This is a genomic window from Roseivirga sp. BDSF3-8 (assembly GCF_041449215.1).
GTDB lineage: Bacteria > Bacteroidota > Bacteroidia > Cytophagales > Cyclobacteriaceae > JBGNFV01.
The window spans coordinates 4358761-4416431 of record NZ_JBGNFV010000001.1 but is presented as its reverse complement, the minus strand read 5'-3'; the positions used below and the strand labels follow the sequence as shown (position 1 = coordinate 4416431).

Below are 57671 nucleotides of genomic sequence, written 5' to 3'. Positions count from 1 at the left end.
GAAACTACCTCGCCGGAACCATGGGGGAACTGAGATCCAGCCATTACCACGGCGGTATTGATATTAAAACAGAACAGCGTGAAGGCCTTGATGTACTTGCCACCCAGGATGGATACGTGTCGCGCATAAAAGTCAGCGGCTACGGGTATGGCAATGCCTTATATATAAAGCACCCGGACGGCAATACGTCTGTTTACGGACATCTGCAGCGCTTTAATAAAGAGATAGCTGACTATGTCCGTCAGGAACAGTATAATCGTGAGTCTTTCGGAGTAGATCTTTTTCCTGAAAAAAGTAGGTTTCCCGTAAAAAAAGGAGAGGTAGTCGCTATATCCGGCAATACTGGCGGCTCATCCGGTCCTCACCTTCATTTTGAGATAAGAGACGGTAGCCAGAGGCCTCTTAATCCGCTAAAGTTTGGATTTAAGAATGAAGTAAAGGACAATACACCCCCTACCGTATACGGAGTGGCTATCCGCCCGCTTGACAGCAATTCACGGATAGAAGGCCGCTATAACAGGCAGGAAGTATCCCTGTCAAAAAACGGAAGCACCTATTCGGCAAACCCGGTTTCGGCATATGGAACCCTTGGTGTCGAAGTTTATACGATAGACCAGCTTGACGGCGCGTCTAACCGGAATGGCGTGCCTCACATTTACCTTAATGTGGATAGTACGGAAGTATTTGCTAAACACCTGAACCGTTTTGCCTTTGCAGATTCGCGGCAGATACTGGTACACATGGACTACCCGACTAAAGCAGCCACTAATAAAAAGTATCAGAAGCTATATATCGGTGACGGCAACGATCTCGATTTTTTCGACAAGGGAAAAAACAATGGAAGAATTGTTTTAAAGGATAGCGGAAGGCACCAGATCGAGATAGTACTTAAAGATGAATACGGTAATACAAGCCGGGTAGCTATCCCGGTAAATGTTAGTGAGCCGGACATCACTTCCCGGGTGGCCTCATCCCCTTATCAGGGCGCATCCGGATATGAGCTAACTGAAAACACACTTCTCAGCTATGCCTTGCTTACCGGGGACACCCCCACCAAAGCAAAATACTTTGCTAATCAGGCATCATATGAAGTGGATCCTGCCTACCAGGTCAACGACCATATCGTTTATCTCTGGGATATGAGATACGGTCTACCTGATTCCGTAAACCTCTGTTCTACGCAGCAGAAATTTGATTTCGACATGATGATTCCCTCCGGCAAGGAATTTCACTTTTATAATAAATATGCCGATCTGCACTTTTCCCGGAATACACTTTTCGATACCCTCTATCTGCGTCTGAATTACCAGGAAAACTTTGCCAGCGGACTGGAACTTTGGCAAATAAACGAATCCGATCCAATCCCGTTTCAAAGCTATATGTCGGCCGTGCTAAAACCAGGCAAAGAGTATAATAAGGAACGTACACACGTGTATGGGGTCGACGACTCCGGTAACTTCTGGTGGGAAGGCGGTAAATGGGAAGGGGATAACATCCGTTTCCGTTTCAGAAATACCGGCCAGTTTACGCTGGTAACCGACTCGGTAGCCCCTGAGATAAATCCGATAAAGGTAAATTCTCAGTCGGCCTCTTTCAATATAAAAGACCGTCTTTCAGGAATAGGGGACTTTCGAGCTACGCTCAACGGTCGTTTTCTTTTAATGAATTACGATCCAAAAAACCGCTATATTTGGGCTGAGCCGAGAACCCCCGGCCAACCTATCACAGGCGATCTGGAGCTGACAGTAACAGACCAGGCAGGAAATGTACAGGTATACAAAACCAAACTTTAATCAAGTATGAAACTATCTCCCGGCGATAAAGCCCCGGAATTTGAAGCTAAAGACCAGAACGGTGAAACAGTCAGGTTGTCTGACTACAAGGGGAAGAAAGTCGTACTATATTTTTACCCCAGAGACAATACTCCCGGCTGCACCGCACAGGCCTGCAACCTCCGGGATAATTATCAGGCCTTGCAAGAGGCTGGATATGAGATATTGGGTGTGAGCTCTGACGATGAAAAGTCACATAAAAAATTCATCGAAAAGCAGGAACTCCCTTTCAGGCTAATTGCCGATACAGATAAGGCTGTGCACGAAAAGTACGGCACCTGGGTAGAGAAAAACATGTACGGCCGAAAATATATGGGCACTGCCCGTACCACCTTTATTATTGATGAAGAGGGGGTAATATCAGAAGTAGTAGCAAAAGTAAAAACCAAGGATCATACGGCACAGGTCCTGAAGTAACAGATTATATGATACAGGAAGATAAGCTGGAAGAACTGAAGCAGAAGGCTTCACAAGTAAGAAGAGATATTTTACGCATGGTACATGAGGTCCAGTCAGGCCACCCTGGTGGATCACTGGGCTGTACGGAACTATTTGTTTCTCTCTATTTTCATATCATGAAACATGATCCCTCATTTAATATGGAGGGCAAAGGAGAGGATATGTTCTTTCTATCCAACGGACATATTAGCCCCGTGTGGTACAGCACCCTTGCACGCAGCGGCTATTTTGATGTAAATGAACTAAGCACATTCCGCAAGATCGACTCACGCCTGCAGGGCCACCCTGCTACGGAAGAGGGGCTGCCCGGCATTCGTGTAGCCAGTGGTTCACTGGGTCAGGGCCTTTCAGTAGCAATAGGTGCAGCACTTGCTAAGAAAATTGATGGCGATGACCGCAATGTATTTGTACTCACCGGCGATGGCGAATTGCAGGAAGGTCAAATATGGGAGGCGGCAATGTTTGCCCCCAATAACAAAGTCGACAACCTGATCGCCTTCGTTGATTATAATGGTCAGCAGATAGACGGTCCGGTAGACCAGATCAACGATCTGCGTGACCTACATGCAAAATTTGAGTCATTTGGCTGGCAGGTACTTGAGTGCCAGGGCAATGACTTTAAAGAACTGATCGGGACGATCGAAAAAGCCCGCTCAATGACAGGGCAGGGAAGCCCCGTAATGATCCTTATGCATACGATCATGGGCAAAGGAGTTGACTTTATGGAAGGCTCACACAAATGGCATGGTGTAGCTCCTGACGATGACGAGCTGGAGAAAGCCCTTGCCCAATTAGAAGAAACCCTGGGAGACTACTAAGCCTATGCGGAGCGCACCGCTTCTCATAGTGCTCATTCTGTTAGCCAGCAATATATTTGCCCAGGAGCTGCAACAGAAACTACCCAGCAAAACCCGTATCCTGTTTTTACTGGATGGATCCGGAAGTATGCTCGGAAAATGGGAAGATGGCCTGCGCATAGACGTAGCTAAGCAATACCTGGGTGAACTGGTAGATTCGCTTAGTGTCAATGACAACCTGGAACTGGGGCTGAGAGTATATGGTCACCAGTACCACAGCAGTGTTCAGAACTGTGAGGATACCCGGCTGGAAGTACCCTTCGGCAAAGGCAACCATGGCAAAATACTGGAGGCACTTACGGATGTAAAGCCTAAAGGAACTACCCCTATTGCTTATGCGCTGAAACAAACCGCAAAGGACTTCCCTCCCGGCAGGGATGTTCGAAACATCGTTATCATTCTTACCGATGGTATCGAAAGCTGCGATGGCGAGGTATGCGATGTATCGCTGGCCCTGCAGCGGAGAGGTATTTTCCTCAGACCTTTTGTGATAGGCCTGGGTATGACTAAAGAATACCAGGAGCAATTTGGCTGTGTGGGTCAGTATTTTGACGCAAGCGAAGTGTCTAACTTTCGAAGTGCACTTGCTACTGCCATACGCTCCTCCCTGGGACGCACCACGGTAAGTGTGGAACTGACGGACAGGCAGGGCAACCGGAATGAGAAGGATGTGAATGTAACCTTTTACAATAACTTCACCCGTGAGCCTGCCTATGAGTTTGTCCATTACCGCGACCGAAAGGGCCGACCAGACTCTGTGGAAGTAGATGGTGTATTGTCATATGACCTGGTAGTCAATACCGTACCCCCGGTTATTAAACGCGGAGTGGAACTGGACGGCGGGCGGCACAATGTCATCGCAATACCAGCCCCACAGGGTACACTTGCACTGAGGCAACCCAGTCATACTGACTATGAAAAAGGGGTAAAGGTGATGGTCAGGCCTGCCGGGAGTGAAAGAGTATTGTTTGTGCAGGATATGGGTACTGATAAAAAGTACCTTGAAGGCACCTATGATCTTGAGTTTCTCACCCTGCCCTCTATCCATAAAAAGGGGGTGAATATAAAGCAGGGGAGTGAATCAACCCTTACGATAGACGGTCCCGGCATACTGGATGCTTACGCCAGTGTGGCGGGTAGCGGTAGTATTTATACGCTACCGGAAAAAGGCCGCCAGCAATGGGTGGCCAACCTGGATACTAATAAAAGAAGGCATAGCCTGGCCCTGCAGCCCGGCACCTACAAAGTGGTGTTCAGGGCAGAAAATGCAATGGGAAGTAAATATACGCTTATACATACCGTCACCATCCGAACGGGTGCCGTGACGACGATAAACCTTATCGATCCATGACAAAGTTTACCTACGAGGAAAAAAAAGATACGCGTTCCGGTTTCGGAGACGGCCTGCTGGAGATCGGCAAGAAAAATGACAAGGTCGTCGGTCTTTGTGCTGACCTGACCGGTTCACTGAAAATGACAGCCTTTCAGAAGGAATTCCCTGAACGATTCCACCAGATGGGAATTGCAGAGGCTAATATGATGGGAGTGGCTGCCGGGCTATCTATTGCCGGTAAAATACCTTTTACCGGTACATTTGCTAATTTTTCTACCGGCAGGGTATATGACCAGATACGCCAGAGTATAGCTTACTCTGATAAAAACGTCAAAATCTGTGCTTCACACGCCGGCCTTACCCTGGGCGAAGACGGTGCCACACACCAGATACTGGAAGATGTAGGCATGATGCGCATGCTGCCTAACATGACCGTCATCGTGCCATGTGACTATATGCAGACCAAGCAGGCAACTATTGCCCTCGCCGATCACCACGGCCCCACTTATCTGCGTTTTGGACGTCCTAAGTGGCCCATTTTCATCAAAGAAAGTGACGAGTTCGTAATCGGTAAAGCACAAAAGCTTATCGATGGCAATGATGTCACCATCTTTGCTAACGGGCATATGGTATGGCAAGCCATTCTCGCTGAGGAAATACTTAGCGAAAAAGGCATCAGCGTCGAAGTGATCAACATCCACACCGTAAAACCTTTGGATGTAGCAGCAGTCATTGCGTCCGCAAAGAAAACCGGTGCTGTAGTTACCGCTGAAGAGCACCAAATGAATGGGGGCCTGGGCGATCTGATTGCACACACACTGGTCAAAAACGTATGTGTTCCCCAGGAATTTGTTGCCGTAGAGGACCAGTTTGGAGAAAGCGGCAGACCTGAGGATTTGCTGGACAAATACGGCCTTTCTCCCAACAATATCGTGGAGAAGGTAGAGAAGGTACTCCAAAGAAAAGGCAAGTAAGCCTCCCCTTTCTACAAGAAATAAGCCCGGGCCCAAAACCCGGGCTTTATTTTTTCAGAAAATGACCAGGCCTTACTATTTAGTTTTCCAAAATACTTTGCCATCGCAAGGTCCGAGAATAAGCCCGTTCACGTCGCCTTTATCATCTTCTTTGAAGTATAGTTTTCTTTTGGATTCGTGGGATCTTCTTCCGGAAAAAATGTAAACCGACGGCGACCTGCTTGCAAGTTCGTATCCCCAGTTTCTGTCCCAGACCTAATATATAGGCTGTCCTTTTCTCTTCCCACTATCAGTTCTTCCCCTTCATCAGCAGTGTATACCCCCACCCTTCTTTTCAACTCCTTTCGCTTAGGCGGATTATTTTCTTGTCAGGGAATGAGATAATAGCCATGTGTAAAGTTCAGGATTATTGTAGGTAAGTGTCCATGAGTTATGACTAGCCTCCGGGTACAAGGTAAACATCACCTCTGCACCCAGCTCTTCTAATGCATGCACCATTTTTTGAGATTCTTCAGGAGGTACCCACATCATCCTTTGCTCCGTGAAAAACCCAATAGGTACATCCTGAAAACGGCATGCTGCTTCGGCATCTCCACCCGAACATACAGGGGCGGCAGCTGCAAAACGATCCGGAGCCTCTTTTAGCAATGCCCAGGTTCCATAGCCCCCCCATGCTTAACCCCGTCAGGTATATCCGGTGTCTATCAACCGGCAATTCTGCCTCTATTTTTCCAATAGATCAAGCAGCGTTTGAGTATTCCACCACTGACCGGGAGGCCACTGAGGTGATACAACGACAAAGGGAAATGAGGTCGTATCGTCGAGAAAAGAGGGAGGTCCATTTACTTTGACTTTTTGTACGTCAGTGCCTCTTTCTCCGGATCCGTGTAGAATAACATTAGCGGGTATCCATCAGATCCAGGCTTATCTTTTGGCAAATACAGAAGATACTCTGTTTCCTTTTTCATCTGCTTTTCGGCCTGTTGTGCGTAGCTGACACTTCCGAGAACGATAAATACAGCTATAAAAAGTAGTAGGTGCTTCATTGCGGGTAGATAAAATTCAATTCTGATCAAATTAGAACATCCACCCTCTTAAATCAAGAATAAATTACCCCCACCAAAGGAGGGGGTTTTCAATGGTTATTACCCCCAAAGGGGGATAGTCAGTTATCGAATAGCGGGATATCTATATCCCCATCCTCTTTCTTATCTTCCTTCTCCTGATACTTAACATACCGCTTTATCTTTTCTTCATCTATGCCTACCGTACTTACAAAATAGCCTCGTGACCAAAAATGATTGCCCCAATAGGGTTTTCTGCGAAGACTCTTGAAGTTCTTAAACATCATGATCGCTGTCTTACCCTTGAGAATACCCATGAAGTCTGATACACTAAGTTTCGGAGGTATACTACATACCAAATGAACGTGATCTGGCTGAATGTTCAACTCTTCTACCTTGACCTCCTTCCATTCACATATCGTCTTTATCTTATTCTCCAACGTATCTGCAACAATATCACGAAGTATACGGTGGCGGTACTTCGGGGTCCATACTACATGATAGACACAATAGTAAAAGCTATGCGATAGCTTACGATACTTGCTCATTCCACAATATACCCCTACTGGCATAGCCCTCAAACATGACCACCGTCTAAGACGGTGGTTTTAATTCGATTAATAAAATAAAAGCCACCTGCTCAATAGCAGGTGGCTTTCGGTTCGTTGACTGAAAGTATTAGCAATCAGTCTATACCGCGCAGTAGTTAGCACAGCCAGTGGTGATAGAAGCAGGGCAGCGAGGATCCGGATAGGTCTCTGCGGGCTCACAGCACTCACAGGTTTCTCCTCCTCCTACTACCTTTTTTCTGGTTTCCAGAGTCACAAAACTATTAATCTCTAGCGTGTCAAGGCTGAATTTTTTCTTAGACATAGTTTACATTGTTTGGTTGGTGCTTACTCTATTACATAAAGGATTTTCAGCATTCTCCTTATCGATTATGCATAATGATATCCTTTCCGGCATATAGACCGGACGTTAACCCTATTTGTATAGGATTATTAAACCGCTAAGAGTAAGTTAGTATAAGAGAAACGACACCTAAAAAAACCTCAATAAGGCTGAATAGGCACTTTTATGCTCACATGCAGAAATTGGCAGAAAACTACAAGCCAACATTTAATAAGAGTATAATATCATTAAAAATAATATGATGACATTACACAAACATATTACCCATTTGATTATACCTATATTACCAAATTTTTTGTTTACATCAAAGTAGAATAACAGCAATGCAGAAACACAGGGAACTTCATAATTAATGGTCTTCTTCAAAAACGTCATCCGTAGCAGAAGGAGCCGGTTCCTGTGGTTCAAGAGTAGTTTCATTACTATAGTAAATACCTACCCCAATTAATACGACGAGGGAAACTAATAGAACAATGATGACCGCACGGTTGATTTTCCTTCTTCGTGGTTTGTTAACTTCCATAGAGTGTTTTCTTCTTTTGTTAACTAACCACATGAGCTCGTGATTGTTGCTAAAAAGCACTCTTATAGGGGAGTCCTGTGATTTTTGTAGATTTGCAATATGCCGACAAACAGACAACTATTCCTGCGTCACATGGCCCAGACCTCCGAGTTTCCTTTGATGATAGAGGTGGAAAAAGCCGAAGGCGTATATATGTATAACACTGACGGTCAGCGTCTCATAGATCTTATTTCCGGTATCGGGGTGAGTAATGTAGGTCACCGCCATCCAAAGGTGGTAGAGGCGGTAAAGGAGCAGGCTGATAAGTACATGCACCTGATGGTGTATGGTGAATTCGTTCAGGGTCCTCAGGTTCAGCTCGCCGCTGCACTGGCTGAGACCCTACCCCCTACACTGGATAACTGCTACCTGGTAAACAGCGGAAGCGAAGCGGTAGAAGGTGCCCTTAAACTGGCCAAACGCTATACCGGCCGTTACAAATTCATCAGTTGCAGGCAATCTTATCACGGGTCAAGCCACGGAAGCTTGTCCGTATCCGGCAGTGAGGACTATAAGCATAGGTATCGTCCCTTACTGCCCGGTATCAGCCATGTGCATTATGGTGCGGTAGATGAGCTGGATCGTATTAAAGATGATACCGCTGCCATTATTATGGAGACGGTACAAGGTGAGGCAGGAGTGCGTATGGCGGATAAAGCTTATTTTCGGGCGCTCAGGAAACGCTGCGACGAAACAGGCACATTGCTCATTCTGGATGAGATCCAGTGCGGATTCGGACGCACCGGCACCTTTTGGGCCTTTGAGCAAACAGGCATTGTACCGGACATCCTCCTGAGTGCCAAAGGTATGGGAGGCGGCATGCCTATCGGTACCTTTATAGCTTCCCGGGAGATCATGCACGTACTAACCAATAATCCCATCTTAGGACATATAACTACATTTGGCGGACACCCCGTGAGTGCCGTTGCCTCACTGGCTACCCTAAATATAATTCGCGAAGAAAAGCTCGCCGAGCAAGCCCCCGCCAAAGGAGAGCGTTTCAGGCAGCAACTTAAGCATCCCCTTATTTCTGAGATACGCAACATGGGACTAATGATGGCAGTGGATTTTGGCTCGTTTGACATCCTCAAGCCAGTAATAGATGAGGCTATTAAGCTTGGGGTGGTGACAGATTGGTTTCTTTTCTGTGATAATAGCATGAGAATAGCCCCCCCGCTTACCATATCTGAAGAAGAAATAGACGAAGCCTGTGGGCTTATCCTTAAGGCCTGTGACATTGTCATGGAGCATTCAGACGTACCTCATCAACAGGATGCCTGACCATGGTAATGCAGCTTTTGAGGCTATGAGGCCCATGAAAAAATAAAAAGGCTGCCCCTGCGGGCAGCCTTTATCACTTATATCTGAACAGCTAAGGGTTATTTATCCCCTTCGTTCATATTTTCTGATCCGGCATCGCCGGCACCTTTGTTCTGACTGCTGTATTTTTCTTTATACTTTTTGTAGAGGCGCTGTTGCATCGCTTCCAAGGGCACCTTGCGACCCTGGATAAATGCCACCTGCACATCACTGGTACGCATGTCCAGTAAGTCTCCGCCGGACACTACCAGTGTAGCATCCTTCCCTACTTCAAGTGTTCCCAATCTGTCATCTATCCCCAGTATCTTAGCATTATTGGAAGTGATCAGCTTCAGGGCTTCCTCCTTATCCATGCCGTGAGCCGCTACTGTCCCCGCAAAGAAAGGCAGGTTACGTGCATTCTGCAGCATATCACCACTAAACATCAGGCCCACGTTGATTCCCTCCTTCGCTAGCAGAGCGGGCAACTTATAAGGCATATTGATGTCCTGCTCAGGTACGGAGGGCAGGCGATGTACATTGCTGATAAGCACAGAAACATCGTTGTCCTTGAGAAAGTCCTTCACCTTCCAGGCCTCGTCGGCACCGGCTACTACAATGTTTTGCACGCCAAGCTCCTTTGCCAGGGTAACACTTTCCACAATCTCCTTCATGTACTCAGCATGAAGGAAAAGAGACTTGCTACCATCAAATAACCCTTTGGCTGCTTCCAACTTGAGGTTATCAGATTCCCGGTTCTCCATTTTGGCATAAGCCGAGGCCTCTGTCAGGTAGGTGCGCAGCATCTCTACCTGCTCCTCATACTTTTCGTTTTTCTTAATCTCGATCTTACCGGTCCACCAACCTGAAATACTGAAGTAGCGGGGCCACTGCACATGCATGGCATCATCCATTTTCATTACGGCATCTTCCCAGTTCCAGGCATCCAACTGCACAATGCTGCTGGTACCGCTGATCAGCCCCCCTTTGGGAGTGGTCTGGGCTGTAAGGATACCATTAAAGCGCATGGTCGGGATAATCTCCGAATCAGTATTATAAGCTATGATGGAGCGCACATTAGGATTTAGTGCTCCCACTTCATCATTATCCACCGTGGCACGTACAGCACTGATCTCCTGCAAGCCAAGGTCAGTAGCAGGCAATACTATGCCAGGATAGACATGCTTGCCCTCAATAGAGAAAGTCTCAAAGTCCTCAGGATTAAGCCGAATGTTTCTGGCATCAGCTATCAGAGTCAGCTCACCATTTTCAAAAACAATGGCTGAGTTCTCTATCACCTCTCCATTGCCAATATGGGCCGTACCATTAAGCAGAAGGATAGGCTTGCTCTGCGGAGGTGCCGGAGCCGGAACCTGGGCAAATGCCACAGGTGCCACTGCCAGTATCATTAGCACAACCGCACTATAAAATTTAGTCATTACGTTCATTTTCTGTCGGTTTAATGGTTGGCCTCTTCATCAATTGTTTCCACACGGGTGCGGAATACATCCCAGTTGTCCTCACAATGCCAGTCATGACTGCCACGTCTCATTACGGCACCTTTTTTACCGTTGCCATTACCTCCTTCTTCCATCATGAGGGCTATCAGGCGGGCACGCTCCTTCTCAAGCTCAGCACGCTTCTCCTCATCCTTTTCCATATCGAAATAGATGGTACCGTCCACCATAGTCTTTTCAGGCTTGGCGTAGATAGATAGCGGGTTATTATTCCATAGCACAAGGTCAGCATCCTTACCCTCTTTGATGCTTCCCATCCGGTCATCCAGGTGAAGCAGCTTAGCAGGGTTCAGCGTAACCATTTTCCAGGCTTCTTCTTCTGACATGCCACCGTATTTCACAGACTTGGCTGCTTCCTGATTCAGTCTTCTCGCCATCTCAGCGTCGTCCGAGTTTATCGCCGTTACCACACCTTCGCCATTCATCAGGGCTGCGTTGTAAGGAATCGCCTCCTGTACCTCATACTTATACGCCCACCAATCAGAGAAAGTAGAGGCACCTACGCCGTGGTCAGCCATTTTATCCGCTACCTTATACCCTTCCAGAATGTGGGTAAAGGTATTCACTCTGAAACCAAACCTTTCGGCTACTTTCATGAGCATATTGATCTCACTTTGTACATAAGAGTGGCAGGTAATGAAGCGCTCGCCATTCAATATCTCCACCAGAGTCTCCAGCTCCAGGTCACGGCGGGGCTTTTCCATCGAGTAGTTACCCCGGCGATCACGGCTGTTATTATAGTCTTTCCATGCCTGCTCGTATTCCCGTGCACGGGTAAAGAAGTCTACATAAACCTGTTCCGTACCCATACGGGTCTGCGGAAAGCGGACTACGTTAAAGTCACCCCAGTTAGATTGCTTTACGTTCTCCCCAAGAGCAAATTTGATATACTCATCAGCACCGTCGATTTTAAGCTCCTCCGGTGCTTTACCCCACCGGAACTTGATCAGGGCTGACTGGCCTCCGATAGGGTTAGCTGAACCGTGTAGTAGCTGAGCGGCAGTCACGCCACCGGCAAGCTGACGATACATGTTAATATCATCACTATCTACCACATCACCTATCCGTACCTCAGCAGATGAGGCCTGAGTACCTTCATTCACTCCACGGCTAATAGCTATGTGAGAATGCTCATCAATAATGCCGCTGGTAAGGTGCTTACCTGTCGCATCTATAACACGGGCTCTGCCCGCATCCAGTCCTGTACCTACAGAAACGATCTTACCGTCACGTACCAGTACATCCGCATTCTCTATTATGCCCTGCGATTCGTTTGTCCAAACAGTCGCATTACGGAACAGCACATCTTCAGGCTGTGGAATTTCCTTATTCCCGTAAGCAATAAAAGGATAGATTACATCACCGAGTGCCAGGGCCTCTTCTTCCTTCTCCTCGCTGCCTTGTTCTTCCTCCTTTTTCTCTTCTTCTTCCAGAGCGCTATCATAAGTAGCTGTCCAGTTAAGCCACTCGCCATCAGCATTCTGGCCCTCTCCTTTCATTACCTTATTACCATCCCTTTCAGATACCCATCCGGATAATCTCAGGGCCGTTCCCACACTATCCTTCTCTGTATTGAAAACAAGAGTAACCAGGTTGCTGTCTGTAAAAGTAGCATTAACAGGCAGGGTTGTGCTATCATTAACCACCAGCTCCACTTTCGGCTTGCCGGGCTCGCCGCTTACCTCCAGCGTATGAGTATCGCCACCTGCATTAAGGGTATACACCCCACGATGATCAGCCAGCGTCATATCATTGACTACATGCTTATCTCCCTGTACCCAGTTCTCATAAATGGTAGTCTCCTTATCAAACAGATTGCCCGAGGTGATGATAAAGTTAGCCACCTTACCATTCGTCAATGACCCTACCTGGTCCTCAGCATTCAGCAAGCGGGCAGGAGTGGCGGTAAGTGCCTGCAAGGCCATTTCCTCATTCAGGCCTCTCTCAATTGCCTTGCGTACATTAGCCATAAAGGCTTTTTTGTCTTTCAGACCATCAGTAGTGATAGCGAAAGTAACTCCGTTTTCAGCGAGCATGGCCAGGTTAGACGGGGCCAGCTCCCAATGCTTCATATCTTCCAGGCTTATCACCATGGCATCATAAGCATCAGCCACTTCCATAGCCTCCGGAAAATCTACAGGCACGATAAGTGTCGCGCCTGAGTTTTTGATTTCATTCAGCCGCTGGTATTCATCACCGGCTCCCTTTATAATATAGTTCTTACCAAACTCATCGGCTACTTTCTTCGCCCTGAGAATGGTTAGTTTATTATCAGCTTCAAATATCTGAGGCAGGTTTTGTTGCTCATTAAATGCCGTAAGGGTAAGGTCATACATCCCCCCTTTACCCCCATTTTCATACCATTGTGCATCCAGGTAAGTCTGGCGGAGCAGTGCAATGGCCCCCATGAGTGAACTGGGGTAATCCTGCTCTGAAGAGCCCTTGTCAAAAGAGTAATGAGCTGAGGCTTTTTCATTGATAATCACCTCATTCTCGTTGTCTTTACGCAGATTCACAAGAGCACCGGTACCCCTGCTGATGCCATCGGGGCGAAAAGTAAGTACCGTTGTGAACCCCGAATTGCGGAGAGCAGCCATTTCTTTCTCATCTGCCTGAAACTCTCCTGAGGCATGATAATCAGCATTGATTGCCTCATTCCAGTAGTGAGCACCATCTTTAGAGCTTTCTATTTGTGGCTTGCGGGGCCAGCTCGGGCTACTCGGCTTTACAGGAGGCAAGCCGTAAGAAGTATACATGTCAATAAGACCAGGGTAAATAAACTTACCTTCCAGGTCAGTAACAATAGCTCCCTTCGGTACACTGACGTTTGTGCCTACTGCCTCTATCCGACCATCGCGTATGAGAAGCGTGGCATTTTCGAGCTTTTTGTTATACTCCGTAAAAATGGTGGCATTCGTGAAAGCGTACAAACCGGGTCTTTCGTCAAAGACACCGTTTCGCGGAAAATTTTCCTGGGCGGATACACCACCCGCAAACAGGAAAAGTCCGGAAAGTACGACTCCCAGCGTCAAAATGAATTTATTCATGTGCAGAGTCTGTAATTTGCTGTTTACTGAGTTTCGATTGTGGCAGAATGTGCAATTTACTACCGTTCAAGGCAGCAAATTTTATCCTTAGCTTAATATAATCAACCGATTTTATAAGAGTGGCATTATTAAGGGATAGATGTTGGTACGTATTTTATCTACTTTGACAGATTCGTCATTGAGTCTTAAAATACGATTAACCTTCTATCATTCAGGGACAAAAAAAGGCTACCCCTTTCGAGATAGCCTTTATGTTAAAGTTTTTTTCAGAGTGTTTCCAATACCAGATTATGGTTGGTATAGATGCAGATATCGGCAGCTATATGCAGGCTTTCTTCTACCAATTCCTTAGCTGAAAGATGATCGGCATGCTTTTTAAGCGCCGTGGCAGCAGACTGCGCATACATGCTGCCGGAGCCTATAGCCGCAATGCCGTTATCAGGCTCCAATACGTCACCCGTCCCACTGATCACAAGTATCTCTTCTTTATCGGCTACGATCATCATGGCTTCCAGCCTTCTCAGGTAGCGGTCTGTGCGCCAGTCTTTAGCCAGCTCTATCGCAGCCCGCTTCATGTTACCCGTATAGGTACCAAGTTTTTCATCAAAGCGCTCCATCAATGTGAAGGCATCGGCAGTAGAACCTGCAAAACCCAGCACGATCTTACCATCCTGCAGCTTTCTGATTTTTTTCACGTTGCTTTTGGCCACTGTGTTACCCATCGTGGCTTGTCCGTCTGCCCCTATGGCAACTTCTCCCTTATGAAGAATAGCAAGGACAGTCGTGGATCTTATCTTGGTCATATGGCTTAAAAAATTTTAGGTTCGGGATAAAAAAAGCCCCGGCTTTAGCTTACGGGGCTTTTATATTATTTGTTGCGTCGGTGTATCAGATCATGATGCGGATAGGATCTTCCAGCAGTTGCTTGAACGTCTGCAGGAAGGCCGCGCCCTGTGCGCCGTCCACCGCACGGTGGTCACAACTTAGGGTTACTTTCATCACATTGCCTGGCACAAGTTGTCCGTCTTTTACTACAGCCGTCTGCTTGATACCACCTACAGCCATAATGCAGGCATCCGGCGGGTTAATGATCGCTGTAAACTCCTCTATGCCAAACATACCCAGGTTAGAGATGCTGAACGTATTTCCTTCCCAGTCTTTAGGCTGCAGCTTTTTGTTCTTCGCTTTACCCGCCAGGTCTTTTACCTCAGAGGCAATATGAGCCAGCGATTTGTTATCGGCAAAACGTACAACAGGGACAAGCAAGCCCTCGTCAACAGCTACGGCCACCCCTATGTGAATATGCTCATGCTGTTTAATGGTATCACCCGTCCAGCTCACATTGATATTAGGATGCTGACGCAGGGCAGCAGCCGCTGCTTTAATAACCAGGTCATTGAAGCTTATCTTCACCGGAGATACTTCATTCAGGCTTTTTCTTGCCTCCATGCAGCGATCCATATTGATCTCCATGGTAAGGTAGAAGTGGGGTGCAGAGAATTTACTCTCAGCCAGGCGACGGGCAATGGTCTTGCGCATCTGGCTTACCGGCTGCTCGGTAGTGCGCTCCTCTCCTACTACGGCAGGCATGCTAAAGCCTGTTTCCTCACGCTCTTTTTTAGCTTCGCCACCTTTGGCTTCGGGGGCCTTTTCCGGCTGTGGTGTATAGTTCTCCACATCGCGTTTTACAATGCGTCCGCCATCGCCGGACCCTTCTATCTTAGAAATGTCGTATCCTTTTTCCTCCGCTATCTTCTTAGCCAGAGGTGAGGCCTTTATGCGGCCGTCTTTATCAGATGAAGAAGTGTCACCGGAAGCACGTGTAGGGGCTTTGGCTGCTCCATCACCTTTTTCCTCTTTAGCAGGCTTACCATCTGATTTACTTTCTGCCTTGGGCTTTTCTTCTTTCTTCTCCTTCTTCTCTTTACCGCCTGATTTTTCTGCTTTCAGAATTTTCTCATAGTCAGCTCCTTCTTCACCGATCACCGCAATAATGCCGTTCACAGGCACGGAGTCACCCTCCTCTACACCAATATGAAGCAAGGTACCATCATCGTATGACTCCAGCTCCATAGTGGCTTTATCAGTCTCTACTTCGGCAAGTATATCACCTGAAGACACCTCGTCGCCCACTTTTTTATGCCAGGCCGCGATCACGCCTTCTTCCATCGTATCGCTCATCTTAGGCATACGGATCACCGTTGCGTCTATGTCCGATACGTCAATATCTTCATCATCGCCGTCGTCCTCATCCGAATCATCAGAGGCTTCAGCCTTGTCGTCATCTTCTTCTTTCTTGCTATCAGAGTCCTCATCGTCCGAGCCGCCACTTTTAGCTTCTTCCAGCAGGTCGGAGATATCTTCGCCCTCCTCGCCTATGATGGCAATGATGCCATTGACGGGGACAGCCTCTTTTTCTTTTACGCCGATGTATAGCAAGACACCATCTTCGTAAGACTCGAGTTCCATAGTGGCTTTATCGGTCTCTACTTCTGCTAGTATATCACCTGAAGACACTTCATCGCCTTCTTTTACGAGCCATGATGCGATTACCCCTTCTTCCATGGTATCGCTCATCTTGGGCATTCGGATTAATTCTGCCATACTTTTTGTGTCGCTTGCTTAAGGTTTGGACGCTCAAAATTAGGGGGAATCGGTTTTTAAACAAATTCCCTGGCCGATTTTGACACTATAGCCGCCAATTGTTATAACTGCAACCGTTTGCGGACAGGTCGGTTTCGGCGTGGCGTTTCAGTAGTTAAATATAAAGGATATAAAAGTGTTTAAAATGAAAAGCTCCCAATTAGCAATTCTATACTACCCTGGTCGCCACTGCTCAGCAGATTTTTGGTCACAGAATACCGCGCCCCGAACTCAAATAAAGGCTGAGTACGGAACAGATTCACATCAAAAGTAATCTCTGCACCAAATGAACGGTACGAAAGGCTGTTGATATTGTCACTTATATCAGATGGCAACCCTACCACACCAGCTGAGAAAAATAAGTCATTACCCCAGCCACGATCGTAAAACATATTTAGCTTGACCCGCTGAAAATTAATTACCGGCCCGATAGCAATGTCAGGGTACCATACAGGCAGAGCATAGTTAAAGGCCACCGTCCTGAAGGTCTTCCATGAAGAAGAGCCATAGCCTCGCGGATAAAAAAGGGTATTACGCCACTGGTAAGTGTCTACTTCCTGCCACTGATAACCTCCCCTTACCCAAAAATGGTGATGGGGAAGAAGCCCGGGAAAGTAAAGCCAGCCTTGTGCAGAGGCCAGTTGACCACTAAACTCGCTTCCAAAAGCATCGTGCCGGTACGTAAGACTAAGCTGCTGCCCCCATGGAGCATACAGATCCCGCACGCTGCTGCGAAGAAAGTGCCCCCAACTGACGCGGTGCTCCAGTGCTAGTAAATTGCCATCCGACTGCTGAGAGAACTCCCGGACAGTATCGCTATATTCACTGATATGATTGTAAACGAAATTACTGGAGAGGCTCAGACTCTGAAGGTATTTCCCCTTAGTCAGCAATAATGGTACCCTCAGGCCAAACTGTAATCCCTTTTCGTCCCAGGTCAGACTGCGCGAAACATCATCAATAGTAATGTTCCGGGACCGGTCTGCAGTGTACACCTCCAGGTCCAGTACAGGAAACCACTGCTGGTAGCTGACACGGCCGAACCAGCGGCCGGTTTGTTCTTGTGCATCATAGCCATAACCTGCCGCCAGCTCAGTGGTGCTAAGCAGGTCCTGACTAAACACACCTATCTCCAAGTCAGATTGTGTAGTAGTAAAAAGCGGGCCCCAGCTATGTACCTTAAACATATTAGCCGCACGGCTGTAATTTTCAGGCTTATATTCCTTTTCCGGTACCTCCCTTAGCAGGTCCGGATTAGCCTCCCCTTCCACCACCGGTTGGTAGTAGCCAATAGTTCTGTCTGTCGCCTCATTAAGTGGCGTCCAGTCCGCCGGTGTAAGGCCCATGCGGGCGATCGCCATGCCGTCTTTCGTAAAGTCATTGAAGATCAGGCTCCGGCCATTGTCCGTAATAGCGGGATTGTAGCCTCCAAACCTGCGGTGAGTTACCTGATAGGTTTGCCCCGTACCCAGATCTTTCGCATAAATATTATCAATACCGCTCAGTGGACTGTTATAATACAGATAATCATCCGTAAGCACGGGGTAGCCTATGTTTTCCATGGTAGGCCCTATAAGTATTCTTTCCTGCCCGGTGGTGGCATTAAAGGCAACTACCTCCTTTCCCCATTCAGCCTTTCGAAGCGTTACAATATACTCCCCATCAGCAGACCAGCGGGGCATACTGATAAAGGCATTGCCCTCGTAGCTGATTTCCCTGATAAGCTCACCGGTGCCTGCATCCAGCAGATGCAGGCTATAATTATTTTCAAGGTCTGCGTGCACAGACGCAATCTGGTCACCATCCGGTGATATAGCCGAGGCTACATACCGGGATTTTTTAGTAAGCTGAGTCAACTCACCGGTTTCCGCATCATATACCATCACCACAGAGTAATTTTTCCGGCGCCAGCGCGGATGATACCGAAACTCAGTCCATACTACCTTATTACCACCGGAGCTCATCATGCCTCCATCGTTAAACGGACCAGTCGTCTTCAGCTTTTTCACCCGCCGCATCTCCGTAATCTCCACCAGCTGCGAGGGATAGTCCAGCCCGGTACGCATAGCCACCACCATCCCGTTATCCAGTTGCTGAGGATACAGATAATTGGTAAACTCCGGACGTACGGGCAGCGCCAGGAACTCAGCCGGGTCTGTTTCTATCCCATCTATTTGCTTCCTCCATAAGTCTTCCAGCTCATTATTCATATCCTGGTATTGACCCCGTATATACTTACCCGTCACCTGCTTAAGCTTACTACTAAAGCGGTACGGTGTGAATGGGAACTTGTAGGTCTTTTCCAGTACCTTATCCCAAACGCCTATTCCGTGCTCACGCCTCACATGAGTAGTAAGCAGGTAGCCCGTTACATAATGGTCCGGTACAGCGTGCTTAAAGGAGCCAAGGTATTCCTTGTTAAAGTCCCACGGCCCTCGCGTGAGCAAATTAGTACGGTATAGCAGGTCAAAATTAGGTATGCGCCCGCGGCCACCCGGCGTCAGGGCTGTCTCAACCGCTACCGCGTCACCTTCCCAAAACCATTGAGGTACCGCCACACCGGCTATGGCCGCCAGCCCATTTTCACCAAACACGTAGTAAAAAGCATTGCTAAAGCCTGTACGAGCTTTGTCATACTGCACGATGTGCCTGAACTCGTGTACCGCCAGCAGATCCAGCCAGTCGTTTACCCCGACAAAGTTGTAATTCTGCGCAGAGGTGGTAAAAAACTCCGACCGTCGGGGGCCAAGCGTTACAAAGCCATTGGCCACCGTCGTACGGTTATGAAGTACAATACTGGTTGGATCGGGCTTCACACCGAGCGAACGGCTGGTCGGTTCATAGATCGTCTCCAATGTATTGATAAGCCTGTTTGCCTCCCCATACATCCCCTCCGGATAGATCACCTTAAAGTTTTCGCCAGATAGCTTCTTAAATTCCACAGAAGGAGGATTATTATCCAGAAGACCTACCTGACCATATACTCCGGACAGGGAAAAACATAAAATTAAGAGTGTAGAAAAAAAAGAAAGTAAAAATGCCTTGGCTGAGTGTATCACGTGCTATCGATTGTACAGGATCTGGCCTGTCCGGTTATATCTGAAACTTTACAGTACGTAAATTATGGTATTTACATAGAAAGGCCGTAAAAAAAGGAGAGGTTTTCATTACATGTTTGCATGAAAACCTCTCCCTGTAAACCATCAGCCCGTGGATCAGGCGAATCCCTATTAGTAATAAATGACCTCCGCCTCAGGCTGACTTTCTCTGAAATCTTCCACCTCACCAGAGCTGATCCGCGTATTGAAACACTTAAGCATAATCAGGTTAGGTAACTCTTCCAGGTCATTAAGTCTTCGTACACGCGTATTCGATATATCCAGCCTGGTCAGGGTACGTACATTTTCCAGCTCATCTATTCGCTTGATGGGCGTACCCGAGCAGTCCAGCACCTCCAGGGAGGGGTGGTTCTCTAACGCCTCCAGTTCTTCCACCGCCGTGTTCGCTACCTTTAACACCCGCAGGCTATCAGCATTCTTCAAAGGAGCAAGTCTTTGCAAAGGGTTAGCGCTCACATCCAGATAAGTAAGCCGCGGTAGCCTTGCCGCAAAGTCCAGATTAGTAACTCCGCTACGCACGATAGTAACGCGCTGCAGGCGGTCCAGCATCTCCAGTGGAGACAACATACCAAGCCGGCTTTGCTCCTGAATATTAATTTCTTCCAGTTTTAGTAGCTGGTGCAGCCAGCGCGCCGAAGGCAGGGAATCGTATCTTTCATCCTGCTCAAAGGCCGTCACATTACTCTGACCGCGCAGTGCTTCCTTCCATTCATTACTTAAACCAGTCCACCACTTTTGCAGAGAGGGCGTACGGTAAATGATCAGCGCATTGGGATAGCGATCATAATAAGCCGCTACCACCGTAGGATCAATGCCAGTACTATCTGCAATAATCGTATCCATCGCAATGTCCATCACCGGGCTAAGACTTGTAATCGGCGTATAGCTAATGTTCAGGTAGCGTAGTCCCGTATGCGTATTTAGCGGATCCAGCGAAGCAATTTTGGTTCGCGACAGATTCAGATAATGCAGGTCGGTAAGGCCGCGAAGCGGTTCAATGCTGTAAAAGGTCTGCCCTTCTGCATCAAGACTTCTGAGCCGGTGCATCACTTCAAGAGGCTTAAGCGTCCATAGCTGCTTCTCAGGCGATATCGTCAGTTGCGTCAGATTCACCATCTGGGCAAGATCCTCACGCGTCGGTTCACCCTGTAGTCCCGTCGCTTCCCTGAAAACAGCCCGCCAGTCGTCTACCAGCATATTCCACCAATTCTCTATCTGTCTGATGCCGCTCACTACCAGTGTTCCTTCATGACTGTTCATAAAGGTTTCTGCATCTTCACGGCTTATGCCAGTGTTGTCACAATAGATCCTTTCTACCTTTTCCAGGCCATCCAGAGGCGACAATGAGGCTACCCGAGTGCTGTCTATGATAAGAATACGCAGGTTTTTAGCCGCCGACAATGGCTCCAGGCTGGCAAGTTCTGTATAAGAGGCGTCCAGCACCTCCAGTTTATTAAGCTGACTGAGGAAGTCAAAAGCCACAGCAGGTACATTGGCAAGGCGCAAGTCTGTAAGCTGATTCAGTTTCTGTAGCGGCGCCAGAGAATCCAAAGGAGTATACCCTACCGATAGCCGCTGTAACTTCGGAAACTGGGTAAGTTCTGAGGCATTCTTCAGATTAGTACTATCAGCAATCAGCCTTTCCAGTCCGCTGGTATACCTTAGCGGGTCCAATGTGGACACAGGGGTGCCGCTTATCGTCAGTTGCTTAAGCGAAGTAAGATTGCGTATGGGGGTCAGGTCGCTAATCTGGGTCCGCGCTACATTAAGATCCTCCAACTCAGATAGCTGCTGCAGTGGCTCCAGGCTTATAATGAGTCCGTTATCGCTTATATCCAATCGCTTAAGTCCTGCTACCTCCTGTAGCTGGTCATATCCCAGCGTATCGGAGATGATATTCGCTTGCCTGCGAAAGATTTCCTGCCAGGCATAACTAAGGCCATTCCACCATTTATACAGCTCCTCCTTTTTGTTTAGAGGCGACGTGTATACACTTACAATTCGCAGATCGCTGCTCTCAGGATCCAGGTTAAGCTCAATGAATCGTTCCCGGCTATTACTAACTGAATCCCCCTTGTTCGTAACAGCATTCAGCGTACGAACAGCCGAAACCTTAAAGGCCAGTTGACCCTCGTCACTCACCAGTGGCTCCACCTTGGTCACTTCTACGTCAAAGGTGGCACTTTCAAAGAAAAAGTCTATGTCCTGCAAGTAGGCCTGAACATCTTTATAGGTAGCTACGCTGCGGTTCTCAGCCAGGTCATCCTCCACCTGCACCTCCTCATCACGAAAAGCTTTAGCATAGCTATTAGCAATAATGGTCTGCTTGTCCGAGGTCGCCGTTAGAGGGTCGCCCAGCAGATTCATCATGTACTCATAAAAAGCCACCAGTTCGCGCGCATTTTCCTGGTAAGCCTCCTGCTGTTCAGGACTGAGAGCCTTATCATCTTGCCGGGCCTCTGCAGGATAGGCCATGCCCACCAGAAAAAAAACGAACAAGTAGCCTAATGCCTTAATTCTCATAATAGATAAGTTTCCGGAGTACTTCAGCTTGCTTCGTCGTCACCCGCGTGAGGTCGCTTATCAGCCAGCCGCGGTTATAGCCACTGCGGTTAAACTCAGATATTTTAAAGTACCAGTTGTCCAGTTGGAAAAAGTGAAAATCCACTCCCCTCACTGTCTTGAAGCTCATATTACCTTTTCTTACCTCATACAGCATAAGGCTCAGGTGATCAGGGCCGTATTGTCGGGAGGTATAATCCACCACCTTTTCACGGTTGCGAAACGCCTTGTTCAGATTCATAAAATCCAGTTCATGACTCATGGGGTGCAAAAAGCGCTCATTAGTAGTATCTGCGGTAAACAGCGCCTCAAACGGAGCAAAATAAGCTTTCTCAATCACCCATTTACTACCTACAGACTCCTCCTGCAAGCTCAGAAACAGCGTGGCATTCTGGTCACGCCCCTCAAAGTTTACCGTGATACGTACCTCTGCAAACCACTTGCCGCTGTGAAAATCCAGAAACTCAGGCGATCCGTCAGCCGCTACCTCATTAATAAACTGTAGCTTCCGGTCTTTAGGGATAGTTACGTTCTGATTATCAAATAGCGTGGTAAGATAGTTTTTCCGCAGTTTTTCGCTGCGGTATTCCCTGTCACGTGGATAATAGCGGTTGCCCTCCGTGTCTTCCTCACCATTGAAGCGCCGAAAGAACTGGTTCACCTGCTTCACTTCCGCGTAGAGCTGAGACTCGTCGCCCATATACTCCCCCACACTTTGCGCAGCGGCCGGCGGGTAGCCGGCCGTTATACATAGGCAACCTATCAGAAATAATCGTGTGAGTTTACTCATGAAGTTGTTTCTACCACCCGTACATCACCCAGCAGCACATCCCAGAAGTCAATCATACGACCCCCGATCTGTGTCTTTTTCTTCTCTACAAATATGGTGATGTCTTTTTTGGTAGTATCCTTATACTGCAGCCCGTCATCCGAGCGGCCTTCGAAGCGCTGGTATACCGTAATCACGCCCACATAGCGGCCATCAGGCTGCTGCTCCAGGTCAGAAATATACTGGATATCGAACCACTTGATGTCCACCTGGTCGTAGTTCAGCGCCATGAGACGCTTGAAATACTCGCGCACCTGGTAGTAGATCACCTCATCACGGCTAAGGGAGGATACGCCCATTTCCGCACCCGGGGCAAAAAGCTCCGTCGCCCGGTCTATCACCCGGTTCGCCTCTGAAAACTGCGTGTCCTTACTACCTATTATACTGATGTAGCGGCTCAGGTCCCTTACCTTCTCCATCGCTAAGGAATCTATAGCACGCTTGCGCTCAGGGGATATTTCATTTTGCTGTGCCTGTGCAGTAAAGGCAGTACCGCAAAGCAGGCATATCATAAAAGCTAATCTGGCTATTTTCATATCGTATTTATTCAAAAAAAAGGATCATAATTATTGACAAAAGCTTGGACAAATCAGTCCTTGATCAATTCAAGCTCTTTAATCTTGCCGTTATCATCCAGCACGATCTTGTCCACGCTATGGGGTGTCTGCTGCTGATCCTTCAGGTAGTTCAGGTATTTCGTAATATTCGTAGGTTCGTCGTAGTCCGTATTGTCCGCATCTTTATAAATAATGATAAGTACCAGCGCATCCGGCCCGGAGAACATGCTCAGCGTTTGCTGTATGCTCTGGTTCGCTGCTGCGGTACTGGAAGCATTAGCAATGGCTCCGAACTGCTGCTCAAGCTGTGCTTCACGAGTCATGCTGTTGCCAGAACCTTCCCGGTCACGCTCTGCCAGTCTGCGCTCAGTAGCCAGGTGCTCTTCTGCACGCGCTATCATCCGGTCTATTTCAGGATCATTAAGATTCATGTCTTTAACCTCCTGCAAAAGCCGTTCCTTTTCTTCAAGGCTCAGATTATCATCCTCCATTATGTCCAGTAACATAGAGCGGGCTTCAGCTTTACGTTCCTCCAGCATAGCGCGCTCCTTTGCCGCTGCTTCGGCAGCCGCTTTCTTCTGGCTCTTACAGCCTGCACCCGCCATCAGGGAGGCAAAAAGGAAGGTGAACATTACCAGCCGGCCAAAGCTAAGGCGGCTTTTAAAAAGGTGTATAAGGCTCATATTCAAGTGATAAGATTCAGGAAAAAAATTTCTTAAAATTAGCAAAATAAATTTCCGTTCATAAAAAGTATTATTTGAAGATAACATGAGTGACACCCACTCTATCCAGCCAAATAATAGTACATTACCCCTATTACGAACAATCACGAGGGATGTTTTATGAAGCGGCGTATTTTTTTACCAACCGCATCCGCAAGGGAAGGTTACCCGTTTAGGTGTCGTATATTATTTTTTGCTTTCTAATCTGAGTACCCCAGGTCAATTAGGGCAAGCCACTATTTTTCCAAAGTCTACCATGAGCGCCTCAAGCCGGTTTACGGCACCATTTAATCAACCACAGGTAATGAAAAGATTCAGACATTTATCTAATAAGAGAACGCCCCTGACCAGCCTGGCCCAAGCCAATGTCAATATGGAAGGATTAGGGTAGTCTCCTGTCCCTTAGCCAATAGAATCAAAAGTGCGATATGACTACTCGCGGTAGTAATGGGTAAGATTTGAGGCAAGGCATCCAACAGGTTACGTATCTTTCCTTTGTATCAAATTGTATTCATCCAATATGTGACCCTGTAAGTACCCTATACCAATCCTATAGTGATCCCATAGTCATCCTATAGTCAGACTGTGGAGAAATTATAAGCCTTATATTAGGACTATTTACTGATTTAGTCAGGCAGGTAGCTAAGAGGAAAGCCAAGCGGGTAGATGTAAAATCAGAGTGTATTAACAGTAGTGAATTGAGCTACCCGCTCCTACCCTTATACTCGGGGATTGCAATAGCCAGCCTGAAGCGTTGATACTTATCCACACCACTCTGGTTGGCGATATATTCAATATTTCTCTTAATCAATCATTCCGTTATTCAATTACTCCAGCAATCACCCTTCCCCAACTAAACACTTCCAACAACTCTATTATTCTATTACTCAATTATTCTATCATTCCCACATTCAAAATTCATCCTTTAGCCCCTTCCATCCGGAACAAGCTGCGCCTATACAAGTCTGTGCCCAAATCAACCATTCAATAAACCAATTACGCTGTTACTATATAATTCAGGCTACTCCAGCAATCACCCTTCCCCAACTAAACACTTCCAACAACTCTATTATTCTATTACTCAATTATTCTATCATTCCCACATTCAAAATTCACCCTTTAGCCCCTTCCATCCGGAACAAGCTGCGCCTATACAAGTCTGTGCCCAAATCAACCATTCAATAAATCAATTACGCTGTTACTCTATAATCCCCTTCCTCCCTCAAGCCAGGTGCGGTACCGTGTAAGGCACATACTCATCCAGGTCACAGCGCTCCATAAACTCATTATTGAAAAGATGTTGCACCTCCCGGGTCATAACACGGGACCGTTGTTTTTTCCAATCAGTAAGAGCTTCTTCCCCATACATCCACTCCAGCAGAGGTCCGGTTAACAAACGATTGATCTTGCCCCAGTGAAGCGTATAAATAATGCCCTCTGCCTGTAATCGCCTTCCCAGTTCTTTCACAAAATTATGGTTGATCCGAGCATCCACCCCGTCTAATTCCACTACACACGTATTTTCCCATTTAGTGAAACCCAGCGTCGCCCTGGTGCCTTTTACGAAGCGCATGGCGAGCACCCCCGCCAGTTTGATCCGTTTATTCACCTCAAGCGAGATATCAATCACACGACGTACATTTTTCCTGTCCACCCCAAGGGCAGCACTGAACAGCTTCCCCCTGAACACCGTATTGCGAAAAGTCTCACCAATCGTACCCACCGCATCATCCGGCCGGTCATAAGCCAGGTCAAACAGAGAATTGACCAGTTTGGGAATCAACCCCCGGCTCAGGAAACCTCCCACACTCGCTTTGTCCAGAACTGTCTGCATAAAGCCCAGCGTATCATCACCATAAGTATACCCCTGCCCCGGAGCATCTATTCTATTATAGTCACTACGGTAAGGCACCTTATGCATGCCCCGAAGGTAAGCCCCCTTCTCAGGGTCATTAAAGGCAAAATCATGAGGATTTATCGCAAGCTCAAAGTGGTATAAAGGATGGGCCCTATCATCCGCAGAGTAGCGGAGGTAATCACTAATGGCATCGTAGTTATTGTTAGTGACTGCATCATCCAGCCGGTCATCATAGGGCACACGCCGCAGCTTTTGCTCCAACAAAAACTTATCCTCCACCTCTACCAACACCCCATGTATGATACCAAAGCTTCCGAAGCTCACCAGGGCCGCGTTAAATAGCTCATCATCATGTACCACCTCTGCCCCTATCTTTTCATGAAAGGCGGCAGAGGTTATCTTCCGGCTCGCCCGTTCCACATAAATATGCCGGTCTGGCCCGGTAATAATATGCATACCCACTATCATATCCGGCAACGAACCGTACCCGATGGCCGCCCCATGGGTATTCGTGCTAAATGCCCCTACGATAGTCTGCCCGTTGCTACCCCCCGAGACGCGCAGGCATTTGGGCGGATTACTTTCCTCCTCCAGGTACCTACTGATGTCTATTATGGTATTACCGCACTGCAAAAAGCGGTAATCCTCTGCCCGGTGCCCCTGGGCAAGGTAAGCAGGGGCAAAGTTCTCTTCAGATAAATTAAACTTATGGCGGCAGCGCTTGGTATGAATGATCGCGTCATCGCTCATCGCCACTTTACTAAGAGACCAGCCACTACCTATAGCACGCACAGATAGTTGTTTCTCTAAAGCCCTTTTAATGATCCATTGAAAATTACTCGTACAGGCATTGTACTGTTGCAGCCCACTCATCTGTCCCCAGGCCTCATCCTGCAGATGCACGTCAAAGGACTGATCCTCATCAAGGGGCTGAATAAAATTCACGTGAGCATTACTGAATTCTTTGATTTTTAGAGGTCTTATTCCCGCGGGATAGTTCATGGTGTTGGCGTTTATTAAGGTGATCAGAATAGTAGGCAAAAGACTAGATATCCGAAGCCGGAGGCTCGTAAGGGCAGCATTCATATACCACCTGCATAGGTACCGCCATGCCCAGACTCAAAGCACCAATGAGCAGGTAGCCAAAGTTTGTTTTAGCCGAGACAATACACATAGATTCGCACAGTTCGTCCGTACGGCTATCATTAGGTTGCATCAGGCCCCAGAAGTATACCCATTCCGTTACCTGATGAGGCTGTAGGTCAGCAGAATCGTATTGGCTCACCACACGCAGGTTCATACACCCCTCAGAGATAGTAAGCAGGCTTATAAGAAGGAGGCATTGAAGGATTCTCATCATGGCATTTTTTATATTTAATTGATGGTTACCCCACAAGTAACCTATCAAAATGGAATATTAATCCCCTCATATTCAATGAATTTGCTTTTGTCCAGCACAAGGCATATCGCCAATCAGTCATACCATCATCGCTCCTTCAACAGCTATTTAGTTGCAGCAGGCTCCCCCCTGTCTATCATAATCAGCAACCCGACCATGGAAAGAGCCTGAATATTTTTTGTATATACAATCAGTATGTATTAAATAGCCCCTACTTACCATTTGCCAATGAAGCACCCACAGGAGAACTTCCCCTCCTATACCCCCCCAGCCTACCTGTTCAATAAACACGTCCAGACAATCGTTCCTGCACTTTTTCGCCGTGTAAAGGAAATAAAGTATGAGCGGGAACGCATTGACACACCTGATGGAGACTTCCTGGATCTGGACTGGTCATATACAGCCAACAGCCGGCAAAAGCTTGTAATTGTGTCTCACGGACTGGAAGGTGATGCCAACCGTCCATATGTCAAAGGCATGGTCAGGGCATTTAACCAGGCCGGCTACGATGCCCTGGCCTGGAACTACCGTGGTTGTAGTGGTGAAATGAACCGCCTGCCCCGTTTCTACCACAGCGGAGCTACCGAAGACCTGCAGGTAGTACTAGAGCACGCTATCCATAAGAAAAGATATACAGAAGTGGTACTGAACGGCTTTAGTCTGGGGGGAAACCTTACCCTGAAGTACCTCGGCGAGTTGCCCCTCGCAAGCCGGGGAGATGGCTTTGCTTCAGCCATTCGCAAAGCCATTGTGTTTTCTGTGCCCCTGGACCTGCACGATTGCCTTAAAGAACTTTCCAGACCCGGTAATTTTGTATATAGTAGACGATTTCTCCGAAACCTTAAGGAAAAAGTACGGAGAAAAGCCGTCCTAATGCCGGAAGAGGTAGATGCTTCCCCACTGAAAGATATCAAAGACCTGAAAACCTTTGACAACCTGTATACTTCCATTTTGCATGGCTTTCGCGATGCAGTAGACTATTACGAGCAGTGCAGCTCTATAAGCTTTCTGGATCACATTACAGTAGATACCCTCATCATTAACGCAGCAAATGACCCCTTTTTGGGGCCATCATGCTATCCGTTACATGAATTGAAGAACCACCCCACCATAAGTCTGGAGGTGCCGGAACAAGGTGGCCACTGTGGCTTTGCTGATAGCCACCACACAGGCCTCTATTGGTCTGAACGCAGAGCGCTACAGTTTCTCGATCAGTAGCGATTTATTACATTTTACACCACCCCCTTCATTGGGCGTTACATATATTATTTGTTATTTTACTGTATATAAAAATCAGGCAAGGGAAGATATGCTGGAAAGGTTTTCAATTACATCACCTGCAGAGGTATTGGAAAAACGGTTCGAAAGAGAGATGCCAAAGGCCTACAAGCCTTTATATAATATCGCTCCAACCGAACTGGCCCCGGTGGTGACAAACGACAGCCCCAAAGGCTTCTCCTTTTTTTACTGGGGTGAAAGACCCGAAACCGGCCGTAACAGACGCCTGACGCCAAAACTCTACCTGGCAGGCCATGACACCCTGCAAACAAAAGCCACCAACCGCAATGCCCTTAAGTCCCGTCGCTGTCTGGTACCTGCAGACGGTTTTTTTGAGTGGAAGGTAATTGGCAAAAAGACACGTATCCCCTACCGTATCCACATGCAGGATAAGCTGTCCTTTGCCATGGCCGGCCTGTGGGATGAATACCTGGATGAGGACTCAGGCGAAATGATCCATACCTTTCGCCTCATAACCACCCCCGCCAACAAGCCCGTAGGTATGGTCACCGAAACCATGCCAGCCATACTTACCCGCGAGATGGAAGACCAGTGGCTGAAGGACGGCCAGGAGCCTGAACAATACCTGGAAATGTTGCAGCCATATCCGAAAGAGTCAGAAATGGACTATTACACATGTACAGCCATGTTTAGTAAAAAGGGAGTAAACGGTCCTGAGGTACTGAGACCCGCCCCTTCTGCCGACCAGCATGGGAACTTAACGCTCTTTAGTTAAGGTTTGAGGGAGTACATGCGTAAACTGATCTTGCTATTTATATGCTGTGCTACAGGACTTATCTCCTATGCTCAGCCCCCGGAAACACTACTCCAAACTGCCCAGCAGCTAATGAACTCAGGGAAGTTTGCTGAGGCAAAACGACTCTATGAGATCGTTCTTAAAAACGATCCTGAGCGCTACATAGCCGCCTATCGCCTGGCGGAAATACACGAGCAACAAAAGGATTACCGTAAGAGCCTGGCCTACCTGAATACAGCCATGGACATCGCGCTGCGCTTTGAGCAGATGGCCGAAGAAGATACTTCCTCTGCAGCCAGCGCCTGGAATCAACAGCAATTTGAGGAGCGGCTTGCTACACTTTATCATTACCAGGGCAGCCTGCGCAATCGCCTGGGAGAGCCTTACCGGGCACTGGAGTCATTCGAACGCTCCATGGCCCTCGACAGTCCTTACTCTGCCAGCCTCTATACAGACCAGGCCATAAGCTTTGCTCAGCTACAGGAAAATGAAAAGGCTGAGAAGCTTTATATTAAAGCCATTCAAACGGACAGTGCCGCTGAGGAGGCCTACTATAACCTGGCCCTACTTAGGCAAAAGCAAAAGCTCCCCGATAAGGCAGATAGCCTGCTTGAAATATCCCTTCGTGTTGCTCCGAAAAATGTACAAGGCTGGGTCCTAAAAGGCAATCTGCATCTGACCCGGGAACAGTATGTACAGGCTATAGAATATTATGATAATGCCGTATCCATAGACACAGCATCGGAAGAGGCCTACTTTCAGCGCGGAGTAGCCAACAGTCGCCTCCTTAATGCAGGCAGAGCAGAAGACGACTGGACGCGGGCCATAGAGATAAATCCTTCTAATGGAGACAGCTACCGAAACCGGGGCATCGTCCGTCTCAGGCAGGAGAAGTTTGAGCAGGCACTCGAAGATTTCAACAAAGCCTTTGAACTACTGGGTAACATGTCTGATCTGTACCTGAATCGCGGTTTTGTAATGCTAATGCTTGAGCGCCCCGCCGAAGCCCTGGAAGATATTGAGAAAGTCCTTGCCACGGAGCCGGAATCATCAGACACTTATTTGCTGGCTGCAGCAGCACACAAAGCCCTTAAAAACAAAAACAAGGCCTGTACCTATTTTCGAGAAGCAATAGAAAAAGGAGCCGACCCGGACCAGGCAGAAAGGTGGTTCCGCAGAAAATGCCTCTAGGTATTATCCGGCAACAGATGTAAATTATAGAAACGCAAAGTATATATAAGCTTCGTAATTTTTTTAAGATGGAAGATATCCTCAAAAAGGCAGGCATCACAGCATTTGATGATGCTATGTACACTTTTTACCCTCAAATCCTACCATGGTGGGATGAGGAAGACCCTATAGAGGTTGAGGTGGAAGTAGGCATTGATGAGTTCGGCACTAAGTCAGTTGCCATCCTCTTCTCATACGAGATAGATGAGGTAAGAGAAAGAGACGCTATTTTTCTTTGTGAATATAAAGGAAAAGAACTGATGCAGAATACAATGGTAACAGATGCCGTAGCTGAGCATATCGGACTGGAGGATGAGCTTAACTTTCTGGATGAGGAGGAAGCTTATACCACCCAATCATTTGAGCTTACCCGCAAAGTGCTTGATAACATACTTGACCTTATCGAGAAGCCACAATTTGTGAAGAGAACCTCTTTTTGCAACCTTCCTGATGAAATGTATGAATATGCGGGCGATACGCTTAACCATTTCCTGGCTATGTACAAAGCGGCTTACGATGAGTTTTCACCCGAAAGCATCAGGGAACACCTTGAAACGGTGACTGCTATCGAAGGAGGAGAATACATTGAAGAGCTTAAGCATGACCTTAGTAGCCCTACCCTTCCTGAGGTAATGGAAGAGCATGATATAAATGATGAAGTAATCAATCTTATCGCCGTGGAGGTAAATACTTACCAATCTGTATAGAAGCACCTTACGCAAAGCACAGGAAACCCCTTGTGCCAAAAGTCATTTTTTCTGAAAAAACACGTAGTTCATATTGTAACCTTTCTACCTGCAAGCAGTATGTATGTACATACACTAAAACACACCTTGTCATGTCCCATAATGCTGTCAAAAATGTGAGCCCTTTGCAAATGCCCTGGGCTACCCGTGATCCTTTCCTTTTCTGTGTTCACCATCTGGACCGGTATCCGAAAGGTAATCAAAACCTTGGCCCGTCTGTTTCATTATCAGGCAGGGCTACAGGCAGTGATTTTAGTGGCAAGGATGGCTTTAGCATGTATCACGGGCAGAACATCCCCGGCTTTCCGGCACACCCTCACAGTGGTTTTGAGACAGTAACCATTGGCAAGCAAGGCTTTGTTGATCACAGCGATTCACTGGGAGCTGCCGGCCGGTTCGGCAGAGGCGATGTTCAATGGATGACTGCAGGAAAGGGTGTACAGCACTGCGAAATGTTTCCCCTGCTTAATCAGGAGGAGCCCAATACACTGGAAATTTTTCAGATATGGCTTAATCTGCCAAAAGCCAGCAAGAAGGTCGAACCCCATTTTGCCATGCTATGGCAGGATACTATCCCTACCTACACTTATAAAGATGAGGAGGGTCATACAACTTATGTAGATATAGTAGCCGGAGAGATCGAAGGAATGAAAGCACCAGCGCCTGCTCCCTCATCATGGGCAGCAGACCCTGGCAATGAAGTGTGCATCTGGACAATAAAAATGGAACCGGGAGCCAGGTGGACATTGCCTGTAGCTCAAGGGGAAGTAAACCGCAACATTTATCTTTACGAAGGAAACACTGTGCGTGCTAATGAGACAAACATTCCTCTGAACCATACAGCTGAGCTGGATGCAGTCGAACAGGTCACTCTCATAAATGAGGATCATACAGCCTATCTTCTATTATTACAGGGAAGGCCAATTAACGAACCTGTAGCCCAATATGGTCCATTTGTGATGAACAGCCAGGAGGAAATAAGGCAATTAATGCACGAATATGGCCGTACCGAGTTTGGGGGCTGGCCCTGGCCTTCGGCAGAAAATGTACATCATGCTGATAAGCCAAGATTTGCCAAATATGCAGATGGCAGAGAAGAATCAAGAGACAGATAAGGCAGTAAAAAATAAGGGTAGTATGATGAGCTACCTGATGAGAGCATCACATCTAAAAAGTAATTTTTTAACAAAAAATTAGATAATAATCAGCTCAATGCTTCTATTGAAAAATTACGTTATTTATATTTAATATCAATCAAATAATATTTACACTGCTTGAAAACGATCACTACAGAAAAGACCACCTTGCGTTACCCCTGTTTGATAACGCGCACTATAGCTTCCTTCGTTGATCTGCTCATTGCAGGAATAGCTGGATTGGCATTATGGGAGCTAAACAGGCTATTAGCCATCCCTCCGGTGGTAAATTATGTATCAGTCGTATTCATTATAATGTATCAGCCTGTTTGTACGTCCTTGGGGGCTACTCTGGGTCAGTATCTGATGAATATCCGTATCAGACAAGTGAACAACATGCACAAAACGATCAATATGCTTCGCTCTGTTTTTCGCTTTTTCCTAAAGCTGGTACTTAGCCTCGCATCCATGGTGCCATTGCAAACACGCGAGGACAATCGCTCCCTACATGATATCGCCTCCGGCAGTATCGTTATAAATGTATAGATAGCTTGTAAAATATGGTATCCGGTTGTGTCTAACACGTCACTTTGCAGGCAATTACAGGTGACTAACTTAGGCCGGATAACTCCTATAACTCAATACCAGCATACTAGTGGGAAAGATTACTGACCCCAAACTATTCAACACCTGCACACGAGGAGGGTAAGTCAGATTTTTTATTTTCTTTAAAAAAAAAATTACCTGATAGCATGCCTTCTGCCAGGCGATCATACCCTTCTCTTATACAGATATTTACAATTATAAAAACGAGCCCCAAAACTTGTTTTAATGGACAAATCACCCACTTACATTAAATATTATTACTGAAAAGCACATTGAAAATAAACACTTATAGTGTATTATTAGTAGTGTAGCAAGAACATTTGACCATTTGCAAGCATGAATTCTAATATTTTAAAGATAAACACGCTAAGAGATGAAGGGTCGGACAGAGATGCCGTAATGCTTCATGCTTGCTTCCAATTACTCACAGATTGTGTGGAAAAGGAAGAATTGCTAAGTGATCCGGGCGACTGGAGTGAGAGCAGTGAACTGATAGCAGCAAGAAAAGAGATAGAAGAACTGTACGTTTGGTGGAAAAACCGTGTGGCCAGTCATAATACTACTCTGGATGCTATCTGGGCAGACAGCATCCACAAAAAGGACACAGAAATGCTCATTAGGCTGATAAAGGTAAGAAGTTACCTGTGGGACTAGTCTGACAGACTCCATTGCTTTACCAGGGCATTCCTATACAGAATGCCTTTATTTTGATATCATAATTATTTCCTGGGGTTTATAACTACCTCCTTCACATCCTTCTCCACTTCCCAAATATCCAGACCCACTGGCAGGTCAAAACGATCATCATCGTTTACGGCGGTCAGGTTTGAAGCATTTTCTGTTTTGACAGTACGAAATTCGATTTTTTCCTGGTCTATGAATATCCACTTCACCTGGTTAAAACTCCCTTTACGCCTTGTCCAGTCATAACTTACGTTAGCTACCCTTGTAAGCCCCCAGCTTCCCTCACCGGTATAGATAGTTCCATTCTCATCGTCCCGAATAAAACCAGCATCTGCATCTTCTGATTCGCTGGGTTTTACGGGCCAGGTTACCTTTGCCACATGGCTGTCACACTCAATGACAAGGTCCATGCCATATTCGTAAAAGAGAGGAGCCCAGTGGGTATACTCCAGAACTTTATAGCTTTTCGACCGCTGATGAGGGGCAATGGGATGATGATACTGAGCCAGGCGCCACGTTACTTTGTCGTGGTTCTCAGCCAGATCTTTCCTTAACCAGTCCGTTTGTTTGCCTTCTATAGGGTTGAGCGTATTAAGTGTATATGCGCGAACCAGGTTACCTGCAAAATTCATGGCATATACTACATCCGGCGATGCTACATCAAACAGGTTTACAACATCCTCATTGCTCCGCTCATGATTACCTCTCGTAGGTAAGATAGGAAACATCCTTCCGTCATCCCCTATGGTATACTGCCAGTCATCAAACCAGGATATCCATTGACCGTCTGTATTGTTATTCGTGTAATCTCCGCCAAAAGCCACAAAATGCGGTCTCAGCTTCGTCACCATTATATTGGAAGATATACGGGGTTCATGCGGACCCACTTGAGCATTATTCCTTCTGGAGTCACCCCCTGCGACAATAGAAAGCCTCTTATCCGGAGAGTCAGGTAGCGTCTTGAACCAAAACCTTTGTGATCTGCCTTCAGAATCTGCAATAACGAAATAATAAGCCCTATCAGGCTTCAGCCCCTGAAGGCGCACAAAGTGGTTATTCATACTTTTGTAACTCACTACTCTGTCAGGTGACTGTGAATTAGCATAAGCCTCCGTATCCACCCCATGGTCTACCGAATCATAATACACACGTGCATCCGTACCGGAAATCTGGTTCCAGCCGATAGTCATATTATATGCAGGATCATCACGGATTATCAGCCGGTATTTATCAGTAGCAGCCTTGCAAAACTGAACCGCGAGGAGAAGAAACAGGGAAGAAAATAATATTCTTTGATAGCTCATCCGTAGAAAACAGGTTTTACGTGTACTGGCAAGAATAAGAAAAATTTTTGTACTGCCCGTGAATTTTATAAATAGCGTCCGGGATGCTAACAATCAAAAATAATACCGGCTTGTCCACTCCTGACAAATGGACCGTCATCCTCAAGGTTAGTGTAGCCATTAGTCTGCTAGGACAAGCCTACGCACACTTTCAGGGTGCTACGGCCTACCGGGCCATATTGTATACCCAGCAGCTAAGCGAATGGTGGGTGTCCCTCCTGGGGCTTACGTGGCAGGATTACATTAATAATCCGGTTATGGATAGCCGGCTGGACATGGTCATCATGGTCACAGGAGGTTTTCTGTTCATTACCGCAGTGATAAGTCTGTTTATCACTCGACGCAGTCCGCGCTGGCTTATGCTATTTCCCATAGTGGCTAGCCTCCTATTATGCCTGCAGGCTTATAGTCACTATCTAGATGCCGGTCTGCAGGCTGCTCAGTTATTTGAGTATAGTCTGCAGTCCCTTAGTCCCCTGCTTCTGGCAGGTATCTGGCTAAAAATTCCTTCCAGAGGGTTCATCTTTATGGGGCTCATACTTATAGCACTAACCTTTGCTGCCCATGGACTCTATGCCTTAGGTTATTATCCTGTACCAGGCCATTTTGTAGATATGACTATGGCCTCCCTCAACCTTTCTGATGATCTTGCCAGAACGTTACTCACTGTGGCTGGAATTGCAGATATTATGGTGGCATTGGCCCTGTTCATTAATCCGGTAAGACCCCTTGCACTGGGCTATTGTATAGTATGGGGCCTGTTCACCACTGCTGCGCGTTATACTACCTACGTCATCGGTGGGGCGCTGTTTTGGCTAACGCTGGATCAAACCCTGCCTCTCATTCTTGTGAGAGTAGTTCACTTTGGGATTCCCCTGGTCTGGTATCTGTTAAATAAAAAAGGTGTGGGTTAATCCATAAAACAGAGAGAAGCCGCCCCAACAATTCCCGCCCTATTGCCCAGTACAGCCCGGTGGATATCCACTTTTTCCATGTAGTACGGAGTGAGATATTCTTTCATAGGGCCCAGCATCGCATCCTTTATGTGGTCAAATACTGCGGAAACTCCCCCTCCTATCAGAATGGTCTTTATATCCAGAACTCTGATAGTACTAACGAGTGATTCACCTAAAAATAGCCCCACATCCGAAAACAAATCGGCTGCAAAGGGATCCCCTTCAGCAGCAAAAGTAGACAGCTCTTTAGGACTCATGTTTTCCAGGCACTTGATCTCAGTATCACCGGTATAGTTTCGCAGTTTTTCCTCCGCAATACCCATAATACCTGCTTTGCCTATATTCTGCTCCAGCCTCTTCCCGTTCTTGCTAAGAGTATGCCCCAACTCCATTCCGTTACCATCTCCCCCTCGAAAAATGGTTTTATTTATTATAGCTGCTCCACCTACTCCAGTACCAAGTGTGATGAAAAGGAAGGTCTCAGGCATATTTTCCTGTTCCGCAAAATGATACTCACCTAATGCGGCTGAGTTTGCGTCATTTTCCAGGTAAAACTTTTTGTTCTGAAACCGCCTGGTGAGGCTTGAGTGAAGATCCACGCCGTTTAGCTGTGGAATGGCGGGTACTTCAAGGGTAGTTTTGCGGTTCTTGCTAAGCATACCAGGTACTCCGACCCCAATTTTTTTAATGTCAGTATGATCCGATAAGTACCGATCCACTACATCCAGAAAGGATGGCACAAACCCCTTGGAGCTTAATTCACTAGTAGGAAACTTTCTTCTATCAATGATTTTACCATCACGGTTCACCGCAGCCATTTTTACATTGGTGCCTCCGATATCAATGCCTAAAAATTTTTTCATAGAGTAAAGTAGAAAGTGGCAGTAAACTAACCTTCAAGCATTATTATCATGCTATTTTAACGTAAAAATTACAAATTTTTACTACTGAAAATCAACCATTTAACCCCCACGATGCCAATTAGTTTGATTAGTTCGGGAAGAGAGATTTTGCCCCCATCCATTGTTCAGCGTGTAGCGCAGCGCTGACAGGGGTGCTTCCTGTCCCCATTTTTACCTACCATGATAATCGGTAGGCTTTGGTTATTCAGGGTAAACTTCCCAATCACCTACCGCACAAATCAGACACAAAATAAGGAGAAAAAAATCAAAAAAATGCTCGCAAGCATATGGAAAAGACGCTTTCTACTCTATAGAGAGTATGAAAATATACTGCTTATATACTTTCAAACGATTGCAGTTTTTTTAAAAAATACCTTAATTAACGAATACGGCGGCTACTTTCCCTGATAAGAAGGTTAGTTTTGAGAATTTTCGTCTCAGGAACAAAATCATCACCCGCTTTAGATTCATCCAGGAATAACTGGGTGGCCAGTCGACCCATTTCATAACCCGGCTGAGCCACTGTAGTAATAGATGGATGGATAATGGAAGTAATAGGCTCATTACTAAACCCTACGAGGGCCAGGTCCTCAGGGATAGCGATGCCCATCTCACGGGCTACCTTCATCACACCAATTGCCACAGGGTCACTAAAGGCCAGCAGTCCGTCCGGTTTCTCTTCACGGCTAAGCAGCTCTTTACAAGCTTTCACTCCTGCTTCTATAGTAAGGCCGGCTTCTACGATAAATTCATCTTTTACCGGTAAACCTTTGCTTTTAAGCGCATCCAGATACCCTTGTTTCCTGCTGTGTGAAATGTCAAGGCTATTAGGACCAGTCAGGTGAGCAATGTTACGGCACCCCTGTTCATAAAGGTGCTCCACTGCCCTGAAAGCCCCGTCGTGGTCATCTACTACCACACGGCTGGCAGGAATCTCCTGGCTTACCCGGTCAAAAAACACAAGAGGTATCCCCCTTTTATTTATAGACTGAAAGTGGTCGTGATCGGTAGTTTCGCTTGAAATACTCGCCAGCAGGCCATCAACCCGGCTTGACATAAGAGCATGAATATTAGTGACCTCGCGAGAATAACTTTCGTTAGACTGACAGATCATCACATTATAACCAGCTCCATAAGCTACATCCTCTATACCGCTAATAATAGTGGAGAAAAAGTAATGGACAATCTCCGGGATGACTACGCCAATTATATTAGTCTTACTTTTACGCAGGCTAAGCGCAATAGAATTAGGCTGGTAATCCAGTTTACTTGCAAGTGCTGTAACAGCCTTTTTTGTTTCCGGGCTTATGTCAGGATGATTCTTTAACGCTCTGGAAACTGTAGATGGGGAAATTTTAAGCTCCCTTGCAATGTCTTTAATGGTAATCTGCCCGCTCTTCATATCTATAGACTATTGCGTAATAATACACAAAATTTACACAAAACTTGAAGGGATATATCAATTTACCCCTTTAGAATAGGGCTCTTAGCAGGTAAAGCAGCTTTCAACTCATAGAAACCAAAGCTAATCAATATCCAATAATTGTACTTTACTAAGCATTCGACGAAAAATGTCCGTAAGTAGACTTAAATTTTAGACAGAATAAATTACATGAACAACACATTCAATGAACTGTAACCGCAAACGTTTGCGGTTACGTTTTCATTACGTAATTGTTAATATTTTGAGCTTGAAATCAAGGGAAATTGTGTGCTTTTATGTATTATTGATAAATAAACGACAAAATAATAATGGTTGATAGACGGCTATTTATGTCAGCTTTATCATCGCAATATCATTTTTCATTTCCTGCAAAACGGGAGTGCTTCCAGCTATCATTCTTTCAAGATCATCAGCCATTATCCTGGCCCTGAGAGGCCTTGAACTCAGCGAAACAACAACTAAATATACGGGTACATGAAGCACAATTTACAATTCTATCTGCAGGGGCACCTCAGAAGGCTACTACTGGCCGGCCACTGCAGTACATCCTTTCTCTCCTGCCATACTGAAAACAGGACTTAAACAGTCCTCCTGTTGGCATAATACAATTATAACCCCCTCAAAGATCAAAAGCTGATGTTTGAGGATAACCCCCGATCTGGGCGGATGGGATAGTTGTATCATTTTTATAACGCAAATTTTATCTCACCAATTAATATGAAGAGCAATAGTTTTTCAAATTTCTTGAAGGCTTCCACATGCTCTATGGTCATTGTAGTAGGTATACTGGCCATGGGCTGTGAGGTCGATGATTTCACAACCGAAATCAACAATACAAATGCTCCTGAGCTACAAATAGTTGATGATTCCGCAATGGATTCTATCAGTACACAGGTAGCAAACACCATACGGGTTCACGTAGCAGATGCAGACCCGGGACTCAGCTATATTTCCATGGAGTTGAAAGACTCTGCCGGAGATGTGGTGTATGGTAAAGCTGAAAAGCTGACAGGAACAATTGATACGGTAACGTTAAACTTACGGGCTGACTCACTTGAAATAGGTAATCACGTTTTCGAAGTATCTGTACAGGATACAGAAGGGCTTACTACCTCCATATCAAAAACCATTTATGTAAGAGGTGTACAGTCCAATCAGGACCAGATGTTTGTCCTTGGCACACCTAACGAATGGATAGGCACCGACCTCAAAATGAGTCTTGTCACTGATTTTACATGGCGCGTGCCCATGACCATTACGGACACAACAGAATTCAAATTTGCTAATACCCCTGACTGGTCCGGCCAGGATTGGACAGATACGGATTGTGACGGTGTTCTTGAATCAGGTAGCGGAAATATTGCCTGCGGGGCCCAAGGGCGTGTTTTTGTGTACTTTAATGACAACACCTACGAATGGTGGACTGAACCAATCGAATCCAACTATGATGAAATGTACATAATGGGTGATATGAACGGATGGGCAGGCCCGGACCTTCAGATGGCGCTTGTAGAAGATCATCTGTGGCAGATAGAGGGTGTGACCATAGAAGAAGGTAACCAATTCAAATTTGCCAATACCTATACATGGTCCGGTAAGGACTGGGGCGATGGTGGCTGTGACGGTTTTGCCGAAGAAGCTACTGGCGGAGGAGCCAACACCGACTGTAATTTTGACGGTACGTTCACAATTACCTTCAACGACCAGACTACGGCTTACGAACTTATTGAAGAATAAAGGTAGAAACCTGAGAAACCTTTAAATCCAACTCATGAAAACCATTTTTATATATATGAAGAGGTTATCGCTTCTCCTGGTCATGCTGTGCATAAGCGGCGTAGCATGGTCACAGGTAAGGGTAACCGGAAAAGTTACAGACCAGCTCAATGGTGAAGGGCTACCAGGAGTGAACATCCTGGTTAAAGGCACCACAAACGGGGCTGTTACAGACATAGATGGAAACTACTCAATCAATGTAGCTCCTGATGCCACCCTGGTATTCTCTTATGTCGGATATGTGAAGGAAGAAGTGCCTGTGAACAACCGTAGCACCATCGACCTCAACCTGGCACCTGACATTGAGCAACTTTCAGAAGTTGTGGTCGTAGGCTACGGCCAACAGGAGAAGGAAGATGTCACAGGCTCAGTTGTAGAAGTTGATAGCAAGGAATTTAATAAAGGAGCTATTGTATCTCCGGATCAACTAATCAATGGTAAGGTACCTGGAGTAAATATCACCCCGGATAGTGGCGAACCCGGAGGTAAAGTTCAAATCAGGATCCGGGGAGGAACTTCTCTTACGGCTGGTAATGACCCATTATATGTTATTGATGGAGTACCTTTAGAAAACACCACTCAGAACGGAGGCCGAAACCCCCTCAACTTCCTGAACCCTAATGACATAGAATCATTTACGGTATTAAAAGATGCTTCTGCGGCCGCCATTTATGGATCACGTGCGGCAAACGGTGTTATCATCATTACCACAAAGTCCGGAAAAGCCGGTGCCAAACCCAGACTGAACTATGATAGTTGGGTATCATTCTCAAATGCTGTCGATAAGATTGATGTTCTGAATGGTGATCAGTATAGACTAGTGGCTGCTGAAGTTGCTCCTGACCGCACGAACTTATTACTTAATGCTAATACAGACTGGCAGTCGCAAGTGCTTAGAACGGCTGTAGGTCAAAACCATTCATTATCCTTTACAGGAGGAGGTGAAAATACTGGCTACCGTATATCTTTCAATTACCTTGACAAGGAAGGGATTATTGAAACATCGTCGACAAAAAGGACTGGCTTGAATCTAAATTTAAACCAAAGTCTTTTTGATAATACCCTGGATATTTCACTCGGTCTAAAAGGTGCATATACGGAAGATGCTTTTGTAGATGGGGCAGCAATTAGTAATTCAATTGGCTTTGCTCCTACCCAGCCTATTTACGATGTGAACAGCCAGTTTGGAGGGTATTGGGAATGGCCAACTACGTTCGGTACAGCCGTAGGCTTAAACCCTGTTTCAGTACTGGATCAAACAGAGTTTGTGGGTGAAACATATAGAAGCTTGGGTAATATGACCATTTCATATGACCTTCCTTTTATTTCTGGACTTTCGGCCAAAGTAAATCTTGCATACGATGTACTAAAAGGCCAGCGTAGTGACTTCCAGCCATTTACCCTTAGATCCCAATCTGCAGATAGTGGACAGGTGAAGATTGAGAGTATCACGCGTACAATGAAGCTCTTAGAATCCTATCTGAATTACGAGAAAAACCTAAAAGGAATTAATAGCAACATTAAAGCTCTTGCCGGTTACTCATATCAGGACTTTTTTAATGGATTTCCTACAATAACTGCAAGGAGGCTTAGCACAAATATTTTCGGTATTTATAACCCAACTATTGCCGGTGAATATGAAGCCCCCTACTCTGTTCAGGAAAACAGACTGATTTCCTTCTTCGGACGCGTGGATTATGACTTTATGAGCCGGTATTTACTGACGGTAAATGCCCGGTATGATGGATCATCCCGTTTTGGAGATGAAAACCGATGGGGCTTCTTCCCCTCTGCTTCGTTGGGTTGGAGAATCATTGAAGAGCCTTGGATGGATGGTCTTTCCTCCATATTTAATGACCTTAAAGTTAGAGCAGGATGGGGTATTACCGGTAATCAGGAATTTGCAAACTACCAGTATTTTGCCGTATACAGACCAAGTGATCAGTTTACCCAATACCCTCTGGGGGGGGAGCCAATCACAACCATTCGACCCAGCGCTTATAACCCTCAACTTAAGTGGGAGGAAACCACCCAATACAATGTAGGTCTTGATTACAGCTTACTGAATGGAAGGCTGAATGGAACGCTGGATTTCTATCTTAAGCAAACTGATGATCTTCTCTTCAACACCCCTGTTCCTGCCGGTACTAATCTAAGTAACTTTGTAGTTACCAATATCGGCTCTATGGAAAATAAAGGTGTTGAACTCGGGTTAAATGGTATAATCATCGACAAGTCAGATATTAGGTGGGACCTAGGATTTAATGTAGCCTATAATCACAATGAGATAACCAAACTTAATGGTAATACTGACCCTGACTTCCGTGGAGTACCTGTAGGAGATATATCTGGCGGTGTAGGTAATAGAATACAGATATTGTCCGTAGGAGAATCACGTAACACCTTTTATGTATTTGAACATATTCGTGATGAAAACGGAAATCCTCTCGTAGATGGCGTAGACCATAACGATGATGGGGTAGTAGACGATTCTGACTTGTATGTGGATCAGAATGAAGATGGTATTGTAAATGATAGTGATAGAATATACTATAACGACCCATTACCTGATTGGCTTTTTGGTCTCACGTCTAACGTAAATGCTTATAATTTTGACCTATCATTTACCTTAAGAGGTAGTCTGGGAGGGTATGTTTATAACAACTTCGCCTCATTTGCCGGCAACTATAGCCGCCTGACAAATGATATAACTCCAGGTAATATGCATGCTTCCGTATTGGATAACCAATTCGAAGAGCCTCAACTCTTTAGCGATATTTATGTGGAAGATGCTTCATTCCTTCGAATGGACAATATTACGCTGGGCTATACTGTGCCAAATTTGGGTGAAAATGTCAGCCTTCGTGTATATGGCACTGTTCAGAATGCATTTGTTATAACTGATTATTCCGGAATTGATCCTGAAAGCGGAATAGGTGGTATAGACAATGACTTGTATCCCAGGTCAAGGACTTTTCTCATAGGCCTGAACCTTGGACTTTAATTCTTAAGAACTAGCATTGACTAATTATGAATATTATTAAGTATACGGTATTATTTGCACTGGGCCTGACGGTAATTACAGCCTGTACTGACCTAGATGTAGAGCCAAAAGATCTTACCACGGGTAACATCGTATTTGATGATCCTACCCAGTATGAAGCTTTTATTGCCAAGATATATGCCGGATTGGCCGTAACAGGACAGCAAGGTCCTGCAGGTCAACCGGACATTCAGGGGATCGATGAGGGCTTTTCTAGTTATCTTCGTACTTATTGGAAAGCACAAGAGCTTTCAACGGATGAGGCGGTTACAGCGTGGGGTGATCCTGGTATTCAGGACTTCCATAATCATAACTGGACTTCATCTAACCCAATGATCACTGCACTTTATGCCAGATTCTTTTACCAAATCGGATTAACTAATGAATTCCTCAGAGAGTCTACTGACGCCAAACTAGAGGAAAGAGGAATCACGGGTGATCTAAGGGAAGAAATTGAGCAATTCCGTGCAGAAGCACGCTTTTTAAGGGCTTTAAGCTACTGGCATGCTCTTGATATGTTCCGAAATATTCCATTCTTTACTGAAGAAAGTAATTTGGGTGATCTTCCCGAACAAGGCAGTCCTCAGGAAGTCTTTAATTATATAGAATCAGAACTTTTAGCGATTGAATCAGAGCTAGCCGCCCCTGGCACAGGAGCATACGGCAGAGCTGATCAAGCAGCAGCTTGGGCCGTCCTCGCTAAATTGTATCTTAATTCTGAGGTATACGTCAATGAGGACCATTATACTGAAGTTATTGACTTTACAACCAGAATAATAGAATCGGGAGCATATACTCTCCAACCTGAGTATGGGCATTTATTCCTAACGGATAATAATAGCTCACCAGAGATTATTTTTCCTGTACTATTTGATGGCCGATATACCCGGTCTTTCGGTGGGATGACATTTTTGACTCACATGCCCGTAGGTGGATCCATGGATGCTGCAGAGTATGGAATTGATGGTGGTTGGTTCGGTATGAGAGCAACCAGTGCATTAGTTGATCTTTTCCCCACTACTGATGGCACTATAGACGAAAGAAGCGGTCTTTTTTATACTGAAGGCCAGTCACGCGTAATAGAAAATATCAACACGTTTACAGATGGTATAGGAGTAGTAAAATACCGTAATGTATCGTCTGCGGGAGTCCCTGGGGTGAACGCCCTCCATCCTGACACTGACTTTCCTATGTTCCGTTTGGCTGATATTTACCTTATGTATGCAGAGGCTGTACTCAGAGGCGGCGGCGGTAGTGTTAATCAAGCTGTAGACTTCATCAATGAGATCAGAGAGAGAGCGTATAATGACCAGAGTGGTAATATTGCAATTGGTGATCTGGACCTCGACTTCATAATTGATGAAAGAGCTCGTGAGCTTTACTGGGAATGTCATCGAAGAACTGACCTCGTTAGATTCGATCTTTTCAGTGAAAATGGAAGGTGGCCATGGAAAGGGGGGGTTCAGGAAGGACGCACAACAGATGCCTATAGAGATATCTATCCAATACCTTCGAATGAAACGATTGCCAATACCAATCTTGACCAAAACCCTTTTTATTAAAATTGAAAAAGAGGCACCTTGAGGTGCCTCTTTTTAGTATTTCTTTCATATGGTTAAGTACAACCCAATCCATCTGGGTTATTATTAGCCCGATATTAACCACTTTAATATGATCAGAAACTCTACACTACTTTTTTTTCTCATGTTGGTAGTGTGCGGAAATGTGCTGGGACAGGCGTTTACCACCACCCCCTCTTTTCCAAGCCCTGACCAACCGATAACCATTACACTGGACCTTAATCAGGCTCAGGATGATCGCGCAGAGGCTTTGCTAGATTTGTCTCAGAAAGGCGAGCTTTTTCTATGGTCCGGCGTCGGAAACGAAGACCCATTTGAATATACCCCGGAAGAGCAGACTGACTTCGGAGCTGCATTGCCGGAACCATTTGAGTTTACTCCATTAGGAGATGACGTATGGTCGATAACTATCAATGATATTACCAGCTTTTACGGCGTACCAAACGGAACAGAAATTACCCGCATGGGATTTCTTGCTAAGAATACAGCCGGAAATGCTCAAACCGAAGATTTCGTTATCGAATTTGTACAGGGTTTCGCACTGAGAGTTAACGAGCCTGCTTCAGATAATGTGTTTGTAACACCCGGGGGCAATCTGAATATTAGTGCTGAGACGAACCAAACGGCAACTTTTACTGCCACCTTTGAAGGAAACCCGGTAGATACTTATACAGGTACTGAACTGGATTTCACCTTCTCCCCTCCTTCCAGCGGAACTATGGAGATCACCGCAGTAAGTGGCACTTCTGAAAGCCTGAATGCTTCCTTCAATATAGTATTGAGTACGCCCACACAGGTACAGTCACTTCCTGCCGGAGCTGTCCCTGGTATCAATTATAATCAGGCAGATGACACCGAAGCCACATTGGTCCTTCAGGCGCCATTGAAAAACTCTGTTTACGTCGTCGGTGAATTCACCGGCTGGGACATACTTCCTGAATACCAGATGTACAGAGATGGTGAATATTTCTGGACCACAATTACCGGACTCACTCCTGGTCAGGAATATGCCTTCTATTACCTGGTAGATCAAAATATTCGGGTAGCAGATCCTTTTTCAGCAAAAATACTTGATCCTTTTAACGACCCGTATATCCCTGCCTCTGTATATCCTGACCTGAAACCCTACCCTGCAGAAGCCCCTGCAGCAGGTGATGACCGGTTAAGTGTTTTACAGACAGCCCAGGTACCCTACTCCTGGGAGATTAATGACTTTCAGCGCCCCCCCCAGGAAGAGCTGATAGTATATGAATTACTGATACGTGATTTTTTCGGTGATAACTTTGGCGATGGTTCACAATCCTATAGTAACCTTATCGATACCCTCGGTTACCTGGAGAGGCTGGGCGTAAATACCATTGAACTTATGCCGATAATGGAATTTAACGGCAATAACTCCTGGGGTTACAATCCTGCTTTTATGTTTGCAGCCGATAAGTTCTACGGGCCAGCCGATTCTCTCCGGCACTTTATAGACGAGGCACATAAAAGAGGCATGGCCGTAATACTGGACATGGTTCTAAATCAGAACGACTACCCCTCTCCCCTGGTAAAAATGTATTGGGAGGACGGTCAGCCTTCGAATGAAAGCCCCTGGTTTAACCGTACAGCAACCCATCCTTTTAACGTCTTTTTCGACTTTAATCATGAGAGTCCGTACACGGAAGAGTTTGTTGATTCTGTAAACCGCTATTGGCTGGAATCTTTCCGCTTCGATGGCTTCCGCTTTGATCTCAGCAAAGGGTTTACTCAGACCGACTACGGAACGGATGTAGGTGCGTGGAGTTCCCGCGACGAGGGCAGGATTGCCATCCTGAAACGCATGGCCGATCAAATATGGGCATATGACCCCGACGCATATGTTATTCTGGAACACTTTGCTGATAATACCGAAGAGCGTGAATTGGCCAACTATGGCATGATGCTATGGGGAAATATGCACTTTGATTTTGTCCCTGCACTGAATGATCCCAGTAGTACTAACTCCATTCAGGGTTTGTATGCCAGAAACAGAGGGTGGAATGACAACCACCTGGTGGGGTATATCGAAAGTCATGATGAGGAAAGAATCATGTACGAAATGCTCACCTATGGAGGCTCTGAGGGAGACTATGATGTCACTGATCTGAGCACCGCCCTGAACAGGGTAAAAATGGCTGCTGCCTTTCACCTCTTGACTCCCGGCCCTAAAATGATCTGGGAATTCGGCGAAATGGGATTTGATACCTCTATCCAAAAGTGCCCCGACGGCTCCCTCAGCTCAAACTGCCGCATCGACAGAAAAAAGCCGAGGTGGGATTACCTGAATGACCCTGAACGTGCTAAAGTATTCGAGGTTTACCGTAGTATCCTTGACCTCAAAACCGAAAATGGCGCAGTTGCCAGCGGTACCTTTGACTGGAAGCCCTCACAGGAAACCAAGTGGCTTAGCTACACCGGAAGCGAGGGCACACTTATAGTATTAGGTAATTTAGGTCTGACCGAAGATGAGCTAAGGGTACCTTTTCCCGCTATCGGCACATACTATGACTATTTTACCGACGGGGAACTGCAAGTTACATCCACAGGATATACCTTCACCCTGGCCCCCGGTGAGTTTCACATCCTGAGTGACCAGGACCTAAGCCCCACTGCCAGCGACCTGGTTCCTTTCGAGCTGGGTGAAGTAACCGGACTCGGAGATAACAGCGCCAGAAGAGCAGGTATTGTCTCCTACCCAAACCCTGTTGAGGGTAGATTATTCATGGAATGGCCCGTAAATCAAAAGGTAGAAACTATCATCATACGGGACATTATGGGTCGGCCTGTAGCCACCTATACTCCATCAGGTAATAATAGCCTGCAGGTAAATACGTCAACCTTGCCCGAAGGCACCTATTTCATTCAGTATTATACGGAGAACACCGTACTATTGGACCGTTTTCTGAAGAAATAAAAATTGTGCATCTACCCATATTGAAGTTAGAGCAGTTACCGGAATATTTCCGGTAACTGCTTTTTATCCAAACCAAAACTATGCTATTTAAACACTTATTAGTGGCCGTTTTCTCCCTTTCCTTGATAACCGGATGCAACACTGCCGAGCAGCCAGCCGAAGAGCCTGTTAGGGAAATGGCTGCCCAATGGCCTCATGCTATGACTTATGAGATTTTCGTCCAGTCATTTGCAGATAGTGACGGAGACTCCATCGGTGACATCAACGGGATGACACAAAACCTGGCGTATATAAAAAATTTAGGAGCCAAAGCCATCTGGCTTATGCCCATAAGCCCCTCTCCTTCCTACCACAAATACGATATTACAGACTACCAGGCCATCCATGAGGATTACGGTTCCCTGGACGATTTCAAAAATTTTGTAAAAAAGGCCCATGAGCATGACATCAAAGTCATCATTGACCTGGTGGTAAATCATACTGATCAGAATCACCCCTGGTTTCAGAAAGCTATATCAGGATCCGAAAATCCCTACCGCGATTACTATGTGTGGGCAAATGCTGATAGTGTGAGAGAGAGCCTCATTGCAAAGGGTAGAATGGAGGCGAACGCATCCTACATTCCCGAATGGCACACCCGTGAAGGAAATGAAGAGATTTATTACGGTTTTTTCTGGCAGGGCATGCCCGACCTGAATTATAACAACCCCTCTGTAAGAAAAGAAATTACCGAGATCGGTAAGTTCTGGCTTGAAGAGGTAAAAGTAGATGGCTTCCGCCTGGATGCTGCCCTGTATATTTATCCGAAAGATGAGGTGGAAAAGACGGTAGCCTGGTGGGAAGAATTCAGGACAGAGATGGAGAAGGTAAATAAAGATGTATACCTGGTTGGTGAGGTTTGGGCAGACACTGAGATAACAGCTCCTTTTCTAAACGGACTTGATGCCGTATTTAACTTCGACCTGAGTTTCGAGATAGTCAAAACTATCCAAAATGAAGTGGACAGCGGCCTGATCGAAATGCATAATGAAATCCGAAATGCATACAGCACCGAAAACCCTGAATATGTAGATGCGACCTTCCTGACCAACCACGATCAGGACCGGATCATGAGCCAATTAGGTAATTATGAACCGAAAGCCCGGCTGGCAGCAGCCCTACTGATGACCCTGCCCGGTTCACCTTACATTTATTATGGAGAGGAACTGGGTATGCGAGGCAAAAAGCCCGATGAATTTATACGGGAGCCATTTCTGTGGGAACCCGGCCTGACTGAAAAAGAAACCCGCTGGCGGGAAGCTATTTTCAGTACCGAAGGCGTAATCGCCCCGTTAGCTGTTCAAAAACAGGATTCCGGTTCTCTTTACAATGTATACAAGGGGCTGATTACCACACGCAACTATTCAGCACCACTCACCTATGGTAACCTCCAGAAAGTGGATGACGGATCAAATAAGATTATATCTTTTACCAGAAGCCACGAGGACAAATCTGTTTTGGTTATGCACAACCTTAGCGGTGAAGAAAAACAAGTGAAAATCACGACGGAATTATCTGACTATAAGATTATTACATGGAGTTCTGGCAGCTCTGGCATTCAGGGGAATGTAATATTACTGGCACCCTATGGTAGCCTCGTCCTTGGAAAACCTTGAAAAAAGTTTCGAAAATTGTCAAAAAATCCCTCAAAAAGTATCTCCCTTTAATAAATGACAGTAATTTCAGGCTGTCAAATTTGACCTCAGTATGTTTGAATTATCTACACTAGACAAAGTTGTTATCGGGATTTACTTCCTGATCGTATTTGGTATAGCCTGGTGGGCTACATATAAAGAAAAGGTAAATGCCTCCTCATCAGATTACTTCCTAGGGGGAAGAAACCTCGGGTGGTTTGTGATCGGCGCATCCCTTTTTGCTTCAAACATTGGATCGGAGCACCTCATCGGCCTGGCTGGTACAGGGGCCAGTTCCGGGGTAGCCGTCAGCCAGTTTGAGATATTGGCCGGTATTGCCCTGCTCCTGCTAGGCTGGGTCTTCGTGCCTTTCTATATAAAAAGTGGGGTATACACCATGCCCGAATTCCTGGAACGCAGGTATGATGGTGCCTCCCGTATGTACCTGTCCATCATTTCCATTGTAGGATACGTACTTACCAAAATCTCCGTGACCATTGCTGCAGGAGGTATCGTCTTTACTGTAATAGGCGTAGACTTTTGGACCGGCGCCCTTATTATTGTCATCGCTACTGGTATTTATACTATTTTCGGAGGGCTCAAAGCAGTACTGTATACAGACATGATTCAGATGTTTGTCCTCATCGGTGGAGCAATAGCTGTTACCTATATTGGCCTTGAAAAACTGGGTGGGTGGAACGAAATGACAAGCATCGTAGGCCCAAGCTTTATGAGCATGTGGAGACCAACAGATCATCCCGATTTTCCCTGGACGGGAATTATGTTTGGTGCCCCTATTCTAGGTATATGGTATTGGTGTACCGACCAGTTCATCGTACAGCGAGTACTATCGGCCAAAAATGTTTCCGAGGCCAGAAAGGGCACTATATTCGGTGGTTTTCTCAAGATGACACCCCTTTTCATCTTTGTGGTACCAGGTATTATCGCTTACGCCCTTTCACAAAAAGGCTTGTTGAGCCTTGAAGCTGCAGACCAGGCATTACCTGTACTTATTCAAACATTACTGCCTTCTGGTCTTGTGGGGCTTGTTATTGCCGGATTGCTGGCTGCGCTAATGAGTTCGCTATCATCCGTATTTAATTCTACCTCAACCCTTTTTACACTAGATATTTACAAACGATTCGAGCCCAATGCCAGCGAAAGAAAACTCGTGGTGGTAGGTCAAATCGCAACGGCAGTACTAGTAGTAGTAGGGCTACTCTGGATACCTTTTATGAAATATATTAGCGGCCAGATTTTTACATATCTGCAAAGTGTACAAGCCTATATTGCCCCTCCTATCACAGCCGTCTTTCTGTTCGGACTTTTCTTTAAAAGACTAAACGCCACCGGATCTATAGCGGCACTTCTTTCCGGTCTGGTTTTGGGTGCTATCCGTTTCATCACAGAAGTACTCTATAACCTGGAAAAAATTTCACTGGAAGAAGGTAGTTTTATGCATGGCTATGCTACGATGAACTTCCTGCATTTTGCCATCGTCCTGTTTATTATCTGTGTCATTGTACTAATAGCAGTTAGTATGGCCACAGCACCACCTCCTGCAGAAAAAGTAGAAGGCATTACATACGATCGCAAAGCAGCAAAAACTGCCGAAACCGGTAAAGGAACCGATATCGCACTATCTATTCTGCTCGCTATTATTATTATCGGCTTGTGGATATACTTCAGTTAGACACTAAAGTAGAACAGTGAAGAAAAAGAGGCTGTCTCAAAAGGCAGCCTCTTTTTTTTGGAGTTGGCCATAAAAAAAGCGAGGGCATTACTACCCCCGCTTTCCAAGATGTGATATCTTGAGTTGTGTCAATAAGCGAAAAGATAGTTTTTAAAGACTACAACCCCAAGCAAATTATGCTTTTACCTCCGAGCCTGGAGGAGTTAATAGAGGCAGACCATCCAGTTCGGGTGGTCAACGAAGTGGTCGATCGTCTTGATATTGCCCCTCTATTGACTGGTTATAAGCCTGGCGGTACATCAGTATATCATCCAAGGATGCTGCTTAAAATATTGATTTACGGGTATATGAGTAATATCTACTCTACCCGCAAGTTGGAGGCAGCTATTGGTCAAAACGTTCACTTCATGTGGTTGGCAGGTATGAACAAGCCTGACCATAACACTATTGCCCGTTTTCGATGCGATCGGTTGAAAGATAGCCTGAAGGTGATCTTTGCTCAGATTGTAATGTTCTTAGTTGATGAGGGCCTACTGGACTTAAAGACAGTTTACACCGACGGCACCAAGATAGAAGCCCAGGCTAATCGCTACACGTTTGTGTGGGGCAGGTCTATTAAGACCAATACCGAAAAGATAAGCCAACAGCTTGAAGAGTTGTGGGACTATACCCAGCGGGTGGCAGAAGACGAGTTATATCAGGAAAAGCCTGATTTTAGCAAAATCGATGCTCGAAAGGTTAGTGATACTATTGATAGGATTGACCAGGCACTCACGGGCAAGAAGATAGCAAAAGGGAAGAGGCAGAAGCTTACCTATGCACGAAAAAACTGGCCTGGGAAGCTGGCTGAATACCAGCAGAAGCAAGCTATACTGGGACAACGAAACAGCTATTCAAAGACTGACCACGATGCAACCTTTATGATGATGAAGGAAGACCATATGCGAAATGGACAGCTCAAGCCGGGCTATAACCTTCAGATCAGCACCTCCAATCAATACTTGGTAAACTACACGATCCATCAAAATCCTACCGACACCCTAACGTTACAACCCCATCTTAAGAACTATCAGCAGTTATATAACACCCTGCCTGACACTATATGCGCTGATGCAGGATATGGTAGCGAAGAGAACTATGACTATCTGAAAGATAAAGTAGAGAAGGCCTATGTAAAGTATAATTACTTCCATAAGGAGCAAACCAGAAAATGGAAGCAAGACATATCTAAATCTCAGAACCTGCATTACAACGAAGAGCAGGATAAGATCTATTGCCCGGCAGGCCAGCCAATGGATCATATAGGAAAGCGAAAAACAAAAACTAAGTCGGGTTATGAACAAACTTATGCACAATATCAGGCCAGAAACTGCCTGGAGTGTCCATTAAGGAGCGGTTGTTTTAAAGCAAAAGGCAACCGGATAGTTGAGATCAATCATAACCTTAGAACTCACAAGCAAAAAGTGCGGGATATGCTTATGAGTGACCAGGGAATAGCTCATCGCAAGCAGCGACCGGCAGATGTAGAAACTGTGTTCGCAGCCATCAAACACAACCGGGGCTTCCGCAGATTTATGATGCGGGGAACAGAGAAAGTCGAAATAGAAGCCGGACTACTGGCTATTGCACATAACCTGCTCAAAAAGGCTTCATAGAGAGCCTGTTTTCTTCGCCAAAAGAAAACAGATCATCAATAGCATTTACAGCAGATGAGCCTGGAAAGAAAAAAGTAAAGGCTGCCTCAACACTTTTGAGACAGCCTCTTTTTTATTTCAGAAATGATCCGGTAAACTGCACGCTCAGTTTAGTCTGGTATTTATCCAGCACTTTTAAGATTTCTTTAAGCGTTACTCGCTCGATCTTGGTAAGCGATTTGGGGTCAATGAAGTTATTAGGGGTATCATTTTGCCGGATGGCATCTGACTGATTCAGTAATCTGAGCTGCATCATGTAATAGTAAGCCTGTAATAACTCATTGTATTCTACCACACTAAGTATTTCTCTGTCCCATAATTCGCGAAGCCTTTCCCCCGTATTAGTAGCCAGAATTCCGTGCTTCAAACTAAACACCCTCGCAAAATCAACCACGATACTCATGGCTCTTTTGATATTGATTACTCCTTTTTTGTCTTCATGCGAAACCGTATGGAAGTTATTGAATAGGCCCAGCGGGGGTTTTATCTCCAGCCCATTCTTAGCCAACAGGTAAAAGAAAGTCTGCGAGGGGTTGTGCAACAGTTCTAAAATATGCCCCCTGAGCGAAGTTAGTAGCGTCTCATCTCCGTATACCGCACGGCAATCGAAAAAGATAGCAGAGCGCATGGCTTTCTCGGGATCAGGAGAAGTAACCCATGTTCGGTAATTTCGTTTCCAATGAGAAAGAGAGTGACACCACTTCGGGTTTTTGGCCATCAGGTCTCCTTCACAATAGGCAAAACCAGTTTGATCCAGCTTGAAGCTTACCTTCTCTGCAAACTCAAGAAAATACTCCCTGACCATAGCACGGTCGCTGTCTTCTACATCTTCATAAATAATAGCATTGTCCTGATCCGTTTTAAGGGTCTGTTCCCTGCGGCCTTCACTTCCAAGGACCATAAATACAAACCGGCATGGAGGATCCCCCATCTCACGGATAGTCTGCTGGATAATGTTTTGTGAAATAGAATCCGAAGCTGTACTTATGACCTGGTTCACAATCTCGGCCCGCACACCCCTACTCAGAAGTTGGTTCACGATATCAGGTACCTGGCCCCATTTTCTGACCAGCTCCTCTAGAAGGTCGGCAGTCAGAATACTCTGCATAAAAATAAACGGACTTTTTACCTGGCTGTGTAACAGCTTGTTACGACTTATCACCCCAACTGCTTCTTTACCCTTGCAAACTACCAGTTGGTGCACCTTTTCCCTAAACATTTTAAGGACTGCTTCATACAGGTAGCAGTCTTCATCTATTGAAATCAGGGGATTGGACATGATCTCGCTTACAGGTCGCTCTGCATTTAGCCCTTTAGCTACTACTTTATTGCGCAAATCAAGGTCTGTGATTATACCTGTAAGGATTTGGTTTTCACCACTAATGAGCACACTGGGACTACGGTGCGCTGTCATCAGGGCTGCGGCTTCCCGTATGGATGTGTCCAGGGAACAGGTAACAGGTAACGGTCTGCTTATTTCCTTCACTTTTTGCTTAAAAAAGTGATCCGTCTGCTCGTATGATACCGGTTCGTCAGGCTTATTATTCACAAAGCCCGAATAGGTCTGGTTTAGCATTCGGCGCCCGAACCTATCTGTGAAATACGAAGAAAACCGCTCATACTTCTGGCAAAGCCTTAGAAAGTCCTCCGCCGTAAGATTGTAAATTTTAGTTTCCTCTGCCGCAATCACGGTTCTTATAGACCGCCTGTTATTAAGAAGAAGACTGATACCACCATATATCTCGCCGGGAAGAACATACTCCAGGAATTCCTTCTGCTTGTTACGGTTGAGAAAGTACTTCTCAACCCTCCCGGAATAAACAATAGAAAGGTGCCTTACAGGGCTAACAGATTGTGTATGTATCAGGGTATTAGGTGCATAATGCCGGGTGCTAAGTTTATCCGACAAGATTTTAAGTTCCTCTTCGGGCAACCTGTCGAATGGCACCACTTCTTTCAAAAAGAAAGAAAGCTGCTGGTCTTTAGACGTAGTGGTTACTGCTCTCATGATACTATGAAGTTTAAGTTACCAGCTATGAGCAAGTGCTAAAGCTTAAAAAGTAGCAGAAAGGAAAACAAGATTTTTGTAAAAAACAATTCAATAATTAATCAAAAAACCGATCAAATTATCAGATATAACACAGGATCTTTAATAGAATCACAATATCCAATTATTTCAAACCGTTGCAACGCCCAAGCCTTTTCAGGAGAATTCATGTAATATTTTTTTCCAGCTAAAGAGCTTCCTGACTTTAAGGTAGTAATTCTAAAGGGGAATCGACCAATTTTTCAAGCAAACTCCATCTATCAACTGTCAAAAAATTCATTAAAATAGAACTTTATACTATTTTTTATTTGATAATTAGTTTTTTATTTCGTATATATTAATTGCGTCCAAATTAATTTCCAACCCCATAAAAATATGAAGCACCACCCTAACGAGTTGATGATCTATTACGATCCGGGAACCAGCATCGGTAAGCAGACTTATGCTTATGCTTATACGCTTACTAAGCACGTAAATGCAAATGTATACAGTAGTACCAGGATGACCACTACCCTGTGGAGGGAGCTACTGGACAAGCTTGAACTCAGACCCAAAGATTTACTGGATAAATCCCATCCGGACTATCAGGCGAAAATAGCCCGTAATAATTTTGACGACGAGGGATGGCTCAATATTCTTATGCACTATCCTTACCTGATCAAAGCACCAATAGCTGTAAAAAACAATAAAGCAGTTCTTTGCTGCAAGCCAACGGCTATTTTGAAGCTTGATCCGGGAATAAAAATGAAGCGATTTGCCTGATATGCCTACTCCGGCAGGTAGATGCCTTTTTGGTCTATCTCTATCTTACCTGCCTTATATAGAGCACCGATCACTTTTTTAAATTGTTTTTTCGACATGCCAAATTTTTGACGAATGGCCTCGGGGTCAGAATGATCTCCATATGGCAGGTACCCGCCTGCCTCTTGTAATTGATCATACACCGGATCTACTGATTCTTTGACGGCAGCATATCCTGCAGGTCGCAAACTCAGGTCAATTTTTCCATCCTCACGCACCCGGTGAACATATACCTTTACGTTCTCCCCTGTGTATAGGGGATTAAATACCTCGTTGGCATAAAGTAAACCTTCATATTTACCGGCAAAGACCACCTTGAATCCCAGATCCGTCTTATCAAATACGATCCCTTCATACTCTTTTCCTTCCTCAATTCCTTCATCAGGCGCTTCAAGGAAAGAGCGTATCTTGCTGGTGCCGATCACCCTGCCAGATTGATGGTCCAGACAGACACACACAGCATAAAGCCTGCCCTTTTCCATTTTTTCCTGCTGCTCCCGGAATGGAACAAACAGGTCCTTTTCCAACCCCCAGTCTAAGAAGGCTCCATGTCTGGAGACATCCACCACGGATAAAGAAACAATGTCACCTACCACGGCACGGGGAGTATCAGATACCGCAACCGGTCTGTCTTCTGAGTCTGTATAGACAAATACATTAACCTCATCTCCCTCTTTCATTCCTTCCGGCACATGTTTGACAGGCAAAAGAACTTCCTCCCCACCTGCTACCAGGTACCAACCATTACTAGTTTGTCTTTTGGCTATCAGGTTGTTATACTGTCCTATTTGAAGCATTAGTTTGATATTTTAGGCAGGGTAAAATTCCCCGGCACAAAAATAACTTTTTAATGACTATTTCCCTTTTATAAACGGCTAAGTTCGCCGGTAGGCAAATGTTTCTATCTTTGTAAGCCGAATTAATAAACCCATTAACGAAAACCTTCATGAAAAATATAGCCGTAATCGGTTCAGGTACTATGGGCAATGGAATTGCACACGTTTTTGCCCAAAACGGATATAAAGTATCATTGATCGATATTTCAGAGCAGGCCCTGGAAAAGGCCATGGCCACTATAGGCAAAAACCTGGATCGTCAGATCAAAAAGGAACTGATTGACGAAGCAAAAAAGCAGGATACACTGGCTAATATCACCACCTATACCAGCATGGAGAGCGGACTGGGTGATACTGACCTCGTGGTAGAAGCAGCGACAGAGAATATCGACCTTAAGCTTAACATTTTCAAGCAATTAGATAGCATCTGCCCTGACAAGACCATATTGGCATCCAATACGTCTTCTATCTCCATCACCAAAATTGCTGCCGTAACTAACCGCGCTGATAAGGTAATCGGAATGCACTTCATGAATCCGGTACCGGTAATGAAGCTTGTGGAGGTAATCAGAGGTTACGCTACCAGTGACGAAGTAACAGAATCGATCATGGAGCTAAGCCGCGACCTGCGCAAAACGCCGGTAGAGGTAAACGACTACCCTGGCTTTGTTGCTAACCGCATCCTGATGCCCATGATCAATGAGGCAGTATATTCACTGTACGAAGGAGTAGCAGGAGTCGAAGAAATAGACACCGTAATGAAGCTGGGTATGGCCCACCCTATGGGAACTCTTCAACTGGCAGATTTCATCGGTCTCGATGTTTGTCTCTCAATCCTGAATGTATTGTATGATGGGTTCGGAAACCAGAAGTATGCCCCATGTCCACTGCTTGTAAATATGGTAACCGCTGGTGCGAAAGGTGTTAAATCTGGCGCAGGCTTCTACGATTACAGCCATGGTACCA

Annotated in this window: 45 protein-coding genes (2 of these 45 only partly in view); 23 read left to right on the top strand and 22 right to left on the bottom strand. The window is 45.8% G+C overall.

Annotated features, from left to right (window positions below; genetic code table 11):
- The 5 genes in view from AB9P05_RS18210 to AB9P05_RS18190 are tightly spaced (at most 8 nt apart) and all read left to right on the top strand, a layout consistent with a single transcriptional unit that may run on beyond the window.
- Nucleotides 1–1793 carry the 3' portion of a M23 family metallopeptidase gene (locus AB9P05_RS18210; protein WP_371910268.1) on the top strand. It extends 106 nt beyond the left edge of the window, so the window shows 1793 of its 1899 coding nt (coding positions 107–1899); the start codon falls outside the window, past its left edge; the stop codon is at nucleotides 1791–1793.
- 6 nt (nucleotides 1794–1799) lie between these two features.
- Nucleotides 1800–2249 (top strand): thioredoxin-dependent thiol peroxidase, encoded by a 450-nt coding sequence (gene bcp, locus AB9P05_RS18205; RefSeq protein ID WP_371910267.1) that lies wholly within the window; start codon nucleotides 1800–1802, stop codon nucleotides 2247–2249.
- An 8-nt stretch (nucleotides 2250–2257) separates the two neighbouring features.
- Entirely contained in the window at nucleotides 2258–3109 is an 852-nt protein-coding gene (locus tag AB9P05_RS18200; RefSeq protein ID WP_371910266.1) for a transketolase, read from the top strand.
- Between the two features lie 4 nt (nucleotides 3110–3113).
- A complete protein-coding gene (locus AB9P05_RS18195) occupies nucleotides 3114–4499 on the top strand; it encodes a VWA domain-containing protein (protein WP_371910265.1) in 1386 nt (461 codons plus the stop codon).
- Complete coding sequence (locus AB9P05_RS18190) at nucleotides 4496–5455, top strand: transketolase family protein (RefSeq protein ID WP_371910264.1); 960 nt, start codon at nucleotides 4496–4498, stop codon at nucleotides 5453–5455. The genes AB9P05_RS18195 and AB9P05_RS18190 overlap by 4 nt, the downstream gene beginning before the upstream one ends.
- 128 nt (nucleotides 5456–5583) lie before the next feature.
- Here AB9P05_RS18190 and AB9P05_RS18185 read toward each other — a convergent pair whose 3' ends face one another.
- The 6 genes from AB9P05_RS18185 to AB9P05_RS18160 all read right to left on the bottom strand — a co-directional run bounded on the left by AB9P05_RS18185 (nucleotide 5584) and on the right by AB9P05_RS18160 (nucleotide 7954).
- Nucleotides 5584–5793 carry a hypothetical protein gene (locus tag AB9P05_RS18185; RefSeq protein WP_371910263.1) on the bottom strand — a complete coding sequence of 70 codons (210 nt, stop codon included), beginning with the start codon at nucleotides 5791–5793 and terminating at the stop codon, nucleotides 5584–5586.
- A gap of 19 nt (nucleotides 5794–5812) precedes the next feature.
- On the bottom strand, nucleotides 5813–6103 hold the full coding sequence (locus tag AB9P05_RS18180) for a hypothetical protein (protein WP_371910262.1): 291 nt from the start codon (nucleotides 6101–6103) through the stop codon (nucleotides 5813–5815).
- Nucleotides 6104–6297: 194 nt separating this feature from the next.
- Nucleotides 6298–6501, bottom strand: coding sequence for a hypothetical protein (locus tag AB9P05_RS18175; protein WP_371910261.1), 204 nt, complete (start codon nucleotides 6499–6501; stop codon nucleotides 6298–6300).
- 119 nt (nucleotides 6502–6620) lie between these two features.
- On the bottom strand, nucleotides 6621–7067 hold the full coding sequence (gene tnpA, locus AB9P05_RS18170; protein WP_371906921.1) for an IS200/IS605 family transposase: 447 nt from the start codon (nucleotides 7065–7067) through the stop codon (nucleotides 6621–6623).
- A gap of 142 nt (nucleotides 7068–7209) precedes the next feature.
- Nucleotides 7210–7392 (bottom strand): hypothetical protein, encoded by a 183-nt coding sequence (locus AB9P05_RS18165; protein ID WP_371910260.1) that lies wholly within the window; start codon nucleotides 7390–7392, stop codon nucleotides 7210–7212.
- Between the two features lie 388 nt (nucleotides 7393–7780).
- Complete coding sequence (locus AB9P05_RS18160; RefSeq protein ID WP_371910259.1) at nucleotides 7781–7954, bottom strand: hypothetical protein; 174 nt, start codon at nucleotides 7952–7954, stop codon at nucleotides 7781–7783.
- Between the two features lie 99 nt (nucleotides 7955–8053).
- Here AB9P05_RS18160 and AB9P05_RS18155 point away from each other — a divergent pair, with 99 nt between their 5' ends.
- Complete coding sequence (locus AB9P05_RS18155; RefSeq protein ID WP_371910258.1) at nucleotides 8054–9274, top strand: aspartate aminotransferase family protein; 1221 nt, start codon at nucleotides 8054–8056, stop codon at nucleotides 9272–9274.
- 98 nt (nucleotides 9275–9372) lie between these two features.
- Here the strand turns inward: AB9P05_RS18155 and AB9P05_RS18150 are convergent, their stop codons facing one another.
- The 11 genes from AB9P05_RS18150 to AB9P05_RS18100 form a co-directional block, all read right to left on the bottom strand.
- Nucleotides 9373–10731, bottom strand: a complete 1359-nt coding sequence (locus tag AB9P05_RS18150; RefSeq protein ID WP_371910257.1) for an amidohydrolase family protein — start codon at nucleotides 10729–10731, stop codon at nucleotides 9373–9375.
- A 20-nt stretch (nucleotides 10732–10751) separates the two neighbouring features.
- Nucleotides 10752–13856, bottom strand: coding sequence for an amidohydrolase family protein (locus AB9P05_RS18145; protein ID WP_371910256.1), 3105 nt, complete (start codon nucleotides 13854–13856; stop codon nucleotides 10752–10754).
- A 266-nt stretch (nucleotides 13857–14122) separates the two neighbouring features.
- Complete coding sequence (hslV, locus tag AB9P05_RS18140; protein ID WP_371910255.1) at nucleotides 14123–14659, bottom strand: ATP-dependent protease subunit HslV; 537 nt, start codon at nucleotides 14657–14659, stop codon at nucleotides 14123–14125.
- A gap of 85 nt (nucleotides 14660–14744) precedes the next feature.
- Nucleotides 14745–16460 carry a pyruvate dehydrogenase complex dihydrolipoamide acetyltransferase gene (locus AB9P05_RS18135; RefSeq protein ID WP_371910254.1) on the bottom strand — a complete coding sequence of 572 codons (1716 nt, stop codon included), beginning with the start codon at nucleotides 16458–16460 and terminating at the stop codon, nucleotides 14745–14747.
- Between the two features lie 179 nt (nucleotides 16461–16639).
- On the bottom strand, nucleotides 16640–19441 hold the full coding sequence (locus AB9P05_RS18130; RefSeq protein ID WP_371910253.1) for a hypothetical protein: 2802 nt from the start codon (nucleotides 19439–19441) through the stop codon (nucleotides 16640–16642).
- A gap of 288 nt (nucleotides 19442–19729) precedes the next feature.
- Nucleotides 19730–22141 (bottom strand): leucine-rich repeat domain-containing protein, encoded by a 2412-nt coding sequence (locus tag AB9P05_RS18125; RefSeq protein WP_371910252.1) that lies wholly within the window; start codon nucleotides 22139–22141, stop codon nucleotides 19730–19732.
- Complete coding sequence (locus tag AB9P05_RS18120) at nucleotides 22131–22970, bottom strand: hypothetical protein (protein WP_371910251.1); 840 nt, start codon at nucleotides 22968–22970, stop codon at nucleotides 22131–22133. Before AB9P05_RS18120 ends, AB9P05_RS18125 begins: the two co-directional genes overlap by 11 nt.
- A complete protein-coding gene (locus tag AB9P05_RS18115) occupies nucleotides 22967–23521 on the bottom strand; it encodes a hypothetical protein (RefSeq protein WP_371911365.1) in 555 nt (184 codons plus the stop codon). Before AB9P05_RS18115 ends, AB9P05_RS18120 begins: the two co-directional genes overlap by 4 nt.
- Before the next feature lie 77 nt (nucleotides 23522–23598).
- Nucleotides 23599–24249 (bottom strand): hypothetical protein, encoded by a 651-nt coding sequence (locus AB9P05_RS18110; protein ID WP_371910250.1) that lies wholly within the window; start codon nucleotides 24247–24249, stop codon nucleotides 23599–23601.
- A gap of 1261 nt (nucleotides 24250–25510) precedes the next feature.
- Complete coding sequence (locus AB9P05_RS18105; protein WP_371910249.1) at nucleotides 25511–27148, bottom strand: FAD-binding protein; 1638 nt, start codon at nucleotides 27146–27148, stop codon at nucleotides 25511–25513.
- Nucleotides 27149–27191: 43 nt separating this feature from the next.
- Nucleotides 27192–27506 (bottom strand): hypothetical protein, encoded by a 315-nt coding sequence (locus AB9P05_RS18100; RefSeq protein WP_371910248.1) that lies wholly within the window; start codon nucleotides 27504–27506, stop codon nucleotides 27192–27194.
- Between the two features lie 267 nt (nucleotides 27507–27773).
- Between AB9P05_RS18100 and AB9P05_RS18095 the strand changes: the two genes are divergently transcribed.
- From AB9P05_RS18095 to AB9P05_RS18065, 7 genes are all read left to right on the top strand, one after another.
- Nucleotides 27774–28763, top strand: coding sequence for a YheT family hydrolase (locus AB9P05_RS18095; protein ID WP_371910247.1), 990 nt, complete (start codon nucleotides 27774–27776; stop codon nucleotides 28761–28763).
- Nucleotides 28764–28854: 91 nt separating this feature from the next.
- A complete protein-coding gene (locus AB9P05_RS18090; RefSeq protein ID WP_371910246.1) occupies nucleotides 28855–29559 on the top strand; it encodes an SOS response-associated peptidase in 705 nt (234 codons plus the stop codon).
- A 15-nt stretch (nucleotides 29560–29574) separates the two neighbouring features.
- The gene (locus AB9P05_RS18085; RefSeq protein WP_371910245.1) at nucleotides 29575–30771 is read left to right on the top strand and encodes a tetratricopeptide repeat protein; all 1197 of its coding nucleotides are present in this window, start codon (nucleotides 29575–29577) and stop codon (nucleotides 30769–30771) included.
- 68 nt (nucleotides 30772–30839) lie between these two features.
- The gene (locus AB9P05_RS18080) at nucleotides 30840–31517 is read left to right on the top strand and encodes a hypothetical protein (protein ID WP_371910244.1); all 678 of its coding nucleotides are present in this window, start codon (nucleotides 30840–30842) and stop codon (nucleotides 31515–31517) included.
- 131 nt (nucleotides 31518–31648) lie between these two features.
- Entirely contained in the window at nucleotides 31649–32671 is a 1023-nt protein-coding gene (locus AB9P05_RS18075) for a pirin family protein (protein WP_371910243.1), read from the top strand.
- A gap of 159 nt (nucleotides 32672–32830) precedes the next feature.
- Nucleotides 32831–33238, top strand: coding sequence for an RDD family protein (locus AB9P05_RS18070; protein ID WP_371910242.1), 408 nt, complete (start codon nucleotides 32831–32833; stop codon nucleotides 33236–33238).
- Between the two features lie 396 nt (nucleotides 33239–33634).
- A complete protein-coding gene (locus tag AB9P05_RS18065) occupies nucleotides 33635–33952 on the top strand; it encodes a hypothetical protein (protein ID WP_371910241.1) in 318 nt (105 codons plus the stop codon).
- Between the two features lie 65 nt (nucleotides 33953–34017).
- On the opposite strand, the gene AB9P05_RS18060 is transcribed toward AB9P05_RS18065, so the two are convergent.
- Entirely contained in the window at nucleotides 34018–35286 is a 1269-nt protein-coding gene (locus AB9P05_RS18060) for a fibronectin type III domain-containing protein (RefSeq protein ID WP_371910240.1), read from the bottom strand.
- A gap of 83 nt (nucleotides 35287–35369) precedes the next feature.
- Between AB9P05_RS18060 and AB9P05_RS18055 the strand changes: the two genes are divergently transcribed.
- Nucleotides 35370–36239, top strand: coding sequence for a hypothetical protein (locus AB9P05_RS18055; RefSeq protein ID WP_371910239.1), 870 nt, complete (start codon nucleotides 35370–35372; stop codon nucleotides 36237–36239).
- Here AB9P05_RS18055 and AB9P05_RS18050 read toward each other — a convergent pair.
- Nucleotides 36236–37144 carry an ROK family protein gene (locus AB9P05_RS18050; protein ID WP_371910238.1) on the bottom strand — a complete coding sequence of 303 codons (909 nt, stop codon included), beginning with the start codon at nucleotides 37142–37144 and terminating at the stop codon, nucleotides 36236–36238. The two genes, AB9P05_RS18055 and AB9P05_RS18050, sit on opposite strands and share 4 nt — an antisense overlap.
- 418 nt (nucleotides 37145–37562) lie before the next feature.
- Nucleotides 37563–38585, bottom strand: a complete 1023-nt coding sequence (locus AB9P05_RS18045) for a LacI family DNA-binding transcriptional regulator (protein WP_371910237.1) — start codon at nucleotides 38583–38585, stop codon at nucleotides 37563–37565.
- Between the two features lie 807 nt (nucleotides 38586–39392).
- Between AB9P05_RS18045 and AB9P05_RS18040 the strand changes: the two genes are divergently transcribed.
- From AB9P05_RS18040 to AB9P05_RS18010, 7 genes are all read left to right on the top strand, one after another.
- Nucleotides 39393–40364: a hypothetical protein gene (locus tag AB9P05_RS18040; protein ID WP_371910236.1), complete on the top strand. Its 972-nt coding sequence runs from the start codon at nucleotides 39393–39395 to the stop codon at nucleotides 40362–40364.
- A gap of 55 nt (nucleotides 40365–40419) precedes the next feature.
- Entirely contained in the window at nucleotides 40420–43407 is a 2988-nt protein-coding gene (locus AB9P05_RS18035) for a SusC/RagA family TonB-linked outer membrane protein (protein ID WP_371910235.1), read from the top strand.
- Between the two features lie 26 nt (nucleotides 43408–43433).
- A complete protein-coding gene (locus tag AB9P05_RS18030; protein ID WP_371910234.1) occupies nucleotides 43434–45008 on the top strand; it encodes a RagB/SusD family nutrient uptake outer membrane protein in 1575 nt (524 codons plus the stop codon).
- A 109-nt stretch (nucleotides 45009–45117) separates the two neighbouring features.
- Nucleotides 45118–47961, top strand: a complete 2844-nt coding sequence (locus tag AB9P05_RS18025; RefSeq protein WP_371910233.1) for an alpha-amylase family glycosyl hydrolase — start codon at nucleotides 45118–45120, stop codon at nucleotides 47959–47961.
- A gap of 80 nt (nucleotides 47962–48041) precedes the next feature.
- Entirely contained in the window at nucleotides 48042–49616 is a 1575-nt protein-coding gene (locus AB9P05_RS18020) for an alpha-amylase family glycosyl hydrolase (RefSeq protein WP_371910232.1), read from the top strand.
- A 91-nt stretch (nucleotides 49617–49707) separates the two neighbouring features.
- A complete protein-coding gene (locus tag AB9P05_RS18015; RefSeq protein WP_371910231.1) occupies nucleotides 49708–51327 on the top strand; it encodes a sodium:solute symporter in 1620 nt (539 codons plus the stop codon).
- A gap of 131 nt (nucleotides 51328–51458) precedes the next feature.
- Complete coding sequence (locus AB9P05_RS18010) at nucleotides 51459–52982, top strand: IS1182 family transposase (RefSeq protein ID WP_371911333.1); 1524 nt, start codon at nucleotides 51459–51461, stop codon at nucleotides 52980–52982.
- Nucleotides 52983–53094: 112 nt separating this feature from the next.
- Here the strand turns inward: AB9P05_RS18010 and AB9P05_RS18005 are convergent, their stop codons facing one another.
- Nucleotides 53095–55029 carry a DUF294 nucleotidyltransferase-like domain-containing protein gene (locus AB9P05_RS18005; protein ID WP_371910230.1) on the bottom strand — a complete coding sequence of 645 codons (1935 nt, stop codon included), beginning with the start codon at nucleotides 55027–55029 and terminating at the stop codon, nucleotides 53095–53097.
- A gap of 414 nt (nucleotides 55030–55443) precedes the next feature.
- Here AB9P05_RS18005 and AB9P05_RS18000 point away from each other — a divergent pair, with 414 nt between their 5' ends.
- Nucleotides 55444–55830: an arsenate reductase family protein gene (locus tag AB9P05_RS18000; RefSeq protein ID WP_371910229.1), complete on the top strand. Its 387-nt coding sequence runs from the start codon at nucleotides 55444–55446 to the stop codon at nucleotides 55828–55830.
- Nucleotides 55831–55835: 5 nt separating this feature from the next.
- Here AB9P05_RS18000 and AB9P05_RS17995 read toward each other — a convergent pair whose 3' ends face one another.
- The gene (locus tag AB9P05_RS17995; RefSeq protein ID WP_371910228.1) at nucleotides 55836–56666 is read right to left on the bottom strand and encodes a S1 RNA-binding domain-containing protein; all 831 of its coding nucleotides are present in this window, start codon (nucleotides 56664–56666) and stop codon (nucleotides 55836–55838) included.
- A 149-nt stretch (nucleotides 56667–56815) separates the two neighbouring features.
- On the opposite strand from AB9P05_RS17995, the gene AB9P05_RS17990 reads away from it, so the two are divergent.
- Nucleotides 56816–57671: the 5' portion of a 3-hydroxyacyl-CoA dehydrogenase family protein gene (locus AB9P05_RS17990; protein WP_371910227.1), read on the top strand. The gene runs 35 nt beyond the window's last position; the window shows 856 of its 891 coding nt (coding positions 1–856); the start codon lies at nucleotides 56816–56818; its stop codon lies off the right edge, out of view.

Coding starts and splice junctions, on each gene's coding strand:
- AB9P05_RS18080 (WP_371910244.1), top strand. CDS start 30,840: ATGGAAGATATCCTCAAAAAGGCAGGCATCACAGCATTTGATGATGCT.
- AB9P05_RS18125 (WP_371910252.1), bottom strand. CDS start 22,141: ATGAGAATTAAGGCATTAGGCTACTTGTTCGTTTTTTTTCTGGTGGGC.
- AB9P05_RS18105 (WP_371910249.1), bottom strand. CDS start 27,148: ATGAACTATCCCGCGGGAATAAGACCTCTAAAAATCAAAGAATTCAGT.
- AB9P05_RS18145 (WP_371910256.1), bottom strand. CDS start 13,856: ATGAATAAATTCATTTTGACGCTGGGAGTCGTACTTTCCGGACTTTTC.
- AB9P05_RS18005 (WP_371910230.1), bottom strand. CDS start 55,029: ATGAGAGCAGTAACCACTACGTCTAAAGACCAGCAGCTTTCTTTCTTT.
- AB9P05_RS18055 (WP_371910239.1), top strand. CDS start 35,370: ATGCTAACAATCAAAAATAATACCGGCTTGTCCACTCCTGACAAATGG.
- AB9P05_RS18060 (WP_371910240.1), bottom strand. CDS start 35,286: ATGAGCTATCAAAGAATATTATTTTCTTCCCTGTTTCTTCTCCTCGCG.
- AB9P05_RS18075 (WP_371910243.1), top strand. CDS start 31,649: ATGTCCCATAATGCTGTCAAAAATGTGAGCCCTTTGCAAATGCCCTGG.
- AB9P05_RS18065 (WP_371910241.1), top strand. CDS start 33,635: ATGAATTCTAATATTTTAAAGATAAACACGCTAAGAGATGAAGGGTCG.
- AB9P05_RS18050 (WP_371910238.1), bottom strand. CDS start 37,144: ATGAAAAAATTTTTAGGCATTGATATCGGAGGCACCAATGTAAAAATG.
- bcp (WP_371910267.1), top strand. CDS start 1,800: ATGAAACTATCTCCCGGCGATAAAGCCCCGGAATTTGAAGCTAAAGAC.
- AB9P05_RS18120 (WP_371910251.1), bottom strand. CDS start 22,970: ATGAGTAAACTCACACGATTATTTCTGATAGGTTGCCTATGTATAACG.
- tnpA (WP_371906921.1), bottom strand. CDS start 7,067: ATGAGCAAGTATCGTAAGCTATCGCATAGCTTTTACTATTGTGTCTAT.
- AB9P05_RS18150 (WP_371910257.1), bottom strand. CDS start 10,731: ATGACTAAATTTTATAGTGCGGTTGTGCTAATGATACTGGCAGTGGCA.
- AB9P05_RS18135 (WP_371910254.1), bottom strand. CDS start 16,460: ATGGCAGAATTAATCCGAATGCCCAAGATGAGCGATACCATGGAAGAA.
- AB9P05_RS18160 (WP_371910259.1), bottom strand. CDS start 7,954: ATGGAAGTTAACAAACCACGAAGAAGGAAAATCAACCGTGCGGTCATC.
- AB9P05_RS18040 (WP_371910236.1), top strand. CDS start 39,393: ATGGTCATTGTAGTAGGTATACTGGCCATGGGCTGTGAGGTCGATGAT.
- AB9P05_RS18195 (WP_371910265.1), top strand. CDS start 3,114: ATGCGGAGCGCACCGCTTCTCATAGTGCTCATTCTGTTAGCCAGCAAT.
- AB9P05_RS18085 (WP_371910245.1), top strand. CDS start 29,575: ATGCGTAAACTGATCTTGCTATTTATATGCTGTGCTACAGGACTTATC.
- AB9P05_RS18020 (WP_371910232.1), top strand. CDS start 48,042: ATGCTATTTAAACACTTATTAGTGGCCGTTTTCTCCCTTTCCTTGATA.
- AB9P05_RS18015 (WP_371910231.1), top strand. CDS start 49,708: ATGTTTGAATTATCTACACTAGACAAAGTTGTTATCGGGATTTACTTC.
- AB9P05_RS18155 (WP_371910258.1), top strand. CDS start 8,054: ATGCCGACAAACAGACAACTATTCCTGCGTCACATGGCCCAGACCTCC.
- AB9P05_RS18000 (WP_371910229.1), top strand. CDS start 55,444: ATGAAGCACCACCCTAACGAGTTGATGATCTATTACGATCCGGGAACC.
- AB9P05_RS18200 (WP_371910266.1), top strand. CDS start 2,258: ATGATACAGGAAGATAAGCTGGAAGAACTGAAGCAGAAGGCTTCACAA.
- AB9P05_RS18030 (WP_371910234.1), top strand. CDS start 43,434: ATGAATATTATTAAGTATACGGTATTATTTGCACTGGGCCTGACGGTA.
- AB9P05_RS18100 (WP_371910248.1), bottom strand. CDS start 27,506: ATGATGAGAATCCTTCAATGCCTCCTTCTTATAAGCCTGCTTACTATC.
- AB9P05_RS17995 (WP_371910228.1), bottom strand. CDS start 56,666: ATGCTTCAAATAGGACAGTATAACAACCTGATAGCCAAAAGACAAACT.
- AB9P05_RS18175 (WP_371910261.1), bottom strand. CDS start 6,501: ATGAAGCACCTACTACTTTTTATAGCTGTATTTATCGTTCTCGGAAGT.
- AB9P05_RS18115 (WP_371911365.1), bottom strand. CDS start 23,521: ATGATATGCCTGCTTTGCGGTACTGCCTTTACTGCACAGGCACAGCAA.
- AB9P05_RS18090 (WP_371910246.1), top strand. CDS start 28,855: ATGCTGGAAAGGTTTTCAATTACATCACCTGCAGAGGTATTGGAAAAA.
- hslV (WP_371910255.1), bottom strand. CDS start 14,659: ATGACCAAGATAAGATCCACGACTGTCCTTGCTATTCTTCATAAGGGA.
- AB9P05_RS18025 (WP_371910233.1), top strand. CDS start 45,118: ATGATCAGAAACTCTACACTACTTTTTTTTCTCATGTTGGTAGTGTGC.
- AB9P05_RS18110 (WP_371910250.1), bottom strand. CDS start 24,249: ATGAGCCTTATACACCTTTTTAAAAGCCGCCTTAGCTTTGGCCGGCTG.
- AB9P05_RS18035 (WP_371910235.1), top strand. CDS start 40,420: ATGAAGAGGTTATCGCTTCTCCTGGTCATGCTGTGCATAAGCGGCGTA.
- AB9P05_RS18095 (WP_371910247.1), top strand. CDS start 27,774: ATGAAGCACCCACAGGAGAACTTCCCCTCCTATACCCCCCCAGCCTAC.
- AB9P05_RS18165 (WP_371910260.1), bottom strand. CDS start 7,392: ATGTCTAAGAAAAAATTCAGCCTTGACACGCTAGAGATTAATAGTTTT.
- AB9P05_RS18190 (WP_371910264.1), top strand. CDS start 4,496: ATGACAAAGTTTACCTACGAGGAAAAAAAAGATACGCGTTCCGGTTTC.
- AB9P05_RS18045 (WP_371910237.1), bottom strand. CDS start 38,585: ATGAAGAGCGGGCAGATTACCATTAAAGACATTGCAAGGGAGCTTAAA.